Genomic DNA, 57,101 nt, shown 5'->3' with positions numbered 1-57,101 from the left:
GTGCTCTGCCCCGCGACCTCGCTCGCTCCCGGGGCGTCCGTGACCTGCGAAGCGACGTACGTCGTCACCGAGGCCGACGTCCAGGCGGGGCAGGTGACGAACACCGCGGGCGCGACGGCCGAGAATCCGTCGGGTGTGGCGGTGCGTTCGGCGCCCGCGACCGCGTCCTTCACGACGCACGCGCCGCCGACGTCCTCGCTCGCGCTGACGAAGTCGGTCGCGCCGACCACGGCCACCCTCGGTGATCAGGTCACGTACACCTATGTCGCGACGAACACGGGTGAGACGGCTCTGTCGGGTCTGTCGGTGACGGACACGGAGTTCTCCGGTTCCGGTACGGCGCCGGTGATCGAGTGCCCGGCGACCTCGCTGGCCCCGGGCGCGTCGGTGACGTGCACGGCCACCTATGTGGTCACCGAGGCCGATGTGACGGCGGGCGAGGTGACCAACACCGCGACCGCTACCGCGCAGAACCCCTCGGGCACGGCGGTGCACTCGGCCGCCGCGACCGCGCTCCTCCTCACCCACCAGCCGCCGGCCTCCTCGCTCAGCCTGACCAAGACCGTCGACCCCCACACGGCCACCACCGGTGACCAGGTCACGTACACGTACGTGGCGACGAACACGGGTGAGACGGCTCTGTCGGGTCTGGTCGTCGCCGACACCGCGTTCTCGGGCACCGGCACCGCGCCGGTGGTGGACTGCCCGGAGACGACGCTCGCCCCGGGCGCCTCGGTGACCTGCACCGCGAAGTACACAGTCACCGAGGAGGACGCCAAGGCGGGCGAGGTGACCAACACCGCGACCGCGACCGCCCAGGATCCCTCCGGAGCCGAGATCACCTCGGGTCCCGCGAGCGCGGTCCTGATCACCCACGAGGGCCCGCCGCCGGCCTCCCTCGGCCTGACGAAGTCGGTGTCGCCGGCGAAGGTCGGTGCGGGCGACGAGGTCACCTATACGTACACGGTGACCAACACCGGCGGCGCGGCCCTGACGGGGCTGACGGTGGCGGACACCGAGTTCTCCGGCACTGGGACCCCGCCGTCGGTGAGCTGCCCGGAGACCACGCTGGCCCCGGGCGCGTCGGTGACGTGTACGGCGACGTACGTGGTCACGGAGGAGGATGTGAAGGCGGGCAAGGTGACCAACACAGCCACCGCCTCCGCCGAGACCGCCACCGGCACCAAGGTCACGTCGGAGGCCGCGAGCGCCGTCCTCGTCACCCACGAGGGCCCGCCGGTGGCCTCGCTCGGCCTGACGAAGTCGGTGTCCCCGAAGAAGGCCGGTGCCGGTGACGACGTCACGTACACCTACGTGGCCACCAACACCGGGGACACGGCCCTGACCGGACTGGAGGTCGCCGACACCGCGTTCTCGGGTACCGGGACCCCGCCGTCGGTGAGCTGCCCGGAGACCACGCTGGCGCCGGGCGCGTCGGTGACCTGCACCGCGAAGTACACGGTCACCGAGGAGGACGCCAAGGCGGGCAAGGTGACCAACACCGCGACCGCCTCCGCCGAGACCACCACGGGCACCGAGGTCACCTCGGATCCGGCCAGCGCGGTCCTCGTCACCCGGCACACCCCGCCCCCGGGCGACTCGCTCAAGCTGAAGAAGACCGCCGAGGTCACCGACACCAACCACAACGGCGTCAACGACCCGGGCGACATCGTCACCTGGACGCTGAAGGTCACCAACACGGGCAGCGGGACCCTCCATGACATCCGGGTCGACGACCCCGTCGCGGGCCCGGTGACCTGCCCGCCCGAGCCGCTCGCGCCCGGGGCCACGATGATCTGCGCCGCGCCGCCGTACACGCTCCGGGAGGAGGACGCGAAGCGCGGTCACCTCACCAACACAGCCATCGCGCGCGGTACGAACGACGCCGGCCGGACGGTCTCCTCCCGGAAGGCCCGGGTCACCATTCCCGTCCAGCGCGGCCCCAAGCCGCCGTACGGAGGCTACTGACCGGACGTCCCCGCCGACGACGGGCGGCGGGAGACGGCCGGCGGATGACCGAAGACCAATGACCGATGACCAGCGGGGGCATGCCACCCGCTGGTCATCGGCTTGTACGGCCCTCGGGCGCCGGGCCCCGGTCGCCGGGCGCCGGGCGTCCTGTGCCATGCGCCGCACGCCCTGCCGCGTACGCGCTCTTCGGCACCGCCTCGCGCCCGCAGGCACGCGCCGGGGGTTACGCGCCCGGGGTCACGCGGTCGAGGTCATGCGGTCGTGCAGGTGGCGCCGTTCAGGGTGAAGGCGCCGGGCGAGGCGAAGGTGCCGGAGTACGTCCCCTGGAAGCCGAAGGTCTGGCTTCCGCCCGCCGCGATCTGCGCGTTGTGGCTGAGCGGGCTCGCCGTGACGGCACCCGCCGTGGGGGAGACGGTGGCGTTCCAGGCGCTGGTGACGTTCTGGCCGGAAGGCAGGGTGAAGCCCAGCTTCCAGTTGTCGACGGCGGTGGAGCCGGTGTTGGTGACGGTGACGTTCGCGGTGAAGCCGCCCGTCCACACGGTGGTGGCATAGGCCACCTTGCACGCCGCCGGGGTGCCCGGGCCGGGAGTGGACCCGCCGGTGTTCACGGTCGAGGAGAAGGAGTTCACCGCGAGTCCCGCGCCGCCCACCCACGGCTCGAAGCCGGCCTGGACACTCGTCAGGTACCAGTTGTTCTGGGCCAGTCCGCGCGCCACGGTCGCGCGGACGAAGTCCATGACGTCGAAGGTCCAGCTGTCGATCGCGGACGGGGCGACGAAGGACAGCACGTCGTTGCCGCCGTTGTTGCCCGACCACAGCTGCCAGTTGCGCCCGCCCACCGTCACCGTGCCGACCTGAGAGCCGACCGGCTGAATCGTTCCGACCTTGTTGAACCAGATCATGATCTCGGTCTTGTTCACCCCGTCGGTACGGGGTGTCGGGTCCAGCCAGATGTCGTACGCGGCGTCGTACACGGCGCCGGCGCCGGCGGCATAGCTGTACGAGATGCTGCTGGGCGCGCTGGAGATGGTGCTGAGCTGCGCCGGGAGGCTCGTACCGGGCGAACAGTTGGTGTAGTGGCAGCCGTCGAAGACCGACGGGTACGACTTCGGCGCGCCGTTGGTCGGGACGCTGCCGTCGGCCTGGATGACCTTGAAGCCGGTGCTGGTGGCGCTGACGCACTGGGTGGCGCTGGTGCCCCAGCGGTTGTTCTGGACGACGTAACGCCCTTGGATCGTGGTCGAGCCGAACTGCTCGCAGACGGTCGTGTCGGCCTGTGCCGGAGCCGTCGTGGTGACCAGGGCGCCGATGGCCATCAGGGCCATGAGGAGGCCGCTCAGCAGGGTGCGCGCGGAGCGGGCGGGGGACGATGACGCTCTCATGCCGGTCCTCTCTCGAAGACGAGGGGATGTCATATGCCGTGCGGGGTGTGGGAGCGCTCCCATGTGTCGATGCTAGGGACTGTAGGAACAGAACGTGTCCCTGACAAGACTGTGCGCGGCCGGGAAAATCGACAGCGCACGCGGTCCGCCCGGCCCCTCGCGCACCCCACGCCCCTTCCCGCCGCCCCGTCACCGCCGCTTTCTCGCCACCTCGGACCCGTCCTTCGACCTCTCCTCCGACCCGTCCTCCGACCCGTCCTCCGACCCCTCCTCCGATCCTTCTTCCGTCCCTTCGGCCTCGGCTTCTCCCGTACCGGTTCCGCCCCGTCCCCGTCTCCTCGCACGGAAGGGCTCCGCCGCCATGACAGCCACCCCGCCCGCCGGCAGACCCGCCGGTACATCCGCCGGTCCCGGCGCCCGCCATGCCGCCCGGCCCGCCGCCGGCCGCGTCGAACTCCCGCCCGGCGCCGTCCCCGGCGACCCCCGCTTCGTCAACGAGGACCTGCTGCCCGTCCCGCTCGCCGCCCGCCGCTGGACCACGTACAACTTCGCCGCCCTCTGGGTCGGGATGGCCCACAACATCCCCTCCTGGCTGCTCGCCTCCGGGCTCGTCGCCCTCGGCATGGACTGGCTCCAGGCGGTCCTCACCATCGCGCTCGCCAACGTGATCGTGCTGCTGCCGATGCTGCTCACCGGGCACGCCGGACCGAAGTACGGCATCCCCTTCCCCGTGCTCGCCCGCGCCTCCTTCGGCCTGCGCGGCGCCAACCTGCCCGCGCTGGTGCGGGCGGGTGTCGCATGCGCCTGGTTCGGCATCCAGACCTGGATCGGCGGCCAGGGCATCTTCGTCCTGCTGGACAAGGTGTTCGGCGGCCACTGGGGCGAGGCCGCCCGGATCGCCGGCCAGCCGTGGACCCTGTGGCTCTGCTTCGGCCTGTTCTGGGCCCTCGAACTGGCCATCATCCACCGGGGCATGGACGCGCTGCGCCGCTTCGAGAACTGGGCCGCGCCCTTCGTCATCGTCGGTGCGGTGGTGCTGCTCGGGTGGATCACCGTCAAGGCGGGCGGACTCGGCCCCCTCCTCGATCAGCCGTCCGCGCTCGGCTGGGGTCCCGGCTTCTGGCGGGTCTTCTTCCCGGCCCTCATGGGCATGATCGCCTTCTGGGCCACCCTCAGCCTCAACATCCCCGACTTCACCCGCTTCGGCGCGGGTCAGCGCGCCCAGTTCCTGGGTCAGGCCCTCGGTCTGCCGACCACGATGACGCTCTTCGCGCTGCTCTCGGTGCTCGTCACCTCCGGTTCGCAGGCGGTGTACGGGGCGCCGGTCTGGGACCCGGTCGCGCTCGCCGCCAAGACCGACAGCGTCTTCGGCCTGCTCTTCGCCCTGGTGACGGTCCTGGTCGCGACCATCTCGGTGAACATCGCGGCGAACGTCGTCTCACCCGCGTACGACCTCGCCCATCTGGCCCCCGGGCACGTCGACTTCCGCCGGGGCGCGCTGATCACCGGGGTCGTCGGGGTCGTCATCATGCCGTGGAAGCTCACCTCCACACCCGAGCTGTACATCTTCACCTGGCTCGGACTGGTCGGCGGTCTGCTCGGTACGGTCGCCGGGATCCTCATCGCCGACTACTGGCTGGTGCGCCGCACCGTCCTCGACCTCGCTGGGCTCTACCGGGTCGACGGCCCCTACTGGTACCGGGGTGGCTGGAATCCGGCGGCCGTCCTCGCCTTCGCCGCGGGCGGGGTGCTCGCGGTGGGCGGCTCGCACTCGGCCCCCGGCGCCGGGCCGTTCCCCGAGGGCGGCCTGATCCCGTTCCTCAAGCCCCTCGCCGACTACGGCTGGGCGGTCGGGCTCGTCGCCTCGATGCTGGTGTACGTCTCCCTCATGGCCCGGCGCGCCCGGACCGCCGGCCCGGGAGGGTGACAGGGCGGCGGCGAGGGCATCGCCGGTGGCCGGGGCGTCTCGGCGAGCGGCGCGGCACGCGCGTCGGAGGCGGTGTACGCGGTGTACGCGGCGGCGAGGGCGGCGACGGCCGGGCCGGGGCAGGTGGCGGCGCTTTACCCTCGCCGTCCGCATGTCGTAGCCTCGGCGACGCTCACGCGACGCGGAACACCTGCACCAGTGCACCACACGAAGGCGGTTGTCGATGTCCGGCACGGAATCCTCCGACTACACCCAGCGGCTGACCCGGCTGGAGAGTTCGGGGATCAAACGCTTCCTGCCCACCCAGGCCCCCTACCGCTGGAACCTCAAGCGGCTCCGTCTCGGGCGGGTGCTGGACGTCGGCTGCGGCATCGGCCGCAATCTGCTCAACTGCGGCCCCGACAGCGTCGGCGTGGACCACAACGCCACCTCCGTCGCCACCTGCCGCGCACGGGGTCTGACCGCCTACACGCCCGAGGAGCTGGAGGCGGCGCCGGACTGCGGCCCCGGCTCCTTCGACAGCCTGCTGTGCGCGCACGTCCTGGAACACATGGACGAGACGCTCGGCAATTCGATCCTGGAGCAGTATCTGCCCCTGGTGAAGCCCGGGGGCTCGGTCGTCCTGATCTGCCCTCAGGAGGCCGGCTACCGGACGGACGCCACCCACGTCCGCTTCGTCGACTTCGACGGACTGCGCACGCACGCCGAGAAGATGGGCCTGGACATCGCGCGTACGTACTCGTTCCCGTTCCCGCGCGCTGTCGGCAAGTCGTTCCCGTACAACGAGTTCAACCTGGTGGCGCGGAAGCCGGGCAGCTGAACGGCCCCCACGGCCCCCTCATCCGGCCGCCCGGTCATCCGGCCGTTCGGACGGTGGAGCCCAGCCGGGAACGTGGGCGGCCACGGCCCGCTCCCACTCCGCCACACCTCCGGCCAGCGGCCACGCCCGGGTGATTTCCGGGACCGCCTCGATGGACCGCAGTGTTTCGGCGAGCCGCCGGCCGGCCGCCGTGCCGCGTATCCGGGACAGCGGCCCGTCATCCAGAGCGGCCATCCGGTGCTCGTATTCCTGGATCGGGCGCTCGGCCATAGTCGCCCGGTACGTGGCGTCGAGTGTCCGCGACAGCTCCAGGACGGTGGGCCGCCCGCCCTCGGCGAGGGCCGCGACCAGCCGGTCGTGCCCGTCGAGCACGACAGGGGAGTTCAGCCCGCTGATCCACCACACCAGTACGGGCGGCAGCACCCCCTCCCGGTATTGGCGGCGGTACGCCTTGACCCGGGCGGCTCCGGGAGCGGACAACGCCCGCAGGGGCAGCAGATCGCGGGCGTCCTCCACCGGGTCGCCGTATCCGAACCAGGTGAGGTGGCCCCGGTCGGGATCGTGCGTCAGAAGCTTGGGCCAGTTGCCGTCGACGAACCAGCCCCGCGCCACCGGACCCAGATTCCACTCGCCCTCGTGCAGCGGCCCCTCGGACGCCGCGCGCAGTCCGGCCTCCGCGCACGCGGCCCAGCGCTCCGTCCACTCCTGTGAACCGGGCGCGGCGAACGCGGCGAAGTCCCGCGCCTGGTCGGCTCGCAGCGGCGCGAGCGGGGAGACGTACCGTCCTGTCCGGGCGTAGTGCAACCCGCGGTGGGTGACGCGCTGACGTGCGAACAGCACCGGCCGCCCGCCCTGCGTCAGCAGCAGCCGTCCCCCGTCCGCGCACTCCATCCGTAACCCCGGGCGCACCGGGTGGTCGATCCGCATGGCGCGGAGCCTACCGAGCACGGCGGGCCGTGCCCCACCGAATTCGCCTTGCCGCCCCGCCCCTACGGCACCCGCGCGATCCACTCCGGCGACGCGAACTTGGAATCGGCCAACTCCCGGGCGAGGGCCATCTCCTCGTCGGTGACCCGGCCCTCCGCGAGGCCATAACGCGAGCGGAAGGAGGCGATCATCCGCTCGATGACGGCCTCGCGCGGCAGACCGGTCTGCCGGCGCAGCGGGTCGACCCGCTTCTTCGCGCTCTTGGTGCCCTTGTCGGAGAGCTTCTCGCGGCCGATGCGGAGTACTTCCGTCATCTTGTCGGCGTCGATGTCGTACGCCATCGTCACGTGGTGCAGCACCGCGCCCTCGCCCGCGACCATGCGCTTCTGCGCGGCGCCGGCGATCTTCCCGGCGTCGGTGGCGATGTCGTTGAGCGGCTGGTACCAGGCCTTGACGCCCATGTCGCCGAGGGCGCCGAGCACCCAGTCGTCGAGGTAGGCGTAGCTGTCGGTGAAGGACAGGCCCTGCACGAGGGCGTCCGGGACGGACAGGGAGTACGTGATGGTGTTGCCCGGCTCGATGAACATCGCGCCGCCGCCGCTGATCCGGCGCACCACCTCGATGCCGTGCCGCTCGGCGGCCTCCGGGTCGACCTCGTTGCGCAGCGACTGGAAGCTGCCGATCACCACGGCGGGGGAGGCCCACTCCCAGACCCGCAGCGTCGGCGGGCGGCGGCCGGCCGCGACCTCGGCCGTGATCACCTCGTCGAGGGCCATGTGCAGGGCCGGGGACTGCGGCGCCTCGTGGATCAGCTGCCAGTCGTAGTCGTTCCAGTCGGTGGCGTGCGCGAGCGCGCGGCGCACCGCGACCCCGACACCCTCCGTCGTCAGGCCGTACATCTGCGTGCCCGGCGGCAGCGCCTGGTCGATCCGGGCCGCCAGGCCGGCGGCGTCGGTGTCGGCGGGGGCGCCTTCCAGCGCGCCGTCGATGGCCTCGATCGCCTCGTCCGGCTCCAGGAAGAAGTCGCCCGCGACCCGGACGCGGCGCAGCGCGCCGTCCTCCACGTCGAGATCGACGACGACCAGCTTGCCGCCGGGGATCTTGTACTCGCCGTGCACCGGACCTGCCTCCCAGCCCGTCGGGGATGAACGGGGATGAATAGGGGTGAATGAGAGTGAATAAGGGATGAATATCGGGGTGAATGCCGTAAGGGATGTCGGAATGAACGCCGTCAGCGTACTCCGGCCCCGGCGCGCGCCCCCGGGTGGAACGCGCGAGCGGCGGTATATGCCAGACGATCTGTCATGTCGGGGGAGGGGAGGCGAGCGGCGGAGCGGGGAGGGGGGCGGGGGAGGGTCCCGGAGCGGTGGGCCGGGAGGAGCGCGGGGCGGCGGGGGGAACGGGTCGGGCCGGGCCAAGGGGGGAGGGGCGTCCGGCCTATCCTGGGGGCAGGGATCGCCGGCCGACACGAGGAGTCCGAGGGTGACGTCGATGTTCGATGCCGTGATCGTGGGGGCGGGACCCAACGGGCTGACCGCCGCCGTCGAACTCGCCCGCCGGGGTTTCTCCGTGGCCGTCTTCGAGGCGAAGTCCACCGTGGGCGGCGGCGCCCGCACCGAGGAACTGACCCTGCCCGGCTTCCGGCACGACCCCTGTTCCGCCGTCCATCCGCTGGGCGCCGGCTCGCCCGTCTTCGGCACGATGCCGCTGGACCGGTACGGACTGGAGTGGCTGCACCCCGAGCTGCCGATGGCCCACCCCTGGGACGACGGCACCGCGGCCGTCCTCGCCCGCTCGATCGCGCGGACCGCGGCCTCTTTCGGGCCGCGCGACGCCGGTGCGTACAGACGGCTCGTCACCCCGTTCGTCCACCGCTTCGACAGCCTGGTGCGCGACTTCATGCAGCTGCCATCCACCGCGCTGCCCCGCGACCCCGTCACGCTCGCCCGCTTCGGGCTCGCCGGACTGCCGCCCTCGACCTGGCTGATGCGCCGATTCCAGGACCAGAAGGCGCCCGCCCTGCTCGCCGGGCTCGTCGGCCATGTCATCGCCCCGCTCGACGGCTTCGCGACCGGCGCCGTCGGGCTGGTCTTCGCCGCCGCCGCGCACGCCGTCGGCTGGCCGCTGCCCCGGGGCGGCTCCCAGTCGATCTCCGACGCCCTCGCCGCGTACCTGAAGGACCTCGGCGGCGCCGTCCACACCGACTTCGAGGTCAAGCGGCTCGACGACCTGCCACCCGCGCGCGCGTACGTCTTCGACACCTCGCCCACCGCGCTCGCCCGGATCGCCGGGCTCGGCGCCCACTACGACGGCTACCGGTACGGCGCGAGCGCGTTCAAGATCGACTACGCCCTGTCGGGACCCGTGCCATGGACCGCCGAGGACGCCCGCCGGGCCGGCACCGTACAGGTCGGGCCCAGCGCGGGGGAGATCGGCACCGCGCTGCGCCAGGCGTCCTCCGGCACCGCCCCCGACGCCCCGTTCCTCATCACCGCCCAGCCCAGCCTCGTCGACGCCGGCCGGGCCCCCGAGGGCAAGCACGTCTTCTGGGCGTACGGCCATGTCCCCAACGGCTGGCGCGGCGACCTCACCGACGCCATCGAGCGGCAGATCGAGCGCTTCGCGCCCGGCTTCCGCGACCTGATCCTGGCTCGCGCCACCGCCGGTCCGCCCGAACTCGCCGCGCGCAACGCCAACTACATCGGCGGCGACATCGCCTGCGGAGCCGCCCGCGGCCTCCAGCTGGTCCTGCGCCCCAAGCTGTCGCTGTTCCCGTACAACACCCCGCACCCGGCGGTCTTCCTCTGCTCCTCCGCCACCCCGCCCGGCCCCGGGGTGCACGGGATGTCCGGCCACAACGCGGCCAAGGCGGTGTGGCGGCGCCTGCGCGCGCCGGGAGCGGTCTGACGCGACGGGCTCGCCGGGGTGCCCGGGCGACTCGCGGGAGTGCTCGGCCGCCGTCGTGCCTGGTTCCCCCGGCGCGTAAACACGGTGCGCGGCGGAGTCACGGGCACGATCATGAGGACATGAGCCCGCAGCCCGTCACCCCTCCGGCCGCCCCCGCCGTGGTCCTCGTCCAAGGCGACATCACCGACCAGGACGCCGACGTCATCGTCAACGCCGCCAACTCCTCCCTCCTCGGTGGCGGAGGGGTGGACGGCGCCATTCACCGGCGCGGCGGCCCGGCCGTCCTGGAAGCGTGCCGAAAGCTCCGGGCCGGCCATTACGGGCGCGGCCTCGCCACCGGTCAGGCCGTCGCCACCACCGCCGGGAATCTCGCCGCCCGCCTGGTCGTCCACACCGTCGGCCCGGTGTACAGCCCCACCGAGGACCGCTCCGCGCTGCTCGCCTCCTGCTATCGCGAATCCCTGCGGGTGGCCGACGAGTCGGGTGCCCGTACAGTCGCCTTCCCGGCGATCTCGACCGGGGTCTACGGCTGGCCGATGGACGACGGCGCCCGGATCGCCGTCGAGACCGTACGGGCCGCCCGCCCGGCCTTTGTCCAGGAGGTCCGCTTCGTCCTCTTCGACGTCGAGGCATATGCCGCCTTCGAGGCCGCCATGAGGTGAGGGCGCGGCCCAGCGCGGTGCCGGCCGCCCGGTGTGATCCGTTCCGGCCGGTGGCCGCGTCGTGCTGGGCCGCGCCCGCGGGGCGGCATGTTCGGTCACGGAGGCACACCGGGTACGTGGAAGCCGGGCACTGTCCCGCCTGCCGGGTGGCCGCAGCCGCTACCGGACGCCTTGGGCGCCGACCGCCTCATGGAGCGAGCTCACCAGGGCGTCGACCTCCCGTGCCGTGTTGTACACCGCGAGTGACGCGCGGACCGCGCTGGTGACCCCGTACGCGGCCAGCGCCGGCTGGGCGCAGTGGTGTCCGGCGCGGACGGCGATACCCCGCTGGTCGAGCCGCCCGGCGAGGTCCATGGGGTCGGCACCGGCCCGCAGGAAGGTCAGCACGCCGATCTTTCCCGGCGCCGTGCCCAGGATCCGGATCCCGGGCACGGTGGACAGGACGCGCGTCGCGTAGGCGGCGAGTCGCTCCTCGTACGTGGTGGCGGCCTCACGGTCCAGGCCCGCGAGGTAGCGCAGTGCCGCCCGCAGGCCGGCCACGCCGGCGATGTGGCCGGTGCCCGCCTCCAGCCGGTGCGGCAGGGGCGCGTAGGAGGTCTTCCCGAAACTCACCGAGTCGATCATGTTGCCGCCGCCCTGCCACGGCGGCATGGCCTCCAGCACCTCCCGTTTGCCGAACAGCACGCCGATCCCGGTGGGGGCGAACACCTTGTGCCCGGAGAAGGCGTAGAAATCCGCGTCCAGCTCGGTGACGTCCACCGGAAAGTGGCACACCGCCTGGGCGCCGTCGACCAGTACCCTGGCGCCCCACCGGTGGGCGAGGGCGGTCATCTCCGCCACCGGCGGGACGGTGCCCAGGGTGTTGGAGGCGTGGGTGAGTGCCACCAGCCTGGTCTTGTTGTTCAGCAGGTCGCGGTAGGCGTCCTGGTCCAGGCGCCCGTCGGGCAGGAGCGGGATCGGCACCACCCTGGCACGGCGCTCCTTGGCGATCAGCTGCCAGGGAACCAGATTGGAGTGGTGTTCGGCGGCCGACACGAGGATCTCGTCGCCTACGCCCAGGTTGGCCCGGCCCCAGCTCTGCGCCACCAGGTTGACGGCTTCGGTGGTGCCCCGGACGAAGACGATCTCGCCGGTGTCCCGGGTGCCGAGCAGTTTCGCGGCCTCCTCACGGCCCTCCTCGTAGACCTGGGTGGCCCGCCTGGCGAGGGTGTGCGCGCCGCGGTGCACATTGGAGGCTTCCCTCGCGTAGTGCTCGCCGACCGCCTCGATGACCTGGCGGGGTTTCAGCGTGGTCGCCCCGTTGTCCAGCCAGACCAGCGGCCGGCCGGCCACCTCCCGGTGCAGCTGTGGGAAGTCCCGCCGCACCGCTTCGACGTCGAAGGCGACCGGGTGCGGTGCGGAGGCCTTCGAAGTGACGGGCGTGGGCGGCTGGGGCAGCCAGTACCGGGCGCCGGTCACCGCGTGCGAGAGCGCCGAGGGGAGCGGGAAGGCCCCGGTCGGTGCCGACCGCGGACCGGGCGCGGGAAAACCGATCGGACCGCCCCCATGCCCGTCAGGGGTAGTCATGGTAGCTCGACACCTCGACGTTCTGGAGGACTCCGATGGCGTCGTCCACCAGCGCCGCGGCCGAGAAATAGCTGGTCATCAGATACGAGGTGATGGCCTGGAGGTCGACACCCATCGCGCGTACCGACAGGCCGGGCTCGGCCTCGTCCGGCACCTTCGCCGGCCGCAGGCCCACCACGCCCTGCTGGTCCTCGCCCACGCGCATCAGCAGGATGTTGGTGGTGCCGGGCGCCGAGTTGGCCGAACCCTGGAGGTCGAGCTTGTCGGTGGGCAGCAGTGGCACACCGCGCCAGGTCAGAAACGGGCTGCCGAACAGCTCGACGATCTGCGGTGGCACCCCACGCCGCGTGCACTCGCGTCCGAAGGCGGCGATGGCCCTGGGGTGGGCGAGGAAGAACGCGGGCTGCTTCCACACCCGGGTGAGCAGCTCGTCGAGGTCGTCAGGGGTGGGCGAGCCCCTGCGGGTGCGCACGCGCTGGGTGGGCGCGATGTTGTGGAGCAGGCCGAACTCGGGGTGGTTGATCATCTCCCACTCCTGGCGCTCGCGCAGCGCCTCGGCCGTCAGCCGCAGCTGGGCCCGCACCTGGTCGATCGTGGAGTTGAAGATGTCCGAGACGCGCGTGTGCACCTTCAGAACGGTCTGGGCGACGGCGAGTTCGTACTCGCGGGGGCAATCCTCGTAGTCCACGAAGGTCTGCGGCAGGTAGGGCTCCCCGGTGTGACCGGAGCTGAGCTCGATCGGCCGCTCGCGATCGTTCCCGGCCGGCCCTTCGGTGCCGAGGGCGTCCAGCTGGGCGCGCAACGCGGGTTCACGGTCGGCGAGTTCGAGCAGCATCCGGCGATCGAGGGTCAGCACGGTGCACTCGGTGACGGCCTCGACCCGGTAGGGCATCGGCGAGCCGGTCGCCCACGCGTCGGCGTCGAAGAAGTCACCCTCGCCGATGACGGCCACCAGGGCGTCCTGTCCGTACTCGCCGGTGGCACGTTTCTCGGCCCGGCCGGCGACAAGGACGTACAACTGTCCGGCGGGGGCGCCGGCGTCCGCGATCAGCTCGCCGGACGCCACCTCGCTCTGTACGAAGCCCTGCGCCAGAGCGCTGAGCAACGGGCTGTCGAGCTGGCTGAGGAACCCGATCTCGCGCAGGTCCTCGGCGATCACCCGGGCCTGGCCGTCGCCTTCGGTACTGGTGCTGATCAGTCCGTCGCCGAGGATGAAGCCCCGGCGGCGGTTGACCCGGTAGACGCCGGCCTCGAGCTCCACCCAGGGCAGCACGCGCAGCAGGTAGCGCGGGGTGATCCCGAGCATCTGCGGCACGGTCTTGGTGGTGGTGGCGAGATTTCTCGCGGCGGACGTGCTGAGACTTTCCCGGCTCTGCTGAGCGGTCTCGGTGGTCATGGCTGATCCCGATCCTGGCTGGGGGCTCGGTCTGAGGCTGGGCACAGCATCGGGCACGGCCTCGCTCCGAAGCGCGCCGGACGGCCGGACTCCAGCGGAAGTTCAGCCAGTCGGACGCCTCTCGGGTGTCTGCCACAAAAGCCGGTCGCCATCGATCGCGAGAACGAGCGACCGCGCGGATGACCCGCCCCGGCGTCGGGCCGTCCCGGCGTCGGCCTGCCCCGGAGCCGCGACGCCGAAGAAACCCAGTGAGAGCGCGACGGAACGACCATGTCGTTTTTCTGCCAGCCCGCCCACTCCCGATCGCCGATCCTGGAGGCATGCACACCGACACCGAGCGCTGCGTACGGGCCGTCCAGTCGAAGGACGCCCGGTTCGACGGCGTCTTCTTCACCGCCGTCCGCACCACTCGGATCTACTGCCGCCCCAGTTGCCCCGTCGTCCCGCCCAAGCCCGAGAACATGGAGTTCCACCCCACCGCCGCGTCCTGCCAGCGCGCCGGATTCCGCGCCTGCAAACGCTGCCGCCCCGACACCAGCCCGGGATCCCCCGAGTGGGACGCCCGCGCCGACAGCGTCGCCCGCGCCATGCGGCTCATCCAGGACGGTGTCGTCGACCGCGAGGGCGTCCCCGGGCTCGCCGCCCGGCTCGGGTACTCGACCCGCCAGATCGAACGCCAGCTCCTCGCCGAACTCGGCGCCGGTCCGCTCGCCCTCGCCCGCGCCCAGCGCGCCCAGACCGCGCGCGTCCTCGTCGAGACCACCCCGCTGCCGATGGCGGAGATCGCCTTCGCGGCCGGGTTCGCCTCCATCCGCGCCTTCAACGACACCGTCCGCGAGGTCTTCGCCCTCACCCCCGGTGAACTGCGCGCCCGCGCCTCCCGCGGCCGCCCCGCCGCCCCGTCGGCCACCCCCGGCACGATCACCCTCCGGCTGCCGTTCCGCGCCCCGCTGAACCCCTCGAACCTCTTCGGCCACCTCGCCGCCACCGCCGTCCCCGGCGTCGAGGAGTGGCGCGAGGGCGCCTACCGCAGAACCCTGAGCCTCCCCTACGGGCACGGCATCGTCGCCCTCGCCCCGCGCCCCGACCACATCCTGTGCCGGCTCTCGCTCACCGATCCGCGCGACCTCACCCGCGCCATCAACCGCTGCCGCCGTCTGCTCGACCTCGACGCCGACCCCGTCGCCGTCGACGAGCGGCTGCGCGCCGACCCGCTGCTCGCACCCCTCGTGGACGCCGCGCCCGGACGGCGGGTGCCGCGCACCGTGGACGCCGCCGAGTTCGCCGTCCGGGCCGTCCTCGGCCAGCAGGTGTCCACCGCCGCCGCCCGTACCCACGCCGCCCGCCTCGTCACCGCGCACGGCACCCCTGTCGACGACCCCGAGGGCGGCCTCACCCATCTCTTCCCGGGCCCCGGCGCGCTCGCCGGCCTCGACCCCGACACCCTCGCGCTGCCCCGCAGCCGCCGCACCACCCTGCTCACCCTGGTCACCGCCCTCGCCGAGGGCACCCTCGCCCTCGGCCCCGGGACCGACACGGAAGAGGCCGTCGCCCGGCTCGCCGCCCTGCCCGGCTTCGGCCCGTGGACCACGGGGATCATCGCCATGCGGGCGCTCGGCGACCCCGACGCCTTCCTCCCCGGCGACCTCGGCGTCCGCCGCGCCGCCCAGGGCCTCGGGCTGCCCGCCACCCCGGCCGCCCTCACCGCGCGCGCCGCCCGCTGGCGGCCCTGGCGCGCGTACGCCGTCCAGTACCTGTGGGCCACCGACGACCACCCGATCAACCACCTCCCCGCGTAAGGAACCACCCCCATGACGCCCACCGTCCGGCACACGGTCGTCGACAGCCCCTACGACCCGCTGACCCTGGTCGCGGTCGACGGCGTGCTCAGCCGCATCCACATGACCGGCCAGCGCCACCGCCCGCCCGAGGAGACCTTCGGCACCCCCGACCCGCGCCCCTTCGCCGAGGCCGTCCGCCAGCTCGACGCGTACTTCGCGGGCGAACTCACCGAGTTCGACCTGCCGCTGCACCTCGTCGGCACCCCGTTCCAACTCCGGGTGTGGGAGCAGCTGCGGCTCATCCCGTACGGGGAGACCCGGACGTACGGCGAACTCGCCGAGGCCCTCGGCAACCCCGCCGCCTCCCGCGCCGTCGGCCTCGCCAACGGCAAGAACCCGGTGGGCATCGTCGTCCCCTGCCACCGGGTGATCGGCGCGGGCGGCAGCCTCACCGGCTACGGCGGCGGTCTCGACCGCAAGCGCCGGCTGCTCGCCTTCGAGGCGGGGGAGCAGGCCGCCGAAGAGACGCTTTTCTAGCGCGTACGGACCAACCGCCGGCGTGTTCGCTGCTCCGATCGGTGGATCTTCGGCGGGCGCGCGTGGAAGAGCACCCCTCCCGGGGTACGCGCGCCCCTACGGTCGCGCCGTGAACACGACGACGCCGCTGCTCCTCGCCGCCGGACTGAAGATCGACTGGGCGAAGATGCCCACCTACAACACCATCATGTCGCTCTGCGCCGGGGCGGGGCTGCTGCTCGTCGTCGCCCTCGGATGGATGCTCCTGACGGATCGTCCCGTGGTGCCCGACGCCTGGGCGATGGGCTTCGGCACGCTGGGCCTGATCCTCTTCGCGACCGGCCTGCACATGACGCTGACCTGGCCGCTGGCAGGCCAGGGCTTCCCCTTCGACAACATCATCTTCGGCGAGCCCGCCCTCGGCTTCGGCGTGCTGCTGCTCTTCGCCGCGTTCTTCCTCTGGAAGCGCGGTGGGGTCGTCAGCTCGGGGGTGGACCGCGGTCGCGCGGTCGCGGCCCTGGCCGCGCCCGTCTCGCTGCTGGTCTTCGGGCTCGGACTGGCCTGCTTCGGGATCGCGGCGGCGGGCTGGCGCTACACCCTGTTCGCCGCGCCGCCCGAGGAGCCCATCTCGGGGCAGTTCGCCGACCACCCGATGCTGGAGGCCAGCTTCATGTCCGGCCTGTACGTGCTCACCGGCGTCGGCGCGGTGCTCTTCCCCTGGGTGCTGCGCCGCCGGGGCGGCGCGGTGGCCTGGGTGGCCGGTGTGTGCTGGGCGCTGGCGGGCCTCGCGTTCCTGCTGTTCGGGGCGCTCAACTACTTCACGCACATCGGACTCATCGTCAACACGATGTGAGCCCTGGTCCGGCCCCGCCCCGCTGCCCTGCCCTGCCCCGGTCCCCGGGGCCGGGCAGCCTCATGCCTGGGCCCCGGGGCGTCCCGGTCGACGGGGGCTGGCCCCACCATCGGCCGACCTGTTGCCCGGATGGTCCAGCGGATCCGGAACAACGAGGCTGAATGCGCACAGATCCACCAGGCAAGAAGGAAACAACGTGTTCACCCTCAGTCAGCCGTCGCACCGCCGTACCATCCGCGCCTCCGCCGTCGGCATCCTCGCCGCCGCGGCCTGTGTCACCGTCATGGCCGGCAGTGCCGAAGCCATTGTCAACGGGACGGATTCCACGGAGAGCTACCCGTTCATGGCGACCATTCCGATGTCGGCCCCCACGCAGGGTCTGCTCGACGGAAACTGCGGGGCATCGCTGATCGACGAGCGGTGGGTGCTGACGGCCGCCCACTGTGTGCAGGGCGAGGGTCTCGAACTCGAGGGCATCGTGCGCCTCGGCAGTGACCATCGCAAGTCCGGTGGCACCGTCCGGAAGATCGACCGGACCTTCGTCCACCCCGGCTATGTGAACGGTGACAACAAAGTCGCCAACAAGGACGACATGGCATTGATACGCCTGGACCGTCCGGTAGCGGAGACGCCCGTCAAGATCGCCGCGCAGCCCGGGAAGCCGGGCACGCCGACGCGTCTCGTGGGTTTCGGTACCACTGCCGACACCGAGTTCACGTTCCCGGACCGGCTCCAGGAGCTGAACACCCGTAGGGGAGCCGTGTCCGAGTGCGCGCCCGGCTGGGCGGACCGGACCCGGCTGTGCACCATCACCACCGTGCCCGATGCCATGGCGTGCTTCGGGGACTCCGGCGGGCCGCAGGTCCAAAAGGGCCGGGGCGGCCGCTGGGAACTGATCGGGGTCACCTCGGGGCCCGGTGTCCCGGACGTGCCCTGCTCGAAGGGACCCGGTCTCTACACCAGTGCGTCCGCCTACACGGGCTGGATCGAGAAGACCATGAAGGCCCACAGCGCCCGGCCGCGCCCCGCTGCCCAGGAGACGGTTCTCGCCGAGACCGGCACGAACGACCACACCAAGGCGGTCGCAGGGGTGGCCGCGGCGGTGATCGTCGTCGGTGGTGGCACCGCCCTCGCGGTGCACCGCCGCAAGACCCGCCGTGCCGCCTGATCGAAACGGCCGCGGAGGCCCGCCGGTCACCGCGCCACGCGCCCGTCCTCCAGTTCCACCGGGCCGCGCCCCGCCGCCAAGGCGTCGAGGGCCGCGTGGACCCGCAGACAGAGGGGGCCGGGGAGATAGCCGGCCAGTTCCGCCCGCCCGACCAGCTTCCAGGAGTCCAGCTCCTCCTCCTGGAGCCGGATCGCGGCGAACCGCTCCTTTGTGAGCACCCCGCCGTCGTACACGTACGCCACCAGCGGCGGCCGCGCCGCCCCGTGTACCCAGTCGACCGCGAGCAGCGGGCCCGGCGTCAGGTCGAGACCGATCTCCTCGGCCGTCTCGCGCCGCGCGGCCTGGCGCGGAGTCTCGCCGGTGTCGGCCTCGACGGTGCCGCCCGGCAGGGTCCAGCCCTCCCGGTAGTTCGGTTCGACGATCAGGACCCGGCCGCCTTCGTCCCGGAAGACCGTGGCCGCGGCGGCCAGGACCCGGGGCAGGCCCGCGATGTACGTGGCGTAGTCGGAAACCGCGCCGGAAGCGGTACCGGAACCGGTACCGGAAGAGGCATGGGAGGAGGCCTCGGACGAGGCGTCGGGGGCGGGAGTGGCGCCGGAGGTCGTCATCCCGCCAGCGTAGCCAGCCGCACCGTCCGGTCCGCCAGTTCGCTGATCCTGATCCGGTCGAAGCCGGTGACCGAGCTGCGCACCCGGTCGTGCAGCGGCTCCGACCACTGCGGCGGGATCCCCGACGCCCCGCACAGCACACCCGCGACCGACCCGGCCGTCGCGCCGTTGGAATCGGTGTCCTGGCCGCCGCGCACGGTCAGTCCCACGGTGGCGCTGAAGTCCCCGTCCCCGTACAGCAGCCCGGCCGTCAGCACCGCCGCGTTCGGCACCACATGGATCCAGCCGAGCCCGGCGGTCCGCTCCGCCATCTCCGCCAGCGCCTCGGACCACTCGACGCCCGCCTCGTGCAGGGCCATCGTGTGCCGTACGGTCCGGGCGAGCCGGGCGCTCGCCGGGATCCGCTCCAGGGCGGCCGTCAGCGCGGTGCGGACGTCGGGCGCGGTGAACGCGGCGGCCACCAGCGCCGCCGCCCACATCGCCCCGTACACACCGTTGCCCGTATGGGACAGGACCGCGTCGCGGCGGGCGAGCGCGGCGGCCCGGCGCGGATCGCCCGGCGAGGTCCAGCCGTACACGTCCGCCCTGATCAGCGCGCCGATCCACTCCTGGTGGGGATTGTCGTACGTGGCGGTCAGCGGCGGCTTCAGACCGTTCGCCAGATTGCGGTAGGCGACCCGCTCCGCCGTGTACGTCCGCAGGTACGGCAGCCGCTGCAGCCACGCCTCGCCGACCTGCTCGGTGGTGAACGAGAACCCCCGGGTCTCCAGCAGGTGCAGCCCGAGGATCGAGTAGTCGATGTCGTCGTCCCGGCAGCTGCCGTTGATCCGCCCACGGACGCACTGCGGCCACTCCGGGCGCAGCTCGAAACCGTCGGCGCCGGCCGCGGGCGGCGCGGGCAGATAGTCGGTGAGCGGCAGGGCGCCGGTCAGCCGCAGATAGGCGTCGATCCGCTCGGGCGTCCAGTGTTCGCCGCACTCCACCGGCTTGCCGAGCATGTTCCCGGCGATCCGCCCCGTCCAGCCGCCGAGGATCCGGTCGGCGAGTTCGCTGTGCTTGAGCAGGCCCATGGCACCGGTCTACCGAATGCGCGGCCGAGCCGCGCGCCGACGCACCGGCGGACCGTCAGCGGCGTACCGGCGGCCCCTCGCGGGCACGCCGTCGGACCACCGCCACCGCCCCCGTTATCGCCCTGCCGCCGTCCACCCGCCCGCGAGCGCCCTCGGCCCTCAGTACGCGTCCCCGCCGGGGCCCGGCCCGTCGTCTTTGCCGTCCTTGCCGCCGCCCGCCCGCTCGTCCCCCTGGGTCCCCTCGGTACGGGACCGCGCCGCCCGGCGCAGTCGTTGATGCCGCGTCATCCCCTGCTCGGTGATCGCCTCGCCCACCATCGCGCGCACCGCGTCCCGTACGCCGTGCAGCGCGGAGTGCCGGGCGGAGCCCGCGCCCGGGTCCTCGCGCAGCTCCTTGAGGAGCGCCCAGCACAGCGCCAGCATCACCAGGACGAACGGCAGGGCGACCAGGATCGTCGCCGTCTGCAGCGAACTCAGCCCGCCCGCGACGAGCAGGACGGCCGCGACGGCGGCCATCAGCACACCCCAGACGACCACCAGCCAGGTCGGCGGATGCAGCGCGCCCCGGCTGGTGAGCGAGCCCATCACCAGCGAGGCCGAGTCGGCGCTGGTCACGAAGTACGTCATGACCAGCAGCATCGCCACGTACGAGGTGATCGTGCCGATCGGCAGCGCGTCGAGCATCGCGAACAGGGAGGCCTCCGCCCCGTCCTTGACCGAGCTCGCCAGGTCGGCGGCTCCCGTCGACTCCAGCCGGATCGCGGTGCCGCCCATGACACAGAACCAGATCACAGTCGCCCCGGACGGGACGAGCAGCACCCCGGCGAGGAACTCGCGGACGGTCCGGCCGTGCGAGATACGGGCGATGAAGGTGCCGACGAACGGGGCCCAGGACAGCCACCACGCCCAGTAGAAGATCGTCCAGGCGCCCAGCCAGGTCCGGTCGGAGAAGGCTCCGGTACGGCTCGCCATCGGCAGCAGATCGTTCAGGTAGCCGCCGAGGGAGGCGGGGATCGTGTCGAGGATGTAGACGGTGGGACCGACCACGAAGACGAAGGCCGCCATCACGGCGGCGAGCACGACGTTCATGGTGGACAGCCACTTCACCCCCTTGTTCAGCCCGGAGAAGGCGGACAGCACGAACGCCGCCGAGAGCACCACGATGATCAGCAGCTCGGTGGCCGTGGAGTCCTTCACTCCCGCGGTGAGGTGCAGACCCTCCGCCACCTGGAGCGCGCCCAGACCGAGGCTGGTCGCGGTGCCGAAGACGGTCGCGAAGACGGCCAGCAGATCGATCGCCCGGCCCGGCCAGGAGGCCGTCCGGCGCGGGCCGAGGAGCGGGACGAAGGCGGAGCTGAGGGTGTTGCCGCGGCCCTTGCGGAAGCCCGCGTAGGCGAGGGCGAGACCGGTGATGCCGTAGATCGCCCACGGAGTGAAGGTCCAGTGGAAGAAGGAGTACTCCAGGGCGGTGCGGGCCGCGTCGCCCGTGCGCGGGGCGACGCCGGAGGCAGGCGGCGGGGTCAGGAAGTGCTGGAGCGGCTCCCCGACCCCGTAGAACATCAGGCCGATGCCCATCCCGGCGCTGAACATCATCGCGATCCACGCCATGTTCGTGAACTCCGGCTTGGAGTCGTCGGCGCCGAGCCGGATACGGCCGAAGCGGCTCACCGCGATCACCAGGCACAGCACCAGGAAGATGTCGGCGGCGGACACGAACAGCCAGGCGAAGTTGGCCAGCACCCAGTCGAGCGCCGCGGAGGAGACGGAGTCGAAGGACGTCTTGCCGAGGGCCGCCCAGCCGACCAGGCCGACGACGACGGCCATCCCGATGACGATGACCTTCGCGTCGGGGCGGGCGTCCGGAGGGCCGCCGGGGCGGCCGGTGCCGTCGTCGGCGGCGGTGTTGTGGTCGAAGTGGGGGTTCGGCTCGTGCTCGGAGGGAGGGCCCGTCGGTTCCGTGCTCATGGAGCCCCACTATGGGGAAAAATGTGGCGATTCCTGGCGGTGGCACGCCGTCTTCCGCCGCCGATATGGTCGGCGGCGGTGCGACTGGCTGTTCGGAAGCACCGGAAGCAAGGGATGTGCGATGACGGACGGAGCGGTGACCGGGGCCGTGCGGGTGCTGGTCGCGACCGACAAGTTCAAGGGCTCGCTCACGGCGGCGCAGGTCGCCGAGCGGGTCGCGGCGGGGCTGCGGCGGGTCCTGCCGGGGCTCGACGTCGAGACGCTGCCCGTCGCCGACGGAGGCGACGGGACGGTGGCGGCGGCCGTGGCGGCCGGATTCGAACGGCGCGAGGTCACCGTGACCGGGCCGCTCGGCGCGCCTGTCACCGCCGCGTTCGCGCTGCGCGGGACCACGGCGGTGGTCGAGATGGCGGAGGCGTCCGGCCTCCAGCTGCTGCCGCCCGGGGTGTTCGCGCCGCTCACAGCCACCACGTACGGCTCCGGCGAGCTGCTGCGCGCGGCCCTCGACGCCGGGGCCACGACCCTCGTCTTCGGCGTCGGCGGCAGCGCCACCACCGACGGCGGCGCCGGGATGCTCACCGCGCTCGGCGCGGTCCTGCGTGACGCGGACGGCGAACCGGTCGGCCCTGGCGGCGGCGCGCTCGCACGGCTGGCCTCCGCCGACCTCTCCGGCGTCGACCCGCGCCTGGCCACTGTCGACCTCGTCCTCGCGAGCGACGTCGACAACCCGCTGACCGGACCCACGGGCTGCGCGGCGGTGTACGGGCCGCAGAAGGGCGCCACACCGGACGACATCGACACCCTCGACGCGGCCCTCGCGCACTACGCGCGCGTGCTCGAAGAAGCGATCGGCCCGAAGGCCGCAGTCCTCGCCGCGGCGCCCGGCGCGGGCGGTGCGGGCGGCATCGGGTACGGCGCGCTGCTGCTCGGCGCGCGCTTTCGCCCCGGCATCGAGCTGATGCTCGACGTCCTCGGCTTCGCCCCCGCCCTCGCCCGCGCCACCCTCGTGATCACCGGAGAGGGCTCCCTCGACGAGCAGACCCCGCACGGCAAGGCCCCGGCGGGCGTCGCCGCGGCCGCCCGCGCCGCGGGCAAGGAGGTCGTCGCGGTCTGCGGGCGGCTCGCCCTCGCACCCGAGGCGCTGGGCGCGATGGGCATCCGCCGCGCCTACCCGCTCACGGACCTGGAACCGGACCCGGCGAAGTCCATCCCGAACGCGGGACCGCTACTGGAGCGGGTCGCGGCCGAGATCGCGCACGACTTCCTGGCGTAACGCGCGCGTGACACGCCCATGCGAGGCTCGCTCCCATGAACGACATCACGATCACCCTCTGCACCCCCGAGGAGGTCCGCGAGCGGGCGTCGGACGGCCTCGCCGCCCTCCTGGTGGACGCCGTGGCAGGAGGCGCCTCCGTCGGCTTCCTGGCACCCCTGGAGCCCTCGGAGGCCGCCTCCTGGTGGACGGGGGTGGCAGGGCTCCGGGACGTCTGGGCGGCCCTCGACCCCGCGGGGCGCGTCCTCGGTGCCGTCACCCTCGTCCGCGACGACAAGCCGAACGGCCGCCATCGCGGCGAGATCGCCCGCCTCGTCGTCCACCGCGACGCCCGGGGGCGCGGCCTCGGGCGCCGGCTGCTCGACACGGCGGAGGCGCACGCCGCGGCCGAGGGGCTGACCCTGCTCGTCCTCGACACCCAGACCGACAGCCCCGCCGAGGCGCTCTACCGCGCGGCCGGCTGGACGGCCGCCGGCACCATCCCGGACTTCGCGGCGGACCCGTCGGGCACGCTGCGCCCGACGACGCTGTACTACAAGCGGCTGGGCTGAGCCCCGTACGCCCAGAGCTCCCGTACCTCCAGAGCCCCCGAAGCCCGCACCACCCGGCCCCGCGCGGGCCTCGTACCCGACGGTCCCGCACCCGGCCGCCCCGCACGCCGCCACAGACCCCCGCACACGAAAGGGCCCCGGACGCTTGAAGCGTCCGGGGCCCTTTCGGCTGTCCCTCGTACCGACCGCGGCCTTACCGCAGCTGCGCGGCCTGGGCCTCGCGGGCCTCCCGGCTCTCGCGCCGGTTGCCTCGGAAGGTGTTCACCCTCCGGGCCGTGGCGAAGAGCGGGATCACGGCGCCCAGGACCACCTGGAGCGCGCAGCCCGTCTGGAGCAGCAGCGCACCGCCGGGGGCGTCGAACGCCCAGGCGGCCAGCATGGCCATCGCGCCGACGATCCAGCTGAGCATCGCCGCCGCGAGGACACCCCGCGGCTTCGGGTACTCGACCCGGCTCACCATCAGCCACGCCGTACCGATGATCGCGAGGAGCGTCGGTACGAACGGCAGCTCGAGCAGGATGATCGAGACGACCGTGAGCGCGCCGAACGGGCTCGGCATGCCCTGGAACATGCCGTCCTTCATCGTCACGCACGAGAACCGCGCGAGCCTCAGCACCACCGCGAGCAGCACCACGATCGCGGCCACGGCCGAGACCTTCTGGTGCGCGTCGTCCGCGACCATGCCGTACACGAGCACGAAGTACGCCGGCGCCAGACCGAAGCTGATCAGGTCCGACAGGTTGTCGAGCTCGGCACCCATCGGCGAGCTGCGCAGCTTGCGCGCCACGAGCCCGTCGCACAGGTCGAAGATCGCCGCGCACAGCATCAGGATCACGGCGGTCGCGGCGGAGTGCCGCGCCATGCCGCTCTCCACGCCGTTGCCGGTGAGGTGCGGGATGAGGATGCCGGTGGTGGTGAAGTACACCGCCATGAAGCCGCACGTGGCGTTGCCGAGCGTGAGGGCGTCCGCTATGGACAGCCTCATCGACAGCGGCATCTCCTCGGCCTCGTCGGCGGACTCCACCGTGCCGTCGGCGGCCCAGTCGGCCGCCCGTGTATCAGGATCAATCACGGTCAATGCGAGTCACCCCCGCGGTCGTGGCCTGACCGACCTCGACGGCGACCTCGACACCCTCCGGGAGGTAGATGTCGACGCGCGAGCCGAAGCGGATGAGGCCGATCCGGTCACCCTGCTCGACCTTCGTCCCCTGCGGGATGTACGGCACGATGCGGCGCGCCACGGCGCCCGCGATCTGCACCATCTCGATGTCGCCGAGCTCGGTGTCGAAGTGCCAGACGACCCGCTCGTTGTTCTCGCTCTCCTTGTTGAACGCCGGCACGAAGCCACCGGGGACGTGCTCCACGGACGTCACCGTGCCCGCCAGGGGGGCGCGGTTGACGTGGACGTTCAGCGGGCTCATGAAGATCGCGACGCGGGTGCGGCCGTCCTTCCAGGGCATGATGCTCTGCACCACGCCGTCGGCGGGCGAGATGACCCGGCCCGACGCGATCTCTCGCTCGGGGTCGCGGAAGAACCACAGCATGCCGGCCGCGAGAGCGGTGGTCGGGACGGCGATGGCCGCGGCACGCTTCGACTTGCGGGAGCGCGCGAGGCTGAGCGCCGCGGTGGCGACGGTCGGCAGAAGCCACGGCGATGCTCCGCGTGCGATGCGCACGCCCTTGAGGCGGTCGCGGTGTGCAGAGGTTTGGCTGTGGGGCATGGATGACCTTCGTAGCGGATGAGGCCGCACTGGCAACGGGGGACGGCGGCTTTTACCGGCGATGCTATCGGTTGCGGGCCGCAACTGGGCAAGCCAGAAGCCGAGTCGGCGGCCGGAAGACGAACACAGGGTGTGATCTTCTTCGCGGCCAAACCGACTCGAAAGGGACAATCAACCCTGGAATCGGTACTCCTCGAGCAGTCGACGACCAATGATCATTTTCTGGATCTCGGCGGTGCCTTCGCCGATCAGCAGCATGGGTGCCTCGCGGTAGAGGCGCTCGATCTCGTACTCCTTCGAGAACCCGTAACCGCCGTGGATGCGGAACGCGTCCTCGACGACTTCCTTGCAGTACTCGGAGGCGAGGTACTTCGCCATGCCTGCTTCGAGGTCGTTTCGTTCCCCGGAGTCCTTTTTGCGTGCTGCATTCACCATCATGGCATGGGCGGCCTCGACCTTGGTAGCCATCTCGGCCAGCTTGAACTGGATCGCCTGGTGCTGGGCGATCTGCTTGCCGAAAGTGTGACGCTGCTGGGCATACTGGACACCCAGCTCGAAGGCACGCTGTGCGACACCGCAGCCACGGGCCGCCACATTGACGCGGCCGACCTCCACGCCGTCCATCATTTGGTAAAACCCTCGGCCGGTGACCCCGCCGAGCACCCGATCGGCCGGGATTCGCAGCCCGTCCATGATGAGCTCGGTGGTGTCGACCCCCTTGTAGCCCATCTTCTCGATCTTGCCAGGGATGGTGAGTCCCGGCCGGACCTCGCCGAAGCCGGCCTCCTTCTCCACCAGGAAGGTCGTCATCGACTTGTGCGGGGCGGTGCCCTCGGGGTGGCCTTCGTCACTCCGTACGAGGACGGCGACCAGCGTGGACGTACCACCGTTCGTCAGCCACATCTTCTGGCCGTTCAGGACGTACTCGTCGCCGTCCTTCACCGCCTTCGACGTGATGGCGGACACGTCCGAGCCGAGCCCCGGCTCCGACATCGAGAACGCGCCGCGCGTCTCGCCGGCCGCCATCCGCGGCAGGAAGTAGTCCTTCTGCTCCTGCGTGCCGTGCTGCTTGAGCATGTAGGCCACGATGAAGTGCGTGTTGATGATGCCGGACACCGACATCCAGCCGCGCGCGATCTCCTCCACGCACAGCGCGTAGGTGAGCAGCGACTCACCCAGCCCCCCGTACTCCTCGGGGATCATCAGACCGAAGACGCCGAGCTCCTTGAGCCCGTCCACGATCTGCTGGGGGTACTCGTCACGGTGCTCCAGCTCCGTGGCGACCGGGATGATCTCCTTGTCGACGAACGCGCGGACCGTCGAGACGATCTCCTGCTGGACGTCGGTGAGACCGTGCGTCTGGGCGAGTCGCGCCATGACTACTTCCCCTGTTCCTTCAAGGCCGGGCGGCCGGGCTGCTCGCCGCCGCGCGCGTCGATGTACTCGGCGGTCGGGACCATCACCTTGCGGCGGAAGACGCACACCAGGGTGCCGTCCTGCTTGTAGCCCTTGGTCTCGACGTAGACGATGCCCCGGTCGCTCTTCGACCGCGACGGCGTCTTGTCGAGGACCGTGGTCTCGCCGTAGATCGTGTCGCCGTGGAAGGTCGGCGCCACGTGCCGCAGCGACTCGACCTCCAGGTTCGCGATGGCCTTGCCGGAGACGTCCGGCACGGACATGCCGAGCAGCAGCGAGTAGATGTAGTTGCCGACGACGACGTTCTTCTTGAAGTCCGTCGTGTTCTCCGCGTAATTCACGTCCATGTGCAGCGGATGGTGGTTCATCGTCAGCAGACAGAAGAGATGGTCGTCGTACTCGGTGACCGTCTTTCCGGGCCAGTGCTTGTAGACAGCGCCGATCTCGAATTCTTCGTAGGTACGGCCGAACTGCATGACGATCAGGCCTCCGCCTTCTTTTCCGAATCGGGCAGTTCGAACGAGCTGGTGCGCTTCATTCCGGCGGCCCGGCCCTTGCCGGAGATCACCAGCGCCATCTTGCGGGAGGCCTCGTCGATCATCTCGTCGCCGAGCATCGCCGAGCCCTTCTTCCCGCCCGCCTCGGACGTGTAGTAGTCGTACGCGTCGAGGATGAGCTCCGCGTGGTCGAAGTCCTCCTGCGAGGGCGAGAAGATCTCGTTCGCCGCGGCGACCTGGTCCGGGTGCAGCACCCACTTGCCGTCGAAGCCGAGGGCGGCGGCGCGCTGCGCGACCGCGCGGTAGCCCTCCTGGTTGCGGATCTGGAGGTAGGGGCCGTCGATCGCCTGGAGGTTGTTGGCCCGGGCGGCCATCAGGATGCTCATCAGGATGTGGTGGTACGCGTCCGCCGGGTAGCCGGGCGGCTGCTCGCCCACGACCAGCGACTTCATGTTGATCGAGGCCATGAAGTCGGCCGGGCCGAAGATGATGGTCTCGATCCGCTGCGAGGCCTGCGCGATCGCGTTCACGTTGACCAGACCCTGGGCGTTCTCGATCTGCGCCTCGATACCGATCTTGCCGACCTCGAAGCCCATGGTCTTCTCGATCTGCGTGAGCAGCAGGTCGAGCGCCACGATCTGCTCGGCGGTCTGCACCTTCGGCAGCATGATGCAGTCGAGGTTCTGGCCGGCGCCCTCGACGACGGTGACGACGTCACGGTACGTCCAGTGGGTCGTCCAGTCGTTGACCCGCACGACCCTCGTCTTGCCGGTCCAGTCGCCCTCGTTGAGGAACTTCACGATGGTGTGCCGGGCCTCCGGCTTCGCCAGCGGCGCGCAGGCGTCCTCCAGGTCCAGGAAGACCTGGTCGGCGGCGAGGCCCTGGGCCTTCTCCAGGAAGCGCGGGTTGGAGCCGGGCACCGCCAGGCACGAGCGGCGCGGGCGCAGCCGGTTCACAGGGGAAGAGGGCGTGGTCATGCGGGGACCTCCGTACGTTCGAGGGGGCTGAGCTGGTTGGCTTTGCGGATCTCGTCGACGATACGTCCGATGATCCCGGTGATGCCGAAGTCCTTCGGGGTGAAGACGGCGGCCACTCCGGCCGCGCGGAGCTCCGCGGCGTCGGCGTTCGGGATGATCCCGCCGACGACGACCGGGATGTCCGCCGCGCCCGCGTCCCGCAGCCGGTCGAGGACGTCCGGGACGAGCCGGGAGTGCGAACCGGAGAGGATCGACAGACCGACCGCGTGCACATCCTCCTCCAGGGCGGCGTCCACGATCTGCGCCGGCGTCAGCCGGATGCCCTGGTAGACCACCTCGAACCCGGCGTCACGGGCCCGTACGGCGATCTGCTCGGCGCCGTTGGAGTGCCCGTCCAGGCCCGGCTTGCCCACCAGGAAGCGGAGCTTGCCGACCCCGAGGTCCCGCGCGGTCGCGTCGACCCGCCGGCGCACCTCGGCCAGCGGCGAGCCCTCCTCGGCCGGCACGGCCACCGGTGCGGACGACACCCCGGTCGGCGCGCGGAACTCGCCGAAGACCTCGCGCAGCGCCCCGGCCCACTCGCCGGTCGTGACACCGGCACGGGCGCACTCCAGGGTCGCCTCCATGAGGTTGCCGGTGCCCTTCGCCGCCTCCTTCAGCCGTTCCAGCGCCTTGCACGGGCGTGGGTGGTTGAACGGCGGCTGGTAGCGGGTGTCCCGCCAAGTGCCGAGACCGGCCACCACCCGGGCCTCGACGGCCGGGTCGACGGTCTGGATCGCGGTATCCAGGTCCGAGGTGAGCGGGTTCGGCTCGGTCGTCTCGAAGATGTTGACGCCGACGATCTTCTCCTCGCCGGACTCGATCCGGGCCCGCCGCTCGGCGTGCGAGGAGACCAGCTGCGCCTTCAGGTAGCCGGACTCGACGGCGGCCATCGCGCCGCCCATCTCCTGGATCCGCTCGATCTCCGCCAGGCACTCCTCGACCAGGGCGTCCACCTTGGCCTCGATGACGTGCGAGCCGGCGAAGATGTCCTCGTACTCCAGCAGGTCCGACTCGTGGGCCAGCACCTGCTGGATACGGAGCGACCACTGCTGGTCCCAGGGACGCGGCAGACCGAGCGCCTCGTTCCACGCCGGGAGCTGGACGGCCCGGGCGCGGGCGTCCTTGGAGAGGGTGACGGCCAGCATCTCCAGGACGATCCGCTGGACGTTGTTCTCCGGCTGGGCCTCGGTCAGACCGAGCGAGTTGACCTGCACGCCGTACCGGAAACGGCGCTGCTTGGCGTCCTCGATGCCGTACCGCTCCCGGGTGACACGGTCCCAGATGCGGCCGAAGGCGCGCATCTTGCACATCTCCTCGACGAACCGGACGCCGGCGTTCACGAAGAACGAGATCCGGGCGACGACCTCGCCGAAACGCTCCTCGGGCACCTGACCGGAGTCACGGACCGCGTCGAGGACGGCGATCGCCGTGGACATCGCGTACGCGATCTCCTGGACCGGCGTGGCTCCCGCCTCCTGCAGGTGGTAGCTGCAGATGTTGATCGGGTTCCACTTCGGGATGTGGTTGACCGTGTACGCGATCATGTCCGTCGTGAGACGGAGCGACGGGCCGGGCGGGAAGACGTGCGTCCCGCGCGACAGGTACTCCTTCACGATGTCGTTCTGCGTGGTGCCCTGGAGCTGGGTGATGTCCGCGCCCTGCTCCTCGGCGACCACCTGGTAGAGCGCCAGCAGCCACATGGCGGTGGCGTTGATCGTCATCGAGGTGTTCATCTGCTCCAGGGGGATGTCCTGGAACAGTCGCCGCATGTCACCGAGGTGCGAGACGGGCACCCCGACCCGGCCGACCTCGCCGCGGGCGAGGACGTGGTCGGGGTCGTAGCCGGTCTGCGTGGGCAGGTCGAACGCGACGGAGAGGCCGGTCTGGCCCTTGGCGAGGTTGCGCCGGTACAGCTCGTTCGACGCCTCGGCCGTGGAGTGGCCGGCGTACGTCCGCATGAGCCACGGCCGGTCCTTCTGGCGCTCTGTCATCTGTGGTCCCGGTTTCGGTTCGGATCTCGGACCAGGGGTCTCGGATCGCGGATCTCGGATCAGGGGGGGGGTTCGGGGTTCCGGATCTCTCAGACGTCGCGGAAACGGTTGATCGCGTCGAGGTGCCTGGCCCGCATCTCGTGGTCGCGCACGCCGAGGCCCTCCTCGGGCGCGAGCGCGAGCACGCCGACCTTGCCCTGGTGCAGGTTGCGGTGCACGTCGTAGGCAGCCTGGCCGGTCTCCTCCAGGGAGTAGACCTTGGAGAGGGTGGGGTGGATCTTGCCCTTGGCGATCAGCCGGTTGGCCTCCCACGCCTCGCGGTAGTTGGCGAAGTGCGAGCCGATGATCCGCTTCAGGGACATCCACAGATAGCGGTTGTCGTACTCGTGGTTGTAGCCCGAGGTGGAGGCACAGGTGACGATGGTGCCGCCCTTGCGGGTGACGTAGACCGAGGCGCCGAAGGTCTCGCGGCCCGGGTGCTCGAAGACGATGTCGACGTCCTCGCCGCCGGTCAGCTCGCGGATGCGCTTGCCGAAGCGCTTCCACTCGCGCGGGTCCTGGGTGTGCTCGTCCTGCCAGAACTTGTAGCCCTCGGCGGTGCGGTCGATGACCGCCTCCGCGCCCATGGCACGGCAGATGTCGGCCTTCTCCGGGGAGGAGACGACACAGATCGGGTTGGCGCCGCCGGCCAGCGCGAACTGCGTGGCGTACGAACCGAGACCGCCGCTCGCGCCCCAGATCAGGACGTTGTCGCCCTGCTTCATCCCGGCGCCGTTGCGGGAGACCAGCTGGCGGTACGCGGTGGAGTTGACCAGACCGGGCGCCGCCGCCTCCTCCCAGCTGAGGTGGCCGGGCTTCGGCATCAGCTGGTTGGACTTCACGAGCGCGATCTCGGCGAGGCCGCCGAAGTTGGTCTCGAAGCCCCAGATGCGCTGCTCGGGGTCGAGCATCGTGTCGTTGTGACCGTCGGAGGACTCCATCTCGACCGAGAGGCAGTGCGCGACGACCTCGTCGCCGGGCCGCCAGGCGTTGACGCCGGGGCCGGTGCGCAGCACGACGCCCGCGAGGTCCGAGCCGATGATGTGGTACGGCAGGTCGTGGCGCTTGGTCAGCTCCGACAGCCGGCCGTAGCGCTCCAGGAACGAGAACGTCGAGACCGGCTCGAAGATCGAGCTCCAGACCGAGTTGTAGTTCACGGAGCTGGCCATGACGGCGACCAGCGCCTCACCCGGGCCCAGTTCGGGCAGCGGCACCTCGTCCAGGTGGAGCGACGTGCGCGGGTCCTTGTCGCGGCTCGCCTGCCCGGCGAACATCTCCTGCTCGTCCTTGTGGACGGTCACGGCGCGGTACGACTCGGGAAGCTTGAGGCCGGCGAAGTCGGCCGAGGTGGAGTCGGGGGACTGGATCGCGTCCAGGATGTCCTTCACGGGGTGCCTCCGGCGGTGCGGCGTCCCTGCGGGGACGCGTGAGGGTTACGTCGGGGTGCTGCGGTGGAGGTTGCCGTCGGTTCGGCGCGGGGTGCTGCTGTGGCGGCGCCGTGGTGGGGCGCGCGGGGTGCCTGTGACGCAGGCGTCCGGGCGCACGGGAGGGATCACCCGTGGGGACAGCCGGCGAACGAGAAGTCTCCTCGGGCGCCGGCCGCCCGGACGACATCAACGTATGGCACGCCGTGTCACCTGACAAGGCACTGCGTGCCAACAATTTCACTCAGATGCGATCTGGTGTTCACGGATGAGCGATGATCGATCGAAATGGGGTCTGAGCTGGGGGGATGGGGTGGGGGAGGGGTGCGTGGGAGGCGAGGTGCGGGTGGGTGGTGTGGCCAGGTCACCTTGGAAGTGCGGGCCGGACACTGCCGTGTACGAGCCAGTGCGGGCCTGCCCCCGGAGTCGGCGCGAGTGCGGGCCGGGCACCTGACGACGCCAATACAACCGGGCTGGCCTATGGCCGAGTGAGCCGAAGGGGTGCGTCGGGGGAACAGTGCCGAACGCGCGCAGGCCCGCGAGGAACGAGTGGGCCGAGCACGATCGGTGCTGTGAGTCCGACTCCAGCACCCCGGAGGTGAACCGAGGCACAAAAAAGGCCAACGCGGCGCAAACAACATGCGCCCACCCGTAGCCGCCTTACGCCCGTGCGGGCCACGCACCAGCCGCCTCGTGCCCATGCGGGCCCAGCCCCAGCCACCGCACTCACCTGCCGGCTGACCTGTATCAGTCGGCCGCACTGTCGGTGCGGCCCAAGCCGTATGGGCCTTGCCCCACCGCCACCTGTCCGAGTAGTCCCCGCGTCAGGTACCACCGGGCATATGTCATCCGGCCTCTGTCGGGGCGCTCGCATGCGGGCCCAGCCCACCTGGCTCAACCCCCGCAGGCTGGCATATGCCAGCCCAGTGTTTTCCCCTGAAACCCCCTCAGCCCCGCGTCAGGGCCTGCTGGATCGTCCGCATGATCTCGTCCAGCGGGGCGTCCGCGCGGGCCACGGCGACCATGACGTCGCCGGTCGTCGAAGCGGTCGCGACCGGCGTGGCCGGGACGGCGGCCGGCTGCTCGGGGACGTCCGCGTCCTCGGCCCGTACCGCGGCACCGGCCGCACCCGCGGCCCCCGTCGCCGCCGCCGTGCCCGGCCGGGCGCCTATGCCGGTGCCGAAGGTCTCCCGGACGATGGCGAAGGCGTGGTCGAGCTGGGTCTCCACGTCGCCCTGGCCGCCCGCGCGCAGCCAGCGGCGCAGGACGTGGTTGTGGGCGGTGACGACGGCCGAGGCGGCGACCTCGGCCAGCAGCGGGTCGTCGTTGCCGTCGTGGTGGTCGCGCTCGTCGAAGTGGCCGAGCAGATAGCGGGTGAACAGCCGCTCGTAACGGGCCACCGAGGCGATCTCGCGTTCGCGGAGGGTCGGTACCTCGCGAGTGAGGCGGTAGCGGGCCACGGAGACGGCGGGCGCGCCCGCGTACATCTTCATGACCTCCTTGATGCCCCGGCACACCGTGTCGAGCGGGTGCTCGTGCGGCGGGGCGGCGTTGAGGACCGCCTCGGCGCGTACCAGGGTGTCGTCGTGGTCGGGGAAGATCGCCTCTTCCTTGGAGCGGAAGTGCCGGAAGAAGGTCCGGCGGGCGACCCCGGCGGCAGCCGCGATCTCGTCGACGGTGGTGGCCTCGTAGCCCTTGGTGGCGAAGAGTTCCATGGCCGCGGCGGCCAGTTCCCGGCGCATTTTGAGCCGCTGTGCGGCGGCACGGGTCCCCGCCGCGCTCTCCTGAGCGTCGGGCGTGGACGTGGCACGGGGTGTCTTCGCGGCCTTGGGCATGCCCCGAACGTACTGCATCGGAGCGGCGGCGTGCCCGGACGGGGGAGAGCCGCCCGGCCCGGCACCGGTGGTGCCCGCCGGGCTGAGCAGCCCTCCCCATCCTTGGTACGGCTCCGGCGGGCCCTTAGCGGCGGGCATATTCGCGGAAGCCGCGGCCCGTCTTGCGGCCGAGGCAGCCCGCGGCCACCAGGTGCTCCAGGAGCGGCGCGGGGGCGAGGCCCGGGTCGCGGAACTCGCGGTGCAGGACCTTCTCGATGGCGAGGGAGACGTCGAGGCCGACCACGTCGAGCAGCTCGAACGGGCCCATCGGGTAGCCGCCGCCGAGCTTCATCGCGGTGTCGATGTCGTCGAGGGTCGCGTAGTGCTCCTGGACCATCTTGACCGCGTTGTTGAGGTACGGGAACAGCAGCGCGTTCACGATGAAGCCGGCCCGGTCGCCGCAGTCCACCGGGTGCTTGCGGATCTTCGTGGTGACCGCGCGGACGGTGGCGTGGACGTCGTCGGCGGTCAGCACCGTGCGGACGATCTCCACCAGCTTCATGGCGGGCGCCGGGTTGAAGAAGTGCATGCCGATGACGTCCTGCGGGCGGCCGGTGGCCCGGGCGCAGGCGATGACGGGCAGCGAGGAGGTGGTGGTGGCGAGCACCGCGCCCGGCTTGCAGATCTTGTCCAGGCGGGCGAACAGCTCCTGCTTGATCTCCAAGTCCTCGGCGACGGCCTCGACGGCCAGGTCGACATCGGCGAAGGCGTCGAGCGCCCCGGCGGGGCTGATCCGGGCCAGCGTCTCGTCGCGCGCCTCGCCCGTCATGCGGCCCTTGTCGACCGAGCGGGCCAGGGACTTCGCGATCCGGGCCTTGGCGGTGTCGGCCTTCTCCTGCGAGCGGGCGGCGAGGACGACGTCGTAGCCGGCCTTCGCGAAGACCTCGGCGATGCCGGAGGCCATGGTGCCCGAGCCGGCGACGCCGACCGAGCGGACCTCGCGGCCCGCGCCGGCGGTGCCGGCCGCCCCGGGGGTGAGCGCGTCGGGGACGGTGACGGCCGAGTCGGGTCCCTCGTACGTGTAGAAGCCGCGGCCCGCCTTACGGCCGGTCAGGCCGGCCTCGCTGAGCTGCTTGAGGATCGGGGCGGGGGCGTGCAGCCGGTCGTGGGAGGCGGCGTACATCGCGTCGAGGACGGTCCGGGCGGTGTCGATGCCGATCAGGTCGAGCAGCGCGAGCGGGCCCATCGGCAGTCCGCAGCCGAGCTTCATCGCGGCGTCGATGTCCTCGCGGGAGGCGTACTGGGCCTCGTACATCGCGGCGGCCTGGTTGAGGTAGCCGAAGAGCAGTCCGTCGGCGACGAAACCGGGCCGGTCGCCGACCGCCACGGGCTCCTTGCCGAGTTCCTGGGCGAGCCGGGTGACGGCGTCCACGGCGCGCGGGTCGGTCAGCACCGAGGAGACGACCTCGACCAGCTTCATGGCCTGGACGGGGGTGAAGAAGTGCAGACCGAGCACCCGCTCGGGGTGCGCCGAGTCGGCGGCGAGCCGGGTCACGGACAGCGCGTTGGTGCCGGTGGCGAGGATCGTGTCGGGGCGGACGATGCCGTCGAGGGCCCGGAAGACCTCCTGCTTGGTCTCGTACGACTCGGGCACGACCTCGATCACGAGGTCGGCGTCGGCGGCCGCCCGGAGGTCGCAGGAGGTACGGAACCGGGCGAGGGTGCGCTGCCGTTCCTCCTCCGTGACGCGGCCGCGGGCCACGGCGCGGGCGGTGGAGGCCTCCAGCGCGGTGACGGCGTGGGTGGCGGCGTCTTCGCTGATGTCGATGCCGACGACCTCACGGCCGGCGCGGGCCAGGATGTCGGCGATTCCCGAGCCCATGGTGCCGAGGCCGACGACGGCGATGGTGGAGAGAGGGGTGTCCATCAGGGGACTCCTGAGAGGAAGAGTGACGACTGAAAGCGTGCGGGCGCGTGGAGTGCACCCGATGCGCGTGCGGGGGTGCGGGGGTGCGGGCGGAACGCGCGCGGGGAGCGAACGCGGGGACGTGGGCGCACGACGGTGTGCGGCGGCGCGCCGAAGAGCGCGCGAGTGTACGAGGGGCGTGCGGGGGGTGCGTAAGGGGCGCGAGAGCGCAATGCAGCCCTGTGAAAACGTGATGGACCCGGTCCCGGGGTCACATCTGAATACCGAACCGACAAACGACCACAACGGCTGCGTCACCAGGCCGTCATGGGGTGCGGGGGTGGCCCGCTCACCTGAGATTAACCGGCGGGTAACGAGCGCGCCAGCCCCGGGGAGTTGAGGAATGTGTGATCTGGGTCGCGGATAGGATTCGGAATATGAATTCCAGCGCGGATCCCGAATTCTGCTCGATGATCGATCGTTTGCGGGAAGAGATCGGAAACGGCGGAGAAGCGGTACCGGCGGCATTCGAGGAACTCGCCGGGCGGACGGTCGGCACGGCGCGGCTCCACCAGGCGCTCACCGCCCCCGGACAACCGCTCTGGGCCCGGGAGATCGCCGCCTTCCGGCTCGGCCTCGCCGGCGACCCGCGGGCCTTCGAGGCCCTGGTGCTCCTCCTCAACCACCGCGACCCCGAGCGCTGTGTCTCCGCCGCTCATGCCCTGACCCGGCTCGGCGACCCGCGCACGGCCCGGGCCGCCGCCGCGCTCGCCACCAACGAACTGCGCGTCGCGTACGCCCTGTTGCCGGTCCGGCTGCTCGCCGACCTGCGCGCCCCCGAGAGCGTGCCCGCTCTCGTCACCGTCCTGGAACGCCGCCTCGCCCCCGGCGACCCTTACTGGCGCGTCGGCCTCGCCTGCGTCGAGGGCCTGGGTGCGCTGGGCGACCCCGCCGCCCAGGAGATCCTTCGAACGGCCCTGCCCCACCCGAGGTTCGGCGAGGCGGCGCGGACGGCGCTGGGGCGGCTTGGCGGGGTGAGCCTGCGTCTTCTCGCCGAGGCCGACTGGCCGTTGTGGCGCGAGGCGCGCCTGACGGCACTCGCCGACGCGCCGGACGCCTTCACGGCCCGGCTCGCCGACTGGGACGAGGGTGGCGAGACGCACTGGCGGGCGCGGCTCGCGCTGCCGGACGCCCACAACCTCGTCGCCCTGATGGACGGCGAGGTCGTGGGGATGGCCTCCGGAACGCCGGGGGACGGGCCCGGCACCCGCGAACTCCACTCGGTGTGGGTGAGCCCCCGGGCGCGTGGCCGGGGCGTCGGGGACCGGCTGCTCACCGAGGTCGAGTCCTGGGCGAGACGATCCGGCGCGAATCGGCTGACCCTCGCCGTACTCCCCGCGAACGCACCGGCCCTGACGCTCTACCGGCGGCACGGCTACGCCGTGGTGGCGGAGGGAGGGCGGGAGACGGTGATGGCCAAGGAACTGTGAGGCGTACGGGGACGGGCGCGGGAGGTGCACCCCGCGCCGCGACGGCTCAGAACCCGGCCATGGACTTGTCGAGCACGCCGCCCAGGGCGCCGTAGGCGCTGCAGCGAACCGAGTGCGTGGCCCTGCTGCGCAGCCCGAACGCCACGCCGAACGACAAGGTGAAGAGCCCGCCGAGGACCATCGTCACGACCGGGTCGAAGACGACGTACGTGAAGCACGCCACCCCGGTCCAGACGAGGACCGGAAGGAGCGAGCCGCGCAGTACCGTCCGGAACCCGATGGGCTCGGGTCCCGACGGCAGCGCACGGTCATGCCACACCGCGATGTGGTTCCTGGTCACGCAATGCTCGGATCGCATGGATTCATCACATCACCGGTAGCTCGGTACTTGTCCAGTGATCCACAAGAAGCGGCTGGGCCGTGTCTTCGAAGTGCCGTCGTCCGGCCGGAGGCCGGGCCTCGCGGCGACCGGGGTTCCGCTGCGTGGCGGAAGAGGCGCGTACGTCTGCCGCACAGGCCCCGGACGCCGGGCCCGCCGGTTCTTCGGGAAGGCCCGCAAGGGGGACGCCATACGGACCCTCTCGCCGGCTGCTCCAGGCTCCGGCGTGCTTCCCCTCCGGCACATATGTGCGACAGGCGTTGCTTACGCGACATCTGTCGAATAACTTGAAGACATGAGGCACATCGAAGTATGGGCGGACGTGGTCTGCGCCTGGGCGTACATCGGCAAGCGGCGACTGGCCGCGGCCCTCGAGGAGGCCGCCGCCCTCGTCGAGGAGCGGGACGGCGAGCCCGTCGAGGTGGTGTGGCGGCCGTTCCGGATCGACCCCACGGCGCCGGCGGAGGCGGAACCACTGGAGGAGGCGCTGCGCGAGCCGGTGGCGGACGCGGCGCTGAAGGGCTGCGCGCCCGGGATGACCGTGGCCGAGAACCGCGCCAGAGTCTCGGAGATCGCCGCCGCCGAGGGAATCGGGCCGCGCTGGGGCGCGTCATGGCGGGCCTCCAGCCATGACGCGCACCGGCTGATCGCCCTCGCGTACGAGCAGGGCGGAGCCGCCCTTCAGGACGCCGTACTGGAGGGGGTGCTGCGCGCCCACTTCGTCGAGCAGAGGGACATCAGCCGAACGGAGACACTCCAGGAGATCGCCTCCGCGGCCGGGTTCACCGAGGGGGCCCTGCTCCTGGAACAAGGCGGGGCCGAGGAATACGTACGGGACACCCTGCTGCGGGGCAAGGCGATCGGGGTGACGACCTCGCCGACCCTGGTGATCGGCGGGGAGGCGCTCGCCGGAGCGCAGGCGCCCGAGGTGATCGCGCGATTCGTGGCCCGGGCCACGGCCGAACCCCGGCGTGAACTGCCGGCCGAGGTCGAACGGCTGAGGCTGGCCGAGGCGCTGCTCGACAAGGGGGATCCACTGGGCTGCCTGACCCTGCTGGGCTCGCTGATGGAGGAGTACCCCGAGGAGTGGAACGTCCGGATGCTCGCCGCGCGTGCCCACTTCCACTCGGCACAACTCTCGCGGGCACGCGGCGAACTGGAGACGCTGGTGGCGCGGAACCCCGACGACGCGTATGCCCGGCTCCTGCTGGGCCGGACCCTGGAACGGCAGGGGGCCAAGGAGGAAGCCGCACCGCATCTGCGGATCGCCGCCGCGATGAATCCCGAGTACGGCACGGCGGGCGGGCCCGGGTCGGCGTGACGCCGGGTGCCGTCATCCCGCGCACGTGACCGGTTGCACGATCGGCAGTCGACGGCTGACGACAACTGCCGCTTAAAAGACAAGCGTTGTATTTCCGTCACACGATGTGGAACCGTGACCCCATGGCGAACAACTCCAGCATCCGCGGCACCTCACCCGACCCCCGCGCCCGGCGGACCAGGGCACTGCTGCGGGCCGCCGTTCTGGACCTCTCGTCGGAGAAGGACCTGGACAGCATCACCATGAGCGACATCGCCCAACGCGCCGAGGTGAACCGCGCCACGGTCTACCTGCACTACAAGGACCGTGAGGACCTGCTGCTCGACGCCACCGAGTCGACGATGGAGGGAGTGGTCGAGGCGGCCCGCGCCTGTCGGCTGTCCGTGGACGCGCACGCCCTGCCCGACACCACTCCGACGCATTTGATCGAGCTGTTCGCCCGGGTCGACCGGCACCGCGCCGTCTACCGCCAGATGCTCGGCGAGGACGGCAGCGCACGCTGCGCCACTCGCCTCGAACACCTCCTGGCACAGGCGTGGTTCGAGCAACTGACGGCCGAGGACCCGAGCCCGTCCCGCGCGACGGCGCTCCGGGTGCGCGCACACTTCCTCAGCGGGGCCGTGCTGGCGGTCGTCGGCCGCTGGACCCGTGGCGAGTTCGACGGCGCGGGCGGCGACGGGAACGGCATGAGTGTGGCCGAGGTCGCCGACCTCACCTGGACGCTGGTCCGCGGCCGGGGATGACCGGGCGCGGGCGGCAGACAGCGAAACGGCCGGTACAGGCATCCCGGCCTTCGGGCTGTAGCCCTCGTCGCCCAGGACATGATCGGGCCGGACGTGAGGTCGTCCCGGTCCGGGTCCGGCCCCACCACACACGCGGCGGAGCCAGAACCCCAAGATCTCATGAACCTTCTAGTCGTCGGTAGCTGTCCGGTTCGGACCCCAGCGGTCCTTTCGGTTCGCCCGCTGGAGGGCGCGTACGGCCTCGCCCGCCGCGAGCGTCGCGGTGGAGACGCCCCGGACCCACCGGGGACCGCCCCGGGCCGCCCAGACGACACAGCCGCACCCCGCGGCGGCCAGTACGACGATCCCGATCAGGACGAACAGGACCATGTCCGGCACCACCCCTTCACCGTTTCACCGTTCGCTTCCGCGGTCCCGGACATCGCCTCAGCCCGACCGGTCCTCCCGGCGGGGGGGGGGGGGGGGGGGGGGGGGGGGGGGGGGGGGGGGGGGGGGGGGGGGGGGGGGGGGCGGGGCCGGGGCGCGGGGGGGGGGGGGGGGGGGGCGCGGCGCCCCGGCCCCCCCCCCCCCCCCCCCCCCCGGCCGGTCGTACGCGCCCCGCTCCGGGGCCGGTTGCCGGGGGCGTCACCGCTCCCCGCCCCCGGCCCCGCCCCGGCCGGTCAGCGCTCGTGACCGAGCAGCCCGTGCAGCGTCACCCCCGGGGCCGCCTGCGAGGACCCCGCCTGCGAGGGCCCCGCGGGTGAGGATTCGGTCGACGGCGACCCGGTCTGCGACGCCCCCGCGGGTGAGGACTCCGATCCAGCCGCGCCCTGCTTCGCGGGCGCCGGCGTCTTCACCGGCTTCGGAACCGGGTCCGGGAGCGTCTCGCAGACCGCGTCCGCCTCGGCGCCCTCCGCCCCGCGCGGGACCTCGCCGGTGGTGAGATAGGCGATCAGATACTGGTCCATGCACGTGTTTCCGGCCAGGGTGACACCGTGGTTGCCGCCGCCCTGCTCGACGACGAGGCTGGAGCGCCGCACCATCCGGTGCAGCGCGACCGCGCCCTCGAAGGGTGTCGCGGCGTCGTTCGTCGCCTGGAGGAACAGTGTCGGCGGCAGTTGGTCGTTGGTGACGTCCGGCGGGGTCAGCGAGGGGACCGGCCAGAAGGCGCACGGCGCGTTGTACCAGGTGTTGTTCCAGGTGTAGAAGCGCGCCTTCGCGTACACGTCCCAGGCGTCCTTGCGCCAGACGCTCCACCGCGCGGGCCAGCGCGCGTCCCGGCACTGCACGCTCGTGTAGACCGAATAGCCGTTGTCCGTGGCGGCGTCCGCCGCGCCGTGCGCCTCGTAGGCCTTCAGCAGCGGGGCGCTGTCGTGGTCGACGGCGTACGCCGAGAACGCCGCCGCGAACTCCGGCCAGTAACCGTTGTAGTAGCCGCCCGGCAGGAAGGTGTCCTCCAGCTCGCTGGCCCCGACCTTGCCGCCGACCGGTCGAGCGAGCGCCTCGTCCCGCATCCGGTACCAGGCCGCCTCGACGGCGTCCGGGTCGGTGCCGAGCCGGTAGGTCGCGTCGTTGCGGGCCACCCAGGCCATGAACGCCTTGTGGCGTGCGTCGAACGCGTAGTTCTGCCCGATGTTGTCGTCGTACCAGACTCCGCGCGGATCGACCACGGAGTCCAGCACCAGGCGGCGCACCCGCTCGGGGTACAGGCGCGCGTACACGGAACCGAGGTAGGTGCCGTAGGAGTAGCCGAGGTAGTTGATCCGGGGCACGCCGAGCGCCCGGCGGACGGCGTCCATGTCGCGGGCCGTGGAGATGGTGTCGATGTAGGGCAGCAGGTCGGCGTATTTGTCGCCGCACGCCTTGGCGAAGGTCCGCGCCCGCTGGAGGTTGACCTTCTCGCCCTTCGCGCCGGGCGGCACGGAGTCCGGGCGCACCGGGTCGAAGTAGCCGGGGAGACAGTCCAGGGCGGGCTCGCTCTTGCCGACGCCACGCGGGTCGAAGCCGATCACGTCGTACTGCGCGGCCACATTGGCGGGCAGCGAGGCCGCCACGTATCCGGCCAGCCCGCGCCCGCTGCCGCCCGGCCCGCCGGGGTTGACCAGGAGCGGGCCCTGGTACGTGGCGGCGGTGTGCGCGACCCGGGTGAGGGCGAGCGAGATCTTCCGTCCGGCCGGGTCGTCGTGGTTCAGGGGGACTCTCAGAGTGGCGCACTGGAGCGTCGGGTACGTCTTGGTGCCGCAGTCGGTCCAGGTCAGCGGGGCGACGGACCGGGTGCTCGGGCCGGATTCGGCGGCGGAGGCGGGGCCGGGCAGGACGGCGACCGTCCCCGCGACCAGGGCCCCTGCGGCGATCAGCTTGCCTGCGCGTGGATTCATACGGCGTCCGTGCCCCGCCCATGCCCCGGAGGGACCGATTCCGTCGAGAGTTGACCCGTTCGGAGGACGTGACATGCCGTCAGGAAGACGTGTCCGCAGCCGAGTCGGACCCGGCCGGGCCGGAGCGGCTGCCGGGTCGCCCGGACCTCGCGCCCGTCGGGGCGGGAGCCTCGGCCCGCCCCGACGGGCGCCGTGGATTTGGGGCCCCGCCGCACAGGTGATTGGCTTGCCCCGTACCCCCGAGAGCATCACGAAACAACCTGGAGGAAGCGCCATGGCGCAGGTCGAGGCCACGACGGAGCGGATCATCGCCGCGGACGCGGGCACCGTGTTCGACGCGCTCGCCGACTACCGCGGCACGCGCGCGAAGCTGCTGCCGGAGCAGTTCAGCGAGTACGAGGTGCGCGAGGGCGGCGACGGCGCGGGCACCCTGGTCCACTGGAAGCTCCAGGCCACCAGCAAGCGCGTCCGCGACTGTCTCCTGGAGGTCACCGAGCCCACCAGCGGGCAGCTGGCCGAGAAGGACCGCAACTCCTCCATGGTCACCACCTGGACCGTGACCCCGGCCGGTGAGGGGCGGTCCAAGGTCGTCGTCACCACGGTCTGGAACGGCGCCGGCGGCATCGGCGGCTTCTTCGAGCGGACCTTCGCCCCCAAGGGACTCGGCCGCATCTACGACGCCGTGCTCGCCAAGCTCGCCACCGAGGTCGAGAAGTAGTCGGGGGGCGGCCCGCCCTCCCCTGAGTTCGCTGGATCCGCGTGCGCCCGCCGGGTCAGCCCGGTGAGTCCGGCCAGCCCGGTTCGCCCGGAAGGGGCGACCGGGCGGCGGAACGGCGGCCCGAGAAGTAGCCCCGGCGAACCAGGACCAGGAAGTAACGCCCGGATCTGTCACCGGATCGAGTGGTTTCCCCGGCGCCCTTGCCAGAGTTCCGGGGGCGCGCGGAGGGGCGCTTCTCACTTTATAAACCTGCTGATGAGCGCCCCGAGCGCGCCCTCATGCCGGTCCGCTCCACCTCTCACGTCCCCGCTCTCCCTGTCACCTCCACCGTGCTCCGGCCCCGCGCGCCCCGCGAACAATGGCCCGCGCAGAGGCCGTGACGAGGGGAGCAGGACGTGGGTGCGCGTACGAAAGCGGAGGGTGCCGAGGGGACCGTGACGGTCCTCTCGGACGTACTACCGCCCGCCCGGGAGGCATCGGCCTTCGAGCCGTCCCCGGGACCCGCCTTCGAGGGGGAACCGACCCTCTCGTGGGATCCGGCGGCGCCCGGATCCCACGACCCCGGACCGGGGACGGACACCGGACCGGACACCGGCCCTGGCGCGGGTCCGGACGCCCCTTCGGGCCCGGCCGCACCCGCGGGCGGGACGGCCCCACATGAAGCCCTCGATCCGCGCCGCGTCCGGCTCGTCTTCGTCGGCCTCATGCTCGCGCTGCTGCTCGCCGCGCTGGAGCAGATGATCGTCGCCACCGCCCTGCCGAAGATCGTCGGCGAGCTGCAGGGCCTGGACCGGATGTCCTGGGCGATCACCGCCTATCTGCTCACCTCCACCATCGGCCTGCCCGTCTACGGCAAGCTCGGCGACCTGCTCGGCCGCAAGGGCGTCTTCGTCTTCGCGATCGTCGTCTTCGTGATCGGCTCCGGTCTGGCCGGCTGGTCGCACACGATGAACCAGCTCATCGCCTTCCGGGCCGTCCAGGGCGCCGGCGCGGGCGGGCTGATGATCGGTGTCCAGGCGATCATGGCCGACATCGTTCCCGTCCGGGAGCGCGGCCGTTACATGGGGCTCATCGGCGCGGCCTTCGGCCTCGCCTCCGTCGCGGGCCCCCTGCTCGGCGGCTTCTTCACCGACCACCTCTCGTGGCGCTGGTGCTTCTACTTCAACGTGCCCTTCGGCCTGGTCACCCTCGCCGTCGTCGCCGTCGTCCTCAAGCTGCCCCGGCCCACCGCCCGGGCCCGCTTCGACGTCCTCGGCGCCCTGCTGCTCGCCGCCGCCTCCACCTGTCTGGTGCTGCTGACGACCTGGGGCGGCACCGAGTACGCGTGGGGCTCCCGGGTCATCGTCGGGCTCGGCTGCGGCGCCGGCGCGGCCGCGGCGCTCTTCCTGGTGGTCGAGCGTTTCGCCCGGGAACCGCTCATCCCGCTGCGGCTGTTCCGCGACTCCGTCTTCAGCGTGACCAGCCTGGTCGGCGCCGTCGTCGGCATCGCGCTCTTCGGCGCCGCGAGCTACCTGCCGACCTTCCTCCAGATGGTCGAGGGCGCCAGCGCCACCGAATCGGGCCTGCTGATGCTGCCGCTCATGGGCGGCATCGTCGTGGCCTCCGTCGTCTCCGGCCGGCTCATCAGCCGCACCGGCCGCTACAAGATCTACCCGGTGCTCGGCAGCGCCGTCGCGACCACCGGAATGTGGCTGCTGTCGCGGATGGAGACCGACACACCGCGTCTCCAGTACAGCCTGTGGCAGGCCGTCCTCGGCCTCGGCATCGGCCTGATCATGCCGGTCCTGGTGCTCGCCGTGCAGAACTCCGTACGACCCTTTGACCTCGGCACCGCCACCAGCGCCCACAACTACTTCCGCCAGATCGGCGGCAGTGTGGGCGCCGCGATCTTCGGCACCCTCTTCGCCTCTCGGCTCGCCGACGCCCTCGCCGACCGGCTGCCCCGGGACGGCGCCACCGCGCTGCCGTCCGCCGACTCGATCACTCCGCAGGTAGTCCACGCGCTGCCGCCCGCGCTGCGCGACGCCTTCGTCCAGGCATATGCCGACGCGATGCCCCGGATCTTCCTCTACCTCGTGCCGGTCCTCGCGCTCGGCCTCGTCCTCGCCTTCGCTCTCAAGGAGAAACCGCTGGTGTCCCACCACACCCCCGCCACCGAGGCACCCGTCGTCCCCGCCCCGCAACCCCGGGACCCCGCCTACGACCCGGCGGGTTACGAGCCGGCCGGCTACGAATCGGCCGGCTACGAATCGGCCGGTTACGACCCGGCCGCACCCGCCCCGTTCGCCACGGCGTCGATCACCATCGGCCCGGGCCCCGGCGCGGCCGCGCAGCTCGGTGGCGTACCCGTCTGCGGCACGGTCCGGCACCACGACGGCAGCCGTGTCCCGCGCGCCGCGCTCACCCTCATCGACGTCCGGGGGCGGCAGATCGGCCGAGGAGCGAGCGGCGAGGACGGCCGGTACGCGCTGAGCGTGCCCGGTCCCGGCGCGTACGTGATGATCGCCGCCGCCGGCGGGCACCAGCCGCAGGCCGTCTCCGTCAGCGTCGGGGAGCGGCCGGTCGAGCTCGACGTCGTGCTCGGCGGCGCGGGCCGGCTCGCCGGTGCCGTCGTCACCGCCGACGGCACCCCGGTCCGGGACGCCACCGTCACCCTCACCGATGTACGCGGCGAGGTCGTCGCCGCCACCCGCAGCGGACGGGAGGGCGGCTATGTGATCGGCGAACTGGTCGCCGGCGAGTACACGCTCGCCGCGAGCGCCCCGGCGTTCCGCCCGGCCGCGCTGCCGGTCAGCGTGCAGGCCTCGCGCGAGACCCGCCAGGACATCGAGCTGGCGGGCGGCGCGGTGCTGCGCGGGACGGTCAGGGCGGGCGGCGGGCGGCCCGTCGAGGACGCCCGGGTGACCCTGCTCGACGCGGCCGGCAATGTCGTCGACACCCTCACCACCGGCCCCGACGGCAGCTTCCGCTTCATCGACCTGTCCTCCGGCGAGTACACGGTCATCGCGGCCGGCTACCCGCCGGTCGCCACCGTCCTCCAGGTTGCCGGCGGAGGCCGCACCGAGCGCGACCTCCAGCTCGGCCACCAGGACTGACGGGCCGACGGGGTCGGCGGTCCGTCAGTCCGGCAGGACGGGACTTCAGGAGGCGTCGGTCGCCTTGCGCAGCGCGTTGATGCAGGCGCCGATCGCCTCCTGGAGGGCCTCCAGACGCTGGACCATGTCGGCCTCGACGACGTCCTCCTCCAGCACCTCGTCCAAAGTCAGCTCCTCGAAGACCTTCGTGGCCTTCTGGAGGCTGTTGTAGAACTTCGCCCGGCGCTCCTGGACCCGCAGCGCCGGGTCCTCCTCGACCGCCTTGGCGACCAGGGACTTCACCGTGTCATATGCCTCGCCGGCCCACTCGCCGGCCTCTTCCGAGTCGTCCAGTTCGTCGATCAGCGACAGGTGGCGCTCGGCCTCGGCCCGCAGCTCCGGCGGCGCGTCCAGCGTCTGCCCGGCCGGCGTCCTGACCTGCCCACCCTCGGCGACCTGGCGCACGAACTCGATCCGGTCGGCCGCCTTCGCCTCCTGCGCCACCGCCTTCTTCAGCTCGCCGGTACGGGCGATGGCCCGCGCCATCTCGGTCTGGAGGGCGGTGTCCTCCTTCATCCGGTCGAGGAGCGCGCCCCGCGCCGCTTCGGCCGTGCCCGGGTCGGCGAGGATCGCGGCGCGCAGCGCGGTCGGGTTCTCCGCGACCTCCAGCGCCTTGGTCGCCTTGATGCCCTCCGCCTCGGCCGCCGCCGTGATCGCGTGACCACGCACGGACGTGGCGCTGGAGCGCGAGGAGTAGTACGACAGCCACACGTCGGCCTCGGGCAGCTCGACGTCCTCACCCGGGACCAGCGCCTCGAACTGCGGCACGAGGCCGTCGTCGGCGGCCGTGTCCCACGCCTTGTAGTAGCGCATGACCCGCTCCGCGGAGCAGCCGGCCAGCTCCGCGAAGGCCTTCGCCGACACCTTCGGCGAGCCCTCGGCCGGCTGTCCGCCCGGACGCACACTTCGCGCCACCTTCAGCGCGAACGCCCAGCCGCCCGTCCGCGCGTACACCCCGAAGTCCCGGGCGTCGCGGACCACGGCCTCGGCGACGTCCTGCGCGGCGGGCTCGACCCACTCGCCGCCGTCCAGCGCGGGGTCGAGCGGGAGGTCCGGCGCGAGCTCGGCCACGGGCCCCGCCACCGGCTCGGTGGCCGGTGCGGTGGCCGGTGCGGGGACCGGGGCGACGACCGGCTCGGCCGCGGTCTCGACGGGGGTCTCGGACAGGGTGGGGGACATGGTCACCGAGAGGTCTCCTGGAGTCGGGGGCGCGGACCCGGGGCGGATTCCGCGCCTGTCAGCCTATACGTACGAGATGAAATGATTCGCCCGAATCCCGGGGTGGCCGAACGGTCACGTACCGCTGAACCCCCGCCACCGGTCCAGGCCTTCGACACTTTTCCACAGGGGTGGTGGGGTCCGTGGGTCGGCGCGTACGGTGCGGGGCATGAAGATCTTGATCAGCGCCGACATGGAAGGCGCCACCGGGGTCACCTGGCCCGCCGACGTGCTGCCGGGGACCCCGCAATGGGAGCGGTGCCGGTCCATGTTCACCTCCGACGTCAACGCGGCGGCGCTCGGTTTCCTCGACGGCGGCGCCGACGAGGTGCTGATCAACGAGGCGCACTGGACCATGCGCAATCTGCTCCTTGAGCGGCTCGACGAGCGCGCCCAGATGCTGACCGGGCGGCACAAGTCGCTCTCCATGGTCGAGGGCGTCCAGCACGGGGACGTCGACGGCATCGCTTTCGTCGGCTATCACACCGGGGCGGGCGCCGAGGGCGTCCTCGCGCACACCTACCTCGCGAACTCGATCACCGGCGTCTGGCTCGACGGGGTCCGCGCCAGCGAGGGCCTGCTCAACGCGCGCGTGGTCGCCGAGTTCGGGGTCCCCGTCGTCCTCGTCACCGGAGACGATCTGACCTGTGAGGACGCCCTCCTCTACGCGCCGGAGGCGCACAAGGTCGCCGTCAAGGACTACGTGTCGCGGTACGCGGCCGTGTGCCGCACCCCCGCCCGTACCGCCGCCGACATCCGCGCGGCGGCCAAGGCGGCGACCGCGCTCGCGGTGCGCCACGAACCGGTCCAGGCCGGGCCGTTCACGATGGAGCTCGAATTCGACGCCGAGCACCTGGCCGGTGCCGCCACCGTGGTGCCCGGCACGGAGCGGAGCGGCGAGCGGCGCGTGGCCTACACCAGCGAGACGATGTACGAGGCGATTCGCACGTTCAAGGCGGTCACCACGGTCGTGTCCGCCGCTGTGGAGGAACAGTATGGGTGAGGAACAGCGCGGCCCGGACGCGACGGCACTCGACGAGGTGGTCACCTTCACCTCCGAGCTGATCCGGATCGACACCACCAACCGGGGCGGCGGCGACTGCCGCGAGCGGCCCGCCGCCGAGTACGTGGCGGAGCGGCTGGCCGGCGCGGGCCTGGAGCCCACGCTCCTGGAGCGCACCCCCGGCCGGACCAATGTGGTCGCCCGGATCGCCGGCACCGATCCCACGGCCGACGCGCTGCTCGTCCACGGCCATCTCGACGTCGTGCCCGCCGAGGCGGCCGACTGGACCGTGCACCCGTTCTCCGGCGAGGTGCGCGACGGTGTCGTGTGGGGCCGCGGTGCCGTCGATATGAAGAATATGGACGCGATGGTGCTCTCCGTCGTCCGTTCCTGGGCCCGTGAGGGGTTCCGCCCGCGCCGTGACATCGTCCTCGCGTACACCGCCGACGAGGAGGCCAGTGCCGAGGACGGCTCCGACTTCCTCGCGAAGCGCCACCCCGGTCTCTTCGAGGGCTGCACGGAGGGCATCAGCGAGTCCGGCGCGTACAGCTTCCACCCGGAGCCCGGGCTGACGCTGTACCCGATCGCCGCCGGGGAGCGCGGCACCGCCTGGCTCAAGCTCACCGCCCGCGGCCGGGCCGGCCACGGCTCCAAGGTCAACACGGCCAACGCGGTCACCCGGCTCGCCGAGGTCATCGCCCGCATCGGCGCCTACCAGTGGCCCGTCCGGCTCACCCCGACCGTGCGGGCCGCACTCACCGAGCTGGCCGCGCTGTACGGCATCGACACCGACGTCGACGCCCCCGATTTCGACACCGATCTCCTCCTGGACAAGCTGGGCCCGGCCGCCGCCCTTGTCGAGGCCACCGTCCGCAACAGCGCCAACCCGACGATGCTGGAGGCCGGCTACAAGGTCAACGTCATCCCGGGCCAGGCCGTCGCCTACGTCGACGGGCGGATGCTGCCCGGCACGGAGGCCGAGTTCGCCGAGACCATGGACCGGCTCACCGGACCGTACGTGGAGTGGGAGTTCCACCACCGCGAGGTGCCGCTCCAGGCGCCGGTCGACTCGCCCACCTTCGCCAAGCTCCGCGCCGCCGTCGAGTACGTCGACCCCACCGGGCACGTCGTCCCGTTCTCCATGTCCGGCGGCACCGACGCCAAGCAGTTCTCCCGGCTGGGCATCACCGGCTACGGCTTCTCGCCGCTGAGGCTGCCCCCGGAACTCGACTACGGCGCGCTCTTCCACGGCGTCGACGAGCGCGTCCCCGTCGACGCCCTCCACTTCGGCGTCCGTGTCCTCGACCGCTATCTCCGGACCGCCTGACGCGTGGCACGCGCCCGGCCGGACCGGAAGGCCCGGCCACCGACCCGCTCGACCTGCTCCCGCTCCACCGACCCCGCCCCACCCGCATCGCAACCCACGCACGACCCGTACAGGGGGGATCCAGATGGAAACCACGGCCGCCTACGGCAGCTGGCCGTCGCCCATCGACGCGGCACTGGCCGCGGCGCACGACGGCCGGCCCGAATTCGTCGGCTTCGTCGGCGACGAGGTGTGGTGGACCGCGCCCCGTCCCGCCGAGGGCGGCCGGCGGGCCCTGGTGCGCCGGCGCCCCGACGGCACCGAGGAGTCGGTGCTGCCCGCCCCGTGGAACGTCCGCAACCGGGTCGTCGAGTACGGCGGACAGCCCTGGGCCGGCACCGTGCGGGCGGACGGTTCGCCGCTCGTCGTCTTCTGTCACCACGGCGATCAGCGGCTGTACGTGTACGAGCCGGACGCGGCGGACGGCGCCCCGCCCCGCCCGCTGACCCCGCTCTCCCCGGTCGGCGACGGACTGCGCTGGGCCGACCCGGTGCTCCGGCCCGAGCACGGAGAGGTCTGGTGCGTCCTGGAGGAGTTCACCGGCCCCGGACCCACGGACGTGCGCCGGGTCGTCGCCGCCGTGCCCCTGGACGGCTCCGCCGCCGAGGACCGCGCGCGCGTGCGTGAACTGTCCGACGGGCGGCACCGCTTCGTCACCGGCCCGCGCGTCTCGCCCGACGGCCGGCGGGCCGCCTGGATCGGCTGGGACCACCCCCGGATGCCGTGGGACGGCACCGAGGTCCAGCTCGCCGACGTCATGGAGGACGGCACCTTCACCGGGGTGCGTACCGTCGCCGGCGGACCCGAGGAATCCGTGCCCCAGATCGGCTGGAGCGCCGACGGCCGGCTGCTGCACGTCAGCGACCGCACCGGCTGGTGGAACCTCTACCGCACCGCGCTCGACGGCAGCGACCACCTCGCGCTCTGCCCCCGCGAGGAGGAGTTCGCCGGCGCCCTGTGGAAGATCGGCCTCACCTGGTTCCAGCCCCTGGACAGCGGCCTCGTCGCCGTCGTCCACGGCCGGGGCGCCACCACCCTCGGGATCCTCGACCCCGAGAGCGGAGACCTCGCCGACGTCGTGGGCCCCTGGACCGAATGGGCCGCGACCCTCGCCGTGCACGGCACCCGGGTCGTCGGTGTCGCCGCCGGACCGCACAGCGGCTACGAGGTCGTCGAACTGGACACCTGTACCGGCTTCGCCCGGGTGATCGGCGCACCGCACAAGGACCCCGTCGACCCCGCGTACTATCCCGAACCCCGGGTGCGGACCTTCACCGGCCCCGGCGGCCGGGAGATCCACGCCCAGGTGTACCCGCCCCGCCACCCCGAGCGCACCGGCCCCGATGGAGCGCGTCCGCCGTTCGTGATCTGGGCGCACGGCGGACCCACCGGCCACGCCCCGCTCGTCCTCGACCTGGAGATCGCCTACTTCACCTCGCGCGGCATCGGTGTCGCCGAGGTCAACTACGGTGGCTCCACCGGCTACGGCCGGGAGTACCGCGAGCGGCTGCGCGAACAGTGGGGAGTGGTCGACGTCGAGGACTGCGCGGCCGTGGCCCGTGCCCTCGCCGACGAGGGCACCGCCGACCCCGCCCGGCTCGCCGTCCGAGGCGGCAGCGCCGGCGGCTGGACGACCGCCGCCTCCCTCGTCCACAGCGACGTCTACGCCTGCGGCACCATCATCTACCCCATCCTCGACCCGGCCGGCTGGGCCACCGGCGAGACCCACGACTTCGAGGCCCGCTACATGGACTCGCTGATGGGACCGGTCGCCGAGGTTCCCGAGCGCTACCGCGAGCGCTCCCCGCTGGAGCACGTCGACCGGATCACCGCGCCCTTCCTGCTGCTCCAGGGGCTCGACGACGTGATCTGCCCGCCCGCCCAGGCCGACCGCTTCCTGGCCCGCACCGCCGGCCGAGGCGTCCCGCATGCCTACATCGCCTTCGAGGGCGAATCGCACGGCTTCCGCCGCGAGGACACCCTGATCCGGGCGCTGGAGGCCGAACTCTCCCTGTACGCCCAGACCTTCGGCCTCGACTGTCCCGACGTCCCCCGGCTGGAGCTGAGGAAGTGACCGTCGAGCCACTGGTACGGCCCCGCCGGCTGCGCCCCGGCGACCGGGTCGCGATCGTCGCCCCCAGCGGGCCGGTCCCCGAGGACCGGCTTCAGGCGGGGCTCGACATCCTTCGCGGCTGGGACCTCGACCCCGTCGTGGCCCCGCACGTCCTCGACACCCACCCCACCCTCGACTACCTCGCGGGTACGGACGAGGCCAGGGCCCGCGACTTCACCGAGGCCTGGTGCGACCCGGAGATCGCGGCGGTGCTGTGCGCCCTGGGCGGGTACGGCGCCCAGCGCATGGTGGACCTGCTCGACTGGACCGCGATCCGCGCCGCCGGTCCCAAGGTCATGGTCGGCTACAGCGACATCACCGCCCTGCACGAGGCGTTCGCCGTCCGGATGGGCCTCGTCACGCTGCACGGCCCGATGACGGCGGCAGGGGCCTTCACCAAGAACGCCCGCACTCAGGAGTCGCTGCGCGCCACCCTCTTCGAACCCGAGTCGGTCCGCTCACTCGGCCTGGAGTCGGCCACCGCCCTGGTGCCCGGCCGGGCGCACGGCGTCACCCTCGGCGGCTGTGTCAGCCTGCTCGCCTCCGACCTCGGCACGCCGCACGCCCGGCGCTCCGCCCGGGGCGGGCTGCTGCTCCTGGAGGACGTGGGGGAGGAGCCGTACCGACTGGACCGGATCCTCACCCAGCTCCTGCGCTCCGGCTGGCTGGACGGCGTCGCCGGGATCGGCCTCGGCTCGTGGGAGGAGTGCGGGCCGTACGAGAAGGTGCGCGCGCTGTTCGCCGACCGGCTCGGCGGGCTCGGCGTCCCGGTCCTGGAGCATCTCGGCTTCGGCCACCAGGACGACGCGCCGACGATCCCGTTCGGGACACCCGGCGTCCTGGACGCCGACGCGGGCACGCTCACCCTCGACGTACCGGCGCTGATCTGAGCTCCCCGGACGGCCCGCCCTCCCCGGGGCCTTATCCAGGGAGGGCGGGCCGTCCGGTGTCTTCACGGGACCTCCGCCGACAACCCGACGCACATGCGTTGACGCGCGCATGACATGCGTTTCACGATGGGTCGGACCCGCACCTACCCCTTGGTAGGTCGTCACGCGCCCCCGGTGTGGAGGTCCCCGTGTCCCGTGCCCTGCCCAGATCCCGCAAGCTGCTCGCGCTCACGGCCGGAGCGGCCCTCGCCGCACCCCTCGCCCTCGCCGTACCCGCCCAAGGCGCGGAGCCCGGACCGAGGAGCCTCGCGAGCGGCACGTACACCGTCACCCCGCTTCACTTCACCGTCCAGGCCGGCGGCCGTAGTTGTGTCGTCGACGCCGACCTCTACCGTCCCGACGGCGTCGACGCCGCCCACCCCGCACCCGCCGTCCTCGCCACCAACGGCTTCGGCGGCAGCAAGAGCGACACCGACGGCATCGGCAAGGCCTTCGCCGCCCGCGGCTATGTCGGACTCGTCTACTCCGGCCTCGGCTTCGGCAAGAGCGGCTGCCTGATCTCCCTCGACGCCCCGGGCATCGACGGCGTGGCCGCCGCCCGGCTCGTCGACTTCCTGGCCGGCACCCGCGCCGCCGACGACGGCACCCGCGCCGACTTCGTCACCCTCGACGCCCCCGGCGACCCCGTCATCGGCATGATCGGCGGCTCCTACGGCGGCGCCATCCAGCTCGCCACCGCCGCGGCCGATCCCCGCCTCGACGCTCTCGTCCCCTTCATCACCTGGAACGACCTCGCCTACTCCCTCGCCCCCAACAACGCCGACCGCGACACCCCCGGCGTCTTCAAATGGCAGTGGGCCAACGGCTTCTACCTGATCGGCGAGGGCCAGACCCTGCTCGAACCCTCCCTCGACCCCAGCCGGATCAACTCCCTGGCCTGTCTGCACTTCGTCACCGACGCCTGCGACACCGTCCGGCTGCTCAACTCAGGCGCCTACCCGCGAGCCGGCGCCGACAAGATGCTCGCCTACGCGCGCGGCGTCTCCCCGGTCTCGTACCTCGACAAGGTCAAGGCCCCCACCCTCCTCGTCCAGGGCCAGTCCGACAGCCTGTTCAACCTCAACGAGGCCCAGCGCACCTACGACCGGCTGCGCGGCCAGGGCGTCGACACCCGGATGATCTGGCAGTCCTGGGGCCACAGCGGCGGCCGGAAGCCCGGCGAACTCGACCTCGGCCAGGGAAACCTGGAGACGAGCTACACCGGGCAGCGGGTCCTCGCCTGGTTCGACCGGTATCTGCGCCACGACCGGGCCGTCGACACCGGGCCCGCTTTCGCCTACTACCGCGACTGGCAGAGCGGCTACGGCACCGCCGGTCAGGTGCCCGCGGCGGGCAGCCGGCTCTACCTGTCCGGTGACGGCAAGCTGGTCGACGACCGCGCCAAAGTCGCCCGGGGCTCGCGCCTCTACGCCAACCTCCCGGTGCCCACCAGCCACTCGGAGTTCTCGCTGGCCGGCACCCTGGGCGTGCCCGACCCCGAGCCGTACGACCTGGCCGGCACCTACCTCGGCTGGAGCAGCGCCCCGCTCACCGCCCCCGCCGACCTCGTCGGCGCGCCCCGCGCCACCCTCAAGGTGAACTCGCCGAGCGCCGCGCGCGTCCAGGACTCCGGCGACGCCGCCGACAAACTGGTGCTCTTCGCCAAGCTCTACGATGTCGCCCCCGACGGCACCAAGACCCTGGTCAACCGGTTGGTCGCGCCGGTCCGCGTGCCCGACGTCAACCGGCCCTTCACCGTCGAACTGCCCGCGATCGCGCACCGCTACGAGACGGGCCACCGGCTGGAGTTCGTCGTCGCGGCCAGCGACACGGCGTACTTCGGCAACCGGGGCATCAAGCCCGTGACGGTCACCAGCGCCCCCGACGACACGGGGACACTGGACCTGCCGCTGGTGAACGGGCGCGTGGGCTGAGCCCCGCCCGTCACTCGCCCGCCACCGGTCCTCGCGCCGGGCCCGCGGTGATCCCCGCGGGCCCGGTACGTCTCAGCGGGCCCGGCACGTCTCAGCGGGCGGTGAGGGCCGCGTAACCCGGCCGGATCAGCTCCTCGACGATGCGCCGGCGCTCCGGCAGCGGCAGGAACGCGGCCTCCACGGCGGCCACCGTGAACTCCTCGAAGACCTCCGGGCCGTAGCCGAAGGCATCCACCAGATGCTGGAACTCCTCGCACATGGTGGTGCCGGAGACCAAGCGGCCGTCGGTGTTCACGGTGACGCGGAAGCCGAGACGGCGCAGCTCGTCGATCGGGTGCGAGGCGTAGTCCTTGGCCGCACCCGTCTGGAGGTTGGAGGTGGGGCAGATCTCCAGCGGGATGCGGTTGTCGCGGACGTACGCGGCCAGCCGGCCCAGCGTGCCGTCCTCGGCGATGTCGTCCGTGATCCGCACCCCGTGCCCGATTCGCTCGGTGCCGCAGACCTGCACCGCCTCGTGGATCGACTCGGCGCCGACGGCCTCGCCCGCGTGGACGGTGAAGTGGCAGTTCTCCCGCTTCAGGTACTGGAAGGCGGGCAGATGGCGGGCCGGCGGGTTGCCGGCCTCGCCGCCGGCGATGTCGAAGCCGACGATGCCGTTGTCCCGGTGCGCGGCCGTCAGCCGGGCGATCTCCAGGGACCGGTCGGTGTGCCGCATGCCGGTGAGCAGGGTGCGGACGGTGATCCGGCCGCCGGCCGCGCGCTCGCCCGCCCGGAATCCGGCGTTCACCGCCTCGACGACCTCGTCGAGGGTCAGGCCGCCCTCCAGGTGCTGCTCGGGGGCGTAACGGGTCTCGGCGTAGACCACTCCGTCGGCGGCCATGTCCACGACGCACTCGGCCGCCACCCGCTCCAGGGCCGTACGGGTCTGCATGACCGCGCAGGTGTGCGCGAAGGTCTCCAGATACCGCTCCAGCGACCCCGAGTTCGCGGCCTTCCGGAACCATTCCGCCAGCTCGGCCGGGTCCTCGGTGGGCAGACCCGTGTAGCCGTGCTCGCGCGCCAGCTCGACGATGGTCGCGGCGCGCAGGCTGCCGTCGAGGTGGTCGTGGAGAACGGCCTTCGGGGCCCGCCGGATCCAGTCGGCGACGACGGGTGCCGGGGCCGGGGCGGCCGCCGTGTCAGTCGCCGCGCCGGTCGCCGGGGAGGCGGTGACGGCGGGGGCGGCATCCGAGGCCATGTGGTTGTCAGACAAGTGCATGGCGCGGAAGTGTACGCCACCCGGGGAAGGGCGTTCGCGGGCGGTGATGGTGACGGTGGAGGAGACGGCAGGACGGCGTCCCGGGGCTCAGCCGGACTGCACGACGGGCAGGGCGGGCGCGCCCGTCGGCAGCATGTGCTTGGCCGCCAGAACCGGGGTGTCGCCGACCCGTACGACCTGGGTCACGAGCACCGCCGGGGTGTCGGCCGGACGGCCCAACTGCCCGCCGCGGCGGCGGCCGAGCAGCGTCGCAGTGACGGAGCTGTGCGCGGCCAGCGGCACACCCCGCGAGGCGGAGGTGAGGACCGCCAGCATCGAGACGGCACCGGGCCGGGCCGATGGGCGGGCGGATGAGGCCTCTTGGTGGGCGGGCGGTGTTGCCTGGCCGGTGGGTGCCTCCCGGTCGGTGGGTGCCTTCCCGCCGGCGGGCCTCGGCGACGCGCGCAGGGCGTCGGCGAAGGCCGGGTGGGCCCGGTCCAGGACCGGCCATGCCGCCGCCCACTCCTGGCTGAGGACGGCCGTCCCGGCCTCGCCGACCAGGACGGACTCCCAGAACGGAAGCTCGGCGCCGGCCGGCGCGAGCAGGTGCTGGGTGGTGAAGTCGGTGGGTTCCTCGCTCGTGCGCAGGACCTCCCGCACCCGCAGAGGCGCGCTCGCCCCGAGCAGATCCTCCAGCGGGCGCAGCCGCTCGAAACCCCGCCGCGGCGGATGGGCGTTGACCGTCCGGCCGACCCCGCGCCGCACCGTGACCAGCCCGTCCTCCTGGAGCAGGAGCAGCGCCTCGCGCAAGGCGGGGCGGCTGACGCCGAGTTCGCCCGCGAGCCTCGGTTCGGAGGGGAGCGTGGAGCCCGGGGGATAGGTGCCGTCGCGCAGGGCGTCCGCGATCCGCTCGTAGAGCGCGACGACGGGACGTCGCCCCTGTCCGCTGCCTGCCACGGGGCCTCCTGGTGTCCATCGGTGTCCGTCGGCTCTTCGATCGACCACCGTAGTCGGCCCACGCTGTCTGACAAGTCGCTCGTTCGGCGTAGCTCGTCAGGGTCGTGGGGCGCGAATCGGCTCATGCTGGGGGAGCGCACGGACGCGGCGGGACTGGGAACACGGGCACGGCGGGACGGAGAAAGGGCGGCCATGAGCGCCAAGAGGACGACGAGGGACAGGTCGAGCGCGAGCGGGTCCCGGGCCGGCGGATTCTTCACCCCGGGACGGATCGCGATCCTGATCGTCGCGGCCGTGACGCTCGTCTTCATCTTCGAGAACCGGCATGAGGTGCGGATCAGGGTGCTGATCCCCGAGGTGACGATGCCCCTCTACTTCGCCCTGCTCGCCACCGCCGTGCTCGGCGCGGTATGCGGCTACTACCTGGCCGCCAGGAGACGCCGGTGAGGCGGGCGGCCCTCGTGTGCGCGGGGGCCGCCCTCGCGCTGGCCGCCGTGGCGGTCGGTTCGGCGGAGCAGGCCGCCCTGGCCGAGGGGGACACCGGCGCCCCGCCGCTGCCGGACCTGCCGGACCTGCCGGATCTGCGGGGCAAGGGCCTATGGAGGGTCTTCACCACGCTCGACGCCCGCACCTGTCTCGACGTCCACGACGCCGCCGGCTCCGACCGGCGCGTGCTCTGGCCCCTGAACTGGCGCGTCTGCACCCAGTACCCGCCGCCGGGCACGGCCCGCCACTCCGGCGGCCGACTGGTGATCGGCGTCCTCAAGAAGGGCGAACCCTGCCCGGCCCGGGTGGCGGCGGCCCGGCGCTGAATGCTCGTGGACGGCCGCCGACGGCCACACTCACCCGGCCACCCTCGTCCGGCCATCCCCGCCGGGCCATGCGCGACGGGGACGGCAGCCGGCTTCGCCCGACCGCCCCCACCCGTCCGCCCGCGCCTAGAAGGTTCATGAAGATCTTGGGGTTCTGGCCCCGCCGCGTGAGCGGTGGGGCCAGACTTTTGGTGTGGCGATGGGGGAATGGGCCGGGGAA

The 57,101-nt window shown here is 72.2% G+C and carries 46 protein-coding genes and 1 pseudogene (1 of these 47 running past the window's edge); 24 read left to right on the top strand and 23 right to left on the bottom strand.

Annotated features, from left to right (window positions below; all coding sequences use genetic code 11):
- Window positions 1-1,968 carry the 3' end of a hypothetical protein gene (locus tag ACGFRB_RS21520; RefSeq protein ID WP_393245011.1) on the top strand. The gene continues 7,638 nt to the left of window position 1, outside the view, so 1,968 of the gene's 9,606 nt are visible here — the last part of the coding sequence; its start codon lies beyond the left edge, outside the window; the stop codon is at window positions 1,966-1,968.
- Window positions 1,969-2,222: 254 nt separating this feature from the next.
- On the opposite strand, the gene ACGFRB_RS21515 is transcribed toward ACGFRB_RS21520, so the two are convergent.
- A complete protein-coding gene (locus tag ACGFRB_RS21515) occupies window positions 2,223-3,353 on the bottom strand; it encodes a cellulose binding domain-containing protein (RefSeq protein ID WP_393245009.1) in 1,131 nt (376 codons plus the stop codon).
- Between the two features lie 361 nt (window positions 3,354-3,714).
- Between ACGFRB_RS21515 and ACGFRB_RS21510 the strand changes: the two genes are divergently transcribed.
- Both ACGFRB_RS21510 and ACGFRB_RS21505 read left to right on the top strand, forming a co-directional pair.
- Complete coding sequence (locus ACGFRB_RS21510) at window positions 3,715-5,280, top strand: NCS1 family nucleobase:cation symporter-1 (protein WP_393245007.1); 1,566 nt, start codon at window positions 3,715-3,717, stop codon at window positions 5,278-5,280.
- Between the two features lie 223 nt (window positions 5,281-5,503).
- Window positions 5,504-6,100: a class I SAM-dependent methyltransferase gene (locus tag ACGFRB_RS21505; RefSeq protein ID WP_363006166.1), complete on the top strand. Its 597-nt coding sequence runs from the start codon at window positions 5,504-5,506 to the stop codon at window positions 6,098-6,100.
- 18 nt (window positions 6,101-6,118) lie between these two features.
- On the opposite strand, the gene ACGFRB_RS21500 is transcribed toward ACGFRB_RS21505, so the two are convergent.
- Both ACGFRB_RS21500 and ACGFRB_RS21495 read right to left on the bottom strand, forming a co-directional pair.
- Complete coding sequence (locus ACGFRB_RS21500) at window positions 6,119-7,027, bottom strand: hypothetical protein (RefSeq protein ID WP_393245005.1); 909 nt, start codon at window positions 7,025-7,027, stop codon at window positions 6,119-6,121.
- A gap of 62 nt (window positions 7,028-7,089) precedes the next feature.
- A complete protein-coding gene (locus tag ACGFRB_RS21495) occupies window positions 7,090-8,145 on the bottom strand; it encodes a lipoate--protein ligase family protein (RefSeq protein ID WP_393245003.1) in 1,056 nt (351 codons plus the stop codon).
- A 364-nt stretch (window positions 8,146-8,509) separates the two neighbouring features.
- Between ACGFRB_RS21495 and ACGFRB_RS21490 the strand changes: the two genes are divergently transcribed.
- Together ACGFRB_RS21490 and ACGFRB_RS21485 are read left to right on the top strand one after the other, a co-directional pair.
- Complete coding sequence (locus tag ACGFRB_RS21490) at window positions 8,510-9,934, top strand: phytoene desaturase family protein (RefSeq protein WP_393245001.1); 1,425 nt, start codon at window positions 8,510-8,512, stop codon at window positions 9,932-9,934.
- 119 nt (window positions 9,935-10,053) lie between these two features.
- Entirely contained in the window at window positions 10,054-10,596 is a 543-nt protein-coding gene (locus ACGFRB_RS21485; protein WP_393244999.1) for an O-acetyl-ADP-ribose deacetylase, read from the top strand.
- Between the two features lie 159 nt (window positions 10,597-10,755).
- On the opposite strand, the gene ACGFRB_RS21480 is transcribed toward ACGFRB_RS21485, so the two are convergent.
- Both ACGFRB_RS21480 and ACGFRB_RS21475 read right to left on the bottom strand, forming a co-directional pair.
- Window positions 10,756-12,162, bottom strand: a complete 1,407-nt coding sequence (locus ACGFRB_RS21480; RefSeq protein ID WP_393244997.1) for a SufS family cysteine desulfurase — start codon at window positions 12,160-12,162, stop codon at window positions 10,756-10,758.
- Window positions 12,149-13,558, bottom strand: coding sequence for a family 2B encapsulin nanocompartment shell protein (locus ACGFRB_RS21475; RefSeq protein WP_393244995.1), 1,410 nt, complete (start codon window positions 13,556-13,558; stop codon window positions 12,149-12,151). The genes ACGFRB_RS21480 and ACGFRB_RS21475 overlap by 14 nt, the downstream gene beginning before the upstream one ends.
- Window positions 13,559-13,878: 320 nt before the next feature.
- Here ACGFRB_RS21475 and ACGFRB_RS21470 point away from each other — a divergent pair, with 320 nt between their 5' ends.
- The 4 genes from ACGFRB_RS21470 (at window position 13,879) to ACGFRB_RS21455 (ending at window position 17,876) form a co-directional block, all read left to right on the top strand.
- Complete coding sequence (locus ACGFRB_RS21470; RefSeq protein WP_393244993.1) at window positions 13,879-15,357, top strand: AlkA N-terminal domain-containing protein; 1,479 nt, start codon at window positions 13,879-13,881, stop codon at window positions 15,355-15,357.
- A gap of 12 nt (window positions 15,358-15,369) precedes the next feature.
- Window positions 15,370-15,876 (top strand): methylated-DNA--[protein]-cysteine S-methyltransferase, encoded by a 507-nt coding sequence (locus ACGFRB_RS21465; RefSeq protein WP_393244991.1) that lies wholly within the window; start codon window positions 15,370-15,372, stop codon window positions 15,874-15,876.
- Window positions 15,877-16,042: 166 nt separating this feature from the next.
- The gene (locus tag ACGFRB_RS21460; protein WP_363006229.1) at window positions 16,043-16,708 is read left to right on the top strand and encodes a DUF981 family protein; all 666 of its coding nucleotides are present in this window, start codon (window positions 16,043-16,045) and stop codon (window positions 16,706-16,708) included.
- A gap of 196 nt (window positions 16,709-16,904) precedes the next feature.
- Window positions 16,905-17,876 carry a S1 family peptidase gene (locus ACGFRB_RS21455; RefSeq protein WP_393244989.1) on the top strand — a complete coding sequence of 324 codons (972 nt, stop codon included), beginning with the start codon at window positions 16,905-16,907 and terminating at the stop codon, window positions 17,874-17,876.
- A 26-nt stretch (window positions 17,877-17,902) separates the two neighbouring features.
- Here the strand turns inward: ACGFRB_RS21455 and ACGFRB_RS21450 are convergent, their stop codons facing one another.
- The 3 genes from ACGFRB_RS21450 to ACGFRB_RS21440 form a co-directional block, all read right to left on the bottom strand.
- Complete coding sequence (locus ACGFRB_RS21450; RefSeq protein ID WP_393244987.1) at window positions 17,903-18,484, bottom strand: NUDIX domain-containing protein; 582 nt, start codon at window positions 18,482-18,484, stop codon at window positions 17,903-17,905.
- On the bottom strand, window positions 18,481-19,554 hold the full coding sequence (locus ACGFRB_RS21445) for an ADP-ribosylglycohydrolase family protein (protein ID WP_393244985.1): 1,074 nt from the start codon (window positions 19,552-19,554) through the stop codon (window positions 18,481-18,483). Before ACGFRB_RS21445 ends, ACGFRB_RS21450 begins: the two co-directional genes overlap by 4 nt.
- A 159-nt stretch (window positions 19,555-19,713) precedes the next feature.
- Window positions 19,714-21,519: a BCCT family transporter gene (locus tag ACGFRB_RS21440; RefSeq protein WP_393244983.1), complete on the bottom strand. Its 1,806-nt coding sequence runs from the start codon at window positions 21,517-21,519 to the stop codon at window positions 19,714-19,716.
- 121 nt (window positions 21,520-21,640) lie between these two features.
- On the opposite strand from ACGFRB_RS21440, the gene ACGFRB_RS21435 reads away from it, so the two are divergent.
- Together ACGFRB_RS21435 and ACGFRB_RS21430 are read left to right on the top strand one after the other, a co-directional pair.
- Window positions 21,641-22,792, top strand: coding sequence for a glycerate kinase (locus ACGFRB_RS21435; protein WP_393244981.1), 1,152 nt, complete (start codon window positions 21,641-21,643; stop codon window positions 22,790-22,792).
- Window positions 22,793-22,827: 35 nt separating this feature from the next.
- Window positions 22,828-23,343, top strand: coding sequence for a GNAT family N-acetyltransferase (locus tag ACGFRB_RS21430; protein ID WP_393244979.1), 516 nt, complete (start codon window positions 22,828-22,830; stop codon window positions 23,341-23,343).
- A 193-nt stretch (window positions 23,344-23,536) separates the two neighbouring features.
- Here the strand turns inward: ACGFRB_RS21430 and pssA are convergent, their stop codons facing one another.
- The 9 genes from pssA to ACGFRB_RS21385 all read right to left on the bottom strand — a co-directional run bounded on the left by pssA (window position 23,537) and on the right by ACGFRB_RS21385 (window position 35,191).
- Window positions 23,537-24,415, bottom strand: coding sequence for a CDP-diacylglycerol--serine O-phosphatidyltransferase (pssA, locus tag ACGFRB_RS21425; RefSeq protein ID WP_363006231.1), 879 nt, complete (start codon window positions 24,413-24,415; stop codon window positions 23,537-23,539).
- Window positions 24,408-25,064: a phosphatidylserine decarboxylase gene (locus ACGFRB_RS21420; protein ID WP_361232056.1), complete on the bottom strand. Its 657-nt coding sequence runs from the start codon at window positions 25,062-25,064 to the stop codon at window positions 24,408-24,410. Before ACGFRB_RS21420 ends, pssA begins: the two co-directional genes overlap by 8 nt.
- Window positions 25,065-25,235: 171 nt before the next feature.
- Window positions 25,236-26,441 carry an acyl-CoA dehydrogenase family protein gene (locus tag ACGFRB_RS21415; protein WP_361232054.1) on the bottom strand — a complete coding sequence of 402 codons (1,206 nt, stop codon included), beginning with the start codon at window positions 26,439-26,441 and terminating at the stop codon, window positions 25,236-25,238.
- 2 nt (window positions 26,442-26,443) lie between these two features.
- Window positions 26,444-26,956: a MaoC family dehydratase gene (locus ACGFRB_RS21410; protein WP_361232052.1), complete on the bottom strand. Its 513-nt coding sequence runs from the start codon at window positions 26,954-26,956 to the stop codon at window positions 26,444-26,446.
- A gap of 5 nt (window positions 26,957-26,961) precedes the next feature.
- Window positions 26,962-27,954: an HpcH/HpaI aldolase/citrate lyase family protein gene (locus ACGFRB_RS21405; protein ID WP_393244976.1), complete on the bottom strand. Its 993-nt coding sequence runs from the start codon at window positions 27,952-27,954 to the stop codon at window positions 26,962-26,964.
- Window positions 27,951-29,987, bottom strand: coding sequence for a protein meaA (locus ACGFRB_RS21400; protein WP_363006199.1), 2,037 nt, complete (start codon window positions 29,985-29,987; stop codon window positions 27,951-27,953). The genes ACGFRB_RS21405 and ACGFRB_RS21400 overlap by 4 nt, the downstream gene beginning before the upstream one ends.
- An 89-nt stretch (window positions 29,988-30,076) precedes the next feature.
- Window positions 30,077-31,414: a crotonyl-CoA carboxylase/reductase gene (gene ccrA, locus ACGFRB_RS21395; protein WP_393244974.1), complete on the bottom strand. Its 1,338-nt coding sequence runs from the start codon at window positions 31,412-31,414 to the stop codon at window positions 30,077-30,079.
- A gap of 983 nt (window positions 31,415-32,397) precedes the next feature.
- The gene (locus ACGFRB_RS21390; RefSeq protein ID WP_393244972.1) at window positions 32,398-33,285 is read right to left on the bottom strand and encodes a TetR family transcriptional regulator; all 888 of its coding nucleotides are present in this window, start codon (window positions 33,283-33,285) and stop codon (window positions 32,398-32,400) included.
- A gap of 124 nt (window positions 33,286-33,409) precedes the next feature.
- Window positions 33,410-35,191 (bottom strand): 3-hydroxyacyl-CoA dehydrogenase family protein, encoded by a 1,782-nt coding sequence (locus tag ACGFRB_RS21385; protein WP_393244970.1) that lies wholly within the window; start codon window positions 35,189-35,191, stop codon window positions 33,410-33,412.
- 416 nt (window positions 35,192-35,607) lie between these two features.
- Between ACGFRB_RS21385 and ACGFRB_RS21380 the strand changes: the two are divergent.
- A pseudogene (locus ACGFRB_RS21380) lies at window positions 35,608-36,198 on the top strand (HEAT repeat domain-containing protein); the annotation flags it as partial.
- A 6-nt stretch (window positions 36,199-36,204) separates the two neighbouring features.
- Window positions 36,205-36,660: a GNAT family N-acetyltransferase gene (locus tag ACGFRB_RS21375; protein WP_393245284.1), complete on the top strand. Its 456-nt coding sequence runs from the start codon at window positions 36,205-36,207 to the stop codon at window positions 36,658-36,660.
- Window positions 36,661-36,706: 46 nt separating this feature from the next.
- On the opposite strand, the gene ACGFRB_RS21370 is transcribed toward ACGFRB_RS21375, so the two are convergent.
- Window positions 36,707-37,018: a hypothetical protein gene (locus tag ACGFRB_RS21370; protein WP_393244968.1), complete on the bottom strand. Its 312-nt coding sequence runs from the start codon at window positions 37,016-37,018 to the stop codon at window positions 36,707-36,709.
- 316 nt (window positions 37,019-37,334) lie between these two features.
- Between ACGFRB_RS21370 and ACGFRB_RS21365 the strand changes: the two genes are divergently transcribed.
- Together ACGFRB_RS21365 and ACGFRB_RS21360 are read left to right on the top strand one after the other, a co-directional pair.
- The gene (locus tag ACGFRB_RS21365) at window positions 37,335-38,360 is read left to right on the top strand and encodes a DsbA family protein (protein ID WP_393244966.1); all 1,026 of its coding nucleotides are present in this window, start codon (window positions 37,335-37,337) and stop codon (window positions 38,358-38,360) included.
- A gap of 122 nt (window positions 38,361-38,482) precedes the next feature.
- Complete coding sequence (locus tag ACGFRB_RS21360) at window positions 38,483-39,103, top strand: TetR/AcrR family transcriptional regulator (protein ID WP_393244964.1); 621 nt, start codon at window positions 38,483-38,485, stop codon at window positions 39,101-39,103.
- A gap of 168 nt (window positions 39,104-39,271) precedes the next feature.
- Here ACGFRB_RS21360 and ACGFRB_RS21355 read toward each other — a convergent pair whose 3' ends face one another.
- Window positions 39,272-39,472 (bottom strand): hypothetical protein, encoded by a 201-nt coding sequence (locus ACGFRB_RS21355; protein WP_361232166.1) that lies wholly within the window; start codon window positions 39,470-39,472, stop codon window positions 39,272-39,274.
- A gap of 290 nt (window positions 39,473-39,762) precedes the next feature.
- Window positions 39,763-41,460 (bottom strand): alpha/beta hydrolase, encoded by a 1,698-nt coding sequence (locus ACGFRB_RS21350; protein WP_393244962.1) that lies wholly within the window; start codon window positions 41,458-41,460, stop codon window positions 39,763-39,765.
- A gap of 274 nt (window positions 41,461-41,734) precedes the next feature.
- Between ACGFRB_RS21350 and ACGFRB_RS21345 the strand changes: the two genes are divergently transcribed.
- Complete coding sequence (locus ACGFRB_RS21345; protein ID WP_361225723.1) at window positions 41,735-42,178, top strand: SRPBCC family protein; 444 nt, start codon at window positions 41,735-41,737, stop codon at window positions 42,176-42,178.
- A 704-nt stretch (window positions 42,179-42,882) separates the two neighbouring features.
- The gene (locus ACGFRB_RS21340) at window positions 42,883-45,273 is read left to right on the top strand and encodes an MFS transporter (RefSeq protein ID WP_393245282.1); all 2,391 of its coding nucleotides are present in this window, start codon (window positions 42,883-42,885) and stop codon (window positions 45,271-45,273) included.
- Window positions 45,274-45,318: 45 nt separating this feature from the next.
- Here the strand turns inward: ACGFRB_RS21340 and ACGFRB_RS21335 are convergent, their stop codons facing one another.
- Window positions 45,319-46,491, bottom strand: coding sequence for a hypothetical protein (locus tag ACGFRB_RS21335; RefSeq protein ID WP_393245280.1), 1,173 nt, complete (start codon window positions 46,489-46,491; stop codon window positions 45,319-45,321).
- Between the two features lie 208 nt (window positions 46,492-46,699).
- Here ACGFRB_RS21335 and ACGFRB_RS21330 point away from each other — a divergent pair, with 208 nt between their 5' ends.
- The 5 genes from ACGFRB_RS21330 to ACGFRB_RS21310 all read left to right on the top strand — a co-directional run bounded on the left by ACGFRB_RS21330 (window position 46,700) and on the right by ACGFRB_RS21310 (window position 53,875).
- A complete protein-coding gene (locus tag ACGFRB_RS21330; protein ID WP_361225717.1) occupies window positions 46,700-47,533 on the top strand; it encodes a M55 family metallopeptidase in 834 nt (277 codons plus the stop codon).
- Window positions 47,526-48,860: a M20/M25/M40 family metallo-hydrolase gene (locus ACGFRB_RS21325; protein WP_393244960.1), complete on the top strand. Its 1,335-nt coding sequence runs from the start codon at window positions 47,526-47,528 to the stop codon at window positions 48,858-48,860. Before ACGFRB_RS21330 ends, ACGFRB_RS21325 begins: the two co-directional genes overlap by 8 nt.
- Window positions 48,861-48,984: 124 nt before the next feature.
- The gene (locus tag ACGFRB_RS21320) at window positions 48,985-50,973 is read left to right on the top strand and encodes an LpqB family beta-propeller domain-containing protein (RefSeq protein WP_393244958.1); all 1,989 of its coding nucleotides are present in this window, start codon (window positions 48,985-48,987) and stop codon (window positions 50,971-50,973) included.
- Window positions 50,970-51,902, top strand: coding sequence for an LD-carboxypeptidase (locus ACGFRB_RS21315; RefSeq protein WP_393244956.1), 933 nt, complete (start codon window positions 50,970-50,972; stop codon window positions 51,900-51,902). The genes ACGFRB_RS21320 and ACGFRB_RS21315 overlap by 4 nt, the downstream gene beginning before the upstream one ends.
- Window positions 51,903-52,090: 188 nt before the next feature.
- The gene (locus ACGFRB_RS21310) at window positions 52,091-53,875 is read left to right on the top strand and encodes a CocE/NonD family hydrolase (RefSeq protein ID WP_393244954.1); all 1,785 of its coding nucleotides are present in this window, start codon (window positions 52,091-52,093) and stop codon (window positions 53,873-53,875) included.
- A 91-nt stretch (window positions 53,876-53,966) separates the two neighbouring features.
- Here the strand turns inward: ACGFRB_RS21310 and ACGFRB_RS21305 are convergent, their stop codons facing one another.
- Together ACGFRB_RS21305 and ACGFRB_RS21300 are read right to left on the bottom strand one after the other, a co-directional pair.
- The gene (locus ACGFRB_RS21305; protein WP_393244952.1) at window positions 53,967-55,133 is read right to left on the bottom strand and encodes an adenosine deaminase; all 1,167 of its coding nucleotides are present in this window, start codon (window positions 55,131-55,133) and stop codon (window positions 53,967-53,969) included.
- Window positions 55,134-55,220: 87 nt separating this feature from the next.
- Entirely contained in the window at window positions 55,221-56,069 is an 849-nt protein-coding gene (locus ACGFRB_RS21300; RefSeq protein WP_393244950.1) for a GntR family transcriptional regulator, read from the bottom strand.
- Between the two features lie 192 nt (window positions 56,070-56,261).
- Here ACGFRB_RS21300 and ACGFRB_RS21295 point away from each other — a divergent pair, with 192 nt between their 5' ends.
- Both ACGFRB_RS21295 and ACGFRB_RS21290 read left to right on the top strand, forming a co-directional pair.
- The gene (locus tag ACGFRB_RS21295; protein WP_361225697.1) at window positions 56,262-56,516 is read left to right on the top strand and encodes a LapA family protein; all 255 of its coding nucleotides are present in this window, start codon (window positions 56,262-56,264) and stop codon (window positions 56,514-56,516) included.
- A complete protein-coding gene (locus ACGFRB_RS21290; RefSeq protein WP_393244948.1) occupies window positions 56,513-56,881 on the top strand; it encodes a hypothetical protein in 369 nt (122 codons plus the stop codon). Before ACGFRB_RS21295 ends, ACGFRB_RS21290 begins: the two co-directional genes overlap by 4 nt.
- Window positions 56,882-57,101 lie beyond the last annotated feature (220 nt).

The sequence above is a fragment of the Streptomyces sp. NPDC048718 genome (assembly GCF_043198875.1).
In the GTDB taxonomy this organism is placed as follows: Bacteria; Actinomycetota; Actinomycetes; order Streptomycetales; family Streptomycetaceae; genus Streptomyces.
The sequence above is the reverse complement of the archived record's forward strand: the minus strand, read 5'-3'. Positions and strand labels throughout refer to the sequence as shown.

Bases quoted from the DNA above. Each gene is read 5' to 3' on its own strand.
- ACGFRB_RS21470 (WP_393244993.1), top strand. From the start codon at position 13,879: ATGCACACCGACACCGAGCGCTGCGTACGGGCCGTCCAGTCGAAGGAC.
- ACGFRB_RS21505 (WP_363006166.1), top strand. From the start codon at position 5,504: ATGTCCGGCACGGAATCCTCCGACTACACCCAGCGGCTGACCCGGCTG.
- ACGFRB_RS21305 (WP_393244952.1), bottom strand. From the start codon at position 55,133: ATGCACTTGTCTGACAACCACATGGCCTCGGATGCCGCCCCCGCCGTC.
- ACGFRB_RS21415 (WP_361232054.1), bottom strand. From the start codon at position 26,441: ATGGCGCGACTCGCCCAGACGCACGGTCTCACCGACGTCCAGCAGGAG.
- ACGFRB_RS21430 (WP_393244979.1), top strand. From the start codon at position 22,828: ATGAACGACATCACGATCACCCTCTGCACCCCCGAGGAGGTCCGCGAG.
- ACGFRB_RS21450 (WP_393244987.1), bottom strand. From the start codon at position 18,484: ATGACGACCTCCGGCGCCACTCCCGCCCCCGACGCCTCGTCCGAGGCC.
- ACGFRB_RS21420 (WP_361232056.1), bottom strand. From the start codon at position 25,064: ATGCCCCACAGCCAAACCTCTGCACACCGCGACCGCCTCAAGGGCGTG.
- ACGFRB_RS21405 (WP_393244976.1), bottom strand. From the start codon at position 27,954: ATGACCACGCCCTCTTCCCCTGTGAACCGGCTGCGCCCGCGCCGCTCG.
- ACGFRB_RS21410 (WP_361232052.1), bottom strand. From the start codon at position 26,956: ATGCAGTTCGGCCGTACCTACGAAGAATTCGAGATCGGCGCTGTCTAC.
- ACGFRB_RS21435 (WP_393244981.1), top strand. From the start codon at position 21,641: ATGACGGACGGAGCGGTGACCGGGGCCGTGCGGGTGCTGGTCGCGACC.
- ACGFRB_RS21465 (WP_393244991.1), top strand. From the start codon at position 15,370: ATGACGCCCACCGTCCGGCACACGGTCGTCGACAGCCCCTACGACCCG.
- ACGFRB_RS21325 (WP_393244960.1), top strand. From the start codon at position 47,526: ATGGGTGAGGAACAGCGCGGCCCGGACGCGACGGCACTCGACGAGGTG.
- ACGFRB_RS21350 (WP_393244962.1), bottom strand. From the start codon at position 41,460: ATGAATCCACGCGCAGGCAAGCTGATCGCCGCAGGGGCCCTGGTCGCG.
- ACGFRB_RS21345 (WP_361225723.1), top strand. From the start codon at position 41,735: ATGGCGCAGGTCGAGGCCACGACGGAGCGGATCATCGCCGCGGACGCG.
- ACGFRB_RS21370 (WP_393244968.1), bottom strand. From the start codon at position 37,018: ATGCGATCCGAGCATTGCGTGACCAGGAACCACATCGCGGTGTGGCAT.
- ACGFRB_RS21320 (WP_393244958.1), top strand. From the start codon at position 48,985: ATGGAAACCACGGCCGCCTACGGCAGCTGGCCGTCGCCCATCGACGCG.
- ACGFRB_RS21510 (WP_393245007.1), top strand. From the start codon at position 3,715: ATGACAGCCACCCCGCCCGCCGGCAGACCCGCCGGTACATCCGCCGGT.
- ACGFRB_RS21330 (WP_361225717.1), top strand. From the start codon at position 46,700: ATGAAGATCTTGATCAGCGCCGACATGGAAGGCGCCACCGGGGTCACC.
- ACGFRB_RS21390 (WP_393244972.1), bottom strand. From the start codon at position 33,285: ATGCCCAAGGCCGCGAAGACACCCCGTGCCACGTCCACGCCCGACGCT.
- ACGFRB_RS21475 (WP_393244995.1), bottom strand. From the start codon at position 13,558: ATGACCACCGAGACCGCTCAGCAGAGCCGGGAAAGTCTCAGCACGTCC.
- ACGFRB_RS21445 (WP_393244985.1), bottom strand. From the start codon at position 19,554: ATGGGCCTGCTCAAGCACAGCGAACTCGCCGACCGGATCCTCGGCGGC.
- ACGFRB_RS21440 (WP_393244983.1), bottom strand. From the start codon at position 21,519: ATGAGCACGGAACCGACGGGCCCTCCCTCCGAGCACGAGCCGAACCCC.
- ACGFRB_RS21400 (WP_363006199.1), bottom strand. From the start codon at position 29,987: ATGACAGAGCGCCAGAAGGACCGGCCGTGGCTCATGCGGACGTACGCC.
- ACGFRB_RS21360 (WP_393244964.1), top strand. From the start codon at position 38,483: ATGGCGAACAACTCCAGCATCCGCGGCACCTCACCCGACCCCCGCGCC.
- ACGFRB_RS21485 (WP_393244999.1), top strand. From the start codon at position 10,054: ATGAGCCCGCAGCCCGTCACCCCTCCGGCCGCCCCCGCCGTGGTCCTC.
- ACGFRB_RS21385 (WP_393244970.1), bottom strand. From the start codon at position 35,191: ATGGACACCCCTCTCTCCACCATCGCCGTCGTCGGCCTCGGCACCATG.
- ACGFRB_RS21355 (WP_361232166.1), bottom strand. From the start codon at position 39,472: ATGGTCCTGTTCGTCCTGATCGGGATCGTCGTACTGGCCGCCGCGGGG.
- ACGFRB_RS21335 (WP_393245280.1), bottom strand. From the start codon at position 46,491: ATGTCCCCCACCCTGTCCGAGACCCCCGTCGAGACCGCGGCCGAGCCG.
- ACGFRB_RS21365 (WP_393244966.1), top strand. From the start codon at position 37,335: ATGAGGCACATCGAAGTATGGGCGGACGTGGTCTGCGCCTGGGCGTAC.
- ACGFRB_RS21295 (WP_361225697.1), top strand. From the start codon at position 56,262: ATGAGCGCCAAGAGGACGACGAGGGACAGGTCGAGCGCGAGCGGGTCC.
- ACGFRB_RS21480 (WP_393244997.1), bottom strand. From the start codon at position 12,162: ATGACTACCCCTGACGGGCATGGGGGCGGTCCGATCGGTTTTCCCGCG.
- ACGFRB_RS21460 (WP_363006229.1), top strand. From the start codon at position 16,043: ATGCCCACCTACAACACCATCATGTCGCTCTGCGCCGGGGCGGGGCTG.
- ACGFRB_RS21340 (WP_393245282.1), top strand. From the start codon at position 42,883: ATGCTCGCGCTGCTGCTCGCCGCGCTGGAGCAGATGATCGTCGCCACC.
- ACGFRB_RS21515 (WP_393245009.1), bottom strand. From the start codon at position 3,353: ATGAGAGCGTCATCGTCCCCCGCCCGCTCCGCGCGCACCCTGCTGAGC.
- ACGFRB_RS21500 (WP_393245005.1), bottom strand. From the start codon at position 7,027: ATGCGGATCGACCACCCGGTGCGCCCGGGGTTACGGATGGAGTGCGCG.